The following is a 57,671-nucleotide window of genomic DNA, read 5'->3' as shown; positions in this document are numbered from 1 at the left end:
TTAGTGATTAATGGACAAGAGGACGAATTCACTAACAATAATTCTATCAACCGAAGCATAGATAATTATGAAAACTTTCGATTCACAACAGATTCAATTGTATTTACTTTACTAACAGATGATTATGCTTCTGAAACATCCTGGAGTTTGCTGGATGAGTCTGGAATTGTGATTGAAGAAAGTCAAGGTAATTTAACAAATAATACAACTTATGTTGAACAATTTGAAGTGGAGCCCGGGAAATGCTATGAATTGGTGATTTTTGACACAGAAGGAGATGGGATTTGTTGTGTATATGGTGAAGGATCTTACACTCTTCAAACCGATTCTTCCCAAGTGATTGCAGAAGGAGGTGAGTTTGGTGTGAGAGAAGTTATAAAATTCAGAATCAATGAAGTACTTTCAGCAGAAGAATTTGAGTTTTCAATTTTTCCTAATCCATCTAAATCTATTATAAGAATCGAAGGTAATCTTGAAGATGATGCAATGGTTTCAATCTTTGACTTATCGGGTAAACTTTTATACCAAAATAATACTGAAAATTTGGAAATAGATATAAATTCATTCCAAATTGGTGTTTATTTCATTCAAATCGATAATGGAAATAAGACTTTGACGAAGAAATTTATTAAAATCTAGAGTATTTGTTTCACAAAAAAGAGCTTGAATCCTGATGATTCAAGCTCTTTTAAATTGTAAACTTTATCTTTTTAGATTAAAATCTAAATTCAAAACCTCCGTATATTCCGAAAGGATGACCTGGTCTTAATCCAGCTGGAACTCTTGCTACTTCATATTCTGTATCAAGCAAATTAATGACATTTGAAGTCAAACTAAAGTTTTGAGTTAAGTGATACTTGGCCGAAATATCTACTATGAAATTACTTCCAACTTTTTCGTTTGCCGGAATACTTCCAGAACCTGCTTGAGTTCTAAATTCTCCTCTATATCTAGCATTGGCGTGAGCTTCAAATTTGTTAGCTATAAAGCTTAAACCCGCGTTGAATTGGTGTCTAGAAATGTAGGGAACTTCATCACCATCAGATACTTCTCCCCAGATACCAACATTACTGTCAAAATTATTTTGAAAAGTAGCATCCGTAAAGGTGTAAGAAAGAGTTAGTGGCAGACTAAAGTTAGAATTTCTTTTTAGAAAATCGAAAGCAGCTTGAGCTTCAATACCTTTAACATCTACTTCTCCTGCGTTAAATTGATCTAAAGTACCTACACCGCCTGTTGCTGCAAAATCACTTCCTAATAAATTACTATAATCGTTGTAAAAACCTACAACCTCACCAGAAAGTCCATTGTGATTGAAGCGTGTACCTAATTCATAATTCACACTCTGCTCAGAGCTTTCTTCAGGTCTTGTTCCACCTGGAGAAAATCCTTTGTGCACACCACCAAAAAACGAAAGTTCCTGATTCAACTTATAATTTGCACCAATTCCTGGAATGAATTCATTGATTTCATTGGATCTTGATGATAAGTTAATCCCAGTTCTATTTACGTCATTACTGCCGTAGTCATTTCGTTCTAGTTTGATGTTTTCATATCTAAATCCGGGGGTCAAAGTCAATTTACCATATTTCAATTTGTACAAAATATGTGCTGCTAGCGCTTTTGCGTCTGTCACTCTATTAGAATCTGTTCCTGGAACTCCAGCATCTATCAAATTCATATTGCCATTAATCATGTTGTAACCATCTACCCACTGGAAACGATCCTCCTCATCCTGATGATATCTTAAACCAACTTCTATGTCATGGTAGACATCGCCAGTTAAAAAGTGGTAATCTGCTTTAGTTTGGATGCCTTGAGAGTAATATTCTCTATTGTTATTTTTTAAATTCAAAGCAGAACCAGCAAAATCTTGTGACCCATCAACGATTCCAAATAATAAAGGAAAGTCTCCAGGATTGTTAAGCAAATTAGCAATGCTACTGGATTGTCCAGCCGCAGAAACATCATTCAATTTGTACCAATTTCTTTTAAAATCATTTCTGTAAGCAGTAGTGGTGATTCTGAAATAATCATTGAATTTTGCTGTGTGGGTCAACATAAATTGTGTGTGCTCCGTATCCATCAAATCCTCTTGAGAACCTGCATATCTTCTAAATGGGGTTCTGCTGAAATCCTCATCAGTAAGTCCTAAATAAGTCTCATCCGATTGTTCATCAGAAAACTGAAATTTAAAATCTAAAGACTGATAAACTTTGGCGTCTGCATTGGTGTTTATTCTAAACTTTGCAACCACGTCATTCATATCAAATCCCGTATCTCCGCCATTATCAAGATTTTTGAATCCTTCAGATTGTCTTCTGTTATACTCGACCATATAGCCAAAGTTTTCAAATGAATCCCCAACATTTGCGTAAGAATTCAGTGTATTGTAACTACCAAAACTCGATCTTAGATTGATGTTAAAGTCTTCAGGAATTTCTGTAGAGACAAAATTAATAGCACCACCTGTAGTGTTTGGTCCATATTGAATCTGGCTACTACCTTTCAGAACTTCAACTGATTGCATACGATTCACATTCGGGAAATAATAAGCTGCTGAAGCACTATAAGGAGCAGGAGCCAGTAGTATTCCGTCTTCCATAATGTTGATTTTTGAAGAACGTTCTGGAGAAGTACCTCTCAAGCTTATGTTGGGTCTTAATCCGAACCCATCTTCTTCATAAATATTTACCCCTGGAATTTGACCCAATACTCTATTGATGTCGGAGTAGTTTTGTTGCATAAGTTCTTGCTTAGATAGAAAATAAGCAGAACCTGTTCGGTTTCTGGCTTCAAATTTACTTCCCAGTAACTTATTGGCTATAATAGTGACCTCCTTTAGGTCTTGAATTGAATCTTTTTGTTCAGTTTTTTGATCTTGAGCAGATAATAGACTCACAGATAAAAACAATAAGCTTGCAGTAACGCGCTTTAAATTCATGTTTCTTTATTTAGAATAATTATGTATAAAAATTTAATTTCGCGTAAAATTAATATTCAATATTAGATACTACAAGTTTATTTAGACTTAATTTAAATTAAATTTTATACTATTTTGATTTACAGTCATATGAATTAAGAAATTTATCAATTAAAGAATATCTACATTTGTAACATCATATAATTTTGAAAATGAAAAAACTTATACTTCTTTTTAGTGCACTTGTTTTAATTTCTTGCAATTCAGTCAAGAAAACTCAGCAGGCCTTAAATTCTGGAAATTACATCGAGGCTATAAATAGGTCTGTACATAAACTTCAGGAAAACAAGTCCAATGGTAAAAGTGCCGCTTATGCATTGTTGCTTAAACAATCTTTTGAAAAGTACAGAGCGTCTGCTCTGGAACGAATTGATTTTCTTGAAAGGGAAACATTAAAAGACAATTCAAAACCGGTGTATGAAGCTTACGTAAGCCTTCAGAATATTCAGAATAAAATTAAACCTCTTTTGCCTTTAAAAAATACAAGAGATGAAAACATTGATTTTATATTCTATGATTTTACAGATAATATTCTAGTCGGTAAAGAAAATTATGTCAATTATTTATATACTAAGGCCAATGACTTGTTGAGATCTGAGGATAAAATTGATAGCCAATTAGCTTACAACAGCTTAGTTGAATTAGAAAAATTAGCTCCGACTTTCAAGAATGTATCTCAACTTAAAAGGGAAGCTTACTTGAATGGTATTGACTTTATATTAGTCTCACTTTATAATGACACTCAGCAAATTATTCCAGCTCAGGTAGAGGATAGGCTTCTTAATTTTAGCACTTTGGACCTGGATGATCTTTGGACTGAATATCACGTGAATGAAAGAGAAGATATTTCCTATGATTACTCTATTGAAATTAATTTTACCTCCATTCAATTTTCTCCTGAACGATTAATCGAAAGACAAATTCCTTTAGAACGAGAAATAGTTGATGGATGGAGATATAAAAAAGATAGAAATGGAAATTATATTGTAGACGACAGGGGTAATAAAATTAAAGAAGATGTTACAGTTGTTGCTAGCGGTACTTTATTTGAAACCCTTCAATCCAAGGAAGTTAAAGTAGTTGCCAATGTGAATTATTTTGATCTTTTACAAGATCAAAAAATTAATACATATCCCCTGGAAAGCGTTTTTGTATTTGAAAACCGATTCGCAAATTTCGATGGAGATTCCAGGATTTTAGATAAAGACGAAACCTATTTACTAAGAAGTGGTCCTGTTGAATATCCTACTAATGAACAAATGCTTACTGATGCATCTGAAGATATAAAAAGTAAACTAAAGGTGATTTTAAAGCAACAATTATCTAATTAATTGTCTATGAACTTTTTATAGTGTTCATACCTTTTGAATATTTCCTTCACGTAATTAAAAGGTTCTTCACCTCTTACGTAACCGTATTTAATGAAGTCTTTGTTGTAATGTTCTGGAAAACTTAAATCTAATAGTGCTAACTCAACATTATTGTCCCAAACTAAAGGATCCAAACCTTGTTTTTTAGCTAATTTTTGAGCGTCCTTAACGTGATATAACCCGCAGTTGTAAGAACCTAGGGCAAATTTTATACGTTGAATACTGTCGGTAACATTTTCATGACTACTGAGCATTTGATCTAGATATTTAGAACCAGCTCTGAGACTTTGTTCAGGATTATAAGGATCTGTGACACCAAGTTCTCTTGCTGTTGCTGGCATAATTTGCATTAAACCACTAGCACCAGCCCAAGAGTTCCTGTCTGGTTTAAATTGAGACTCTTGGTAAGCTACAGAAGCTAATAGTCTCCAATCCCAATTAATTAGATCTGCGTTTTCTTTTATAATGTCGTCATAGGGACTTATTTTATTCTCATTTAAACTATAAAAATTACTAACCACTCTCTTTTTATAAAGTCTCTTATTTTTAAAGTATTTATTATAGATAACATGGTAGTCGGTGGTTTTTTTGGCATTTTCCAACCATTGATTCACAGTTGAAAGTAATGTAGTATCTCTTTTCCGCACTGCCCATCCTATTCGTTGAGATAAACTAAGTGATGTACTTATATCTAAAATGGGATAATAAGAAGAATTAATAAAGGCTATATTTTCATCTGCAATAGTATATTTAATGTCGCCTTCAGCTACTTTTTTTATGATTTTATCTGTCGATAAGGTACCTCTAAGGGTATCAATAAAAATGTTTCCACCTAGCTCGTTGGATAGATTTTTAACACGTGATGCATACGATGAATTGCGTTTTACAGAAATTGTGTCCCCAATAAGTTCAACTGGGTTTGTAACTAAGTAATTTTTAATTTCATGAAGCTTCATACGTCTCCAATTTTCAGGTTTTTTTTGAACCAGTACTTGATGGGAGAGATAAAGTGGGGTAGTAAAATTTATTTGCTTTTTTCTGGACTCAGTTATGGTATAACCGTATGCTAAAAGATCACCTTCTCCTTTTTGCAATAAGTCGACGAGGTCATTTTCATCTTTGGCGACTACCATTTCTAGCTCCACATCCAAGTCCTTTGCCAACCGTTCCAAAAGTTCGTACTCAAAACCCATTGGACGGCCTTTATATAGGAAATAAGTAGTACCAGAATATATGGTAAGAGCTCTGAGAGTTCCGCTTTCTTTAATCGCTTCAAGATCTCTAGAAAATTTTTCTGCGTTTTCGTCTTCTTTAACTTTAGTTTCGGATTGACAGCTCAATAAAACAATCGATAAAAGGAGTAAAATCTTTTTCATATGCCTGTTTAAGAATCATCAATATATGAATTACTTTAAAGCAGTGAAATAATTTCTTAATGTTTTGAAAACATAAAAGCCAGATTTATCTGGCTTTTAACGTATAATATATTGATAAATAACTACTTAATCATCTTCTTCGTCATCTTCCTCTTTTTGGGGTAAATCGACATAATTCATCTCCATTTCATCTTCTTCGTAATCTTCAACATCAAACTTTGTCATCGTATCTTCAAGTCTTGTGCTAATCTTCACCAAGTAAATTGTATCATCAGTTTTTACCTCCACGGCCTCAATGGTTTCATTTTTGGAATTTTTAAAAACAACTACATCTCTATCATCGTAACCATCTGGATATTTTTGTACAAGAAGGGAGAGTATTTCGGGCGTAAGCTTTTTGTAGTCGATAATAATACGTTTCATTCTATATTGGTTTAGATACTAACAAACATAAAATAAAAGTTTGCATAAAAAAATAAAATCAATTTAAATTAAATACTCTTTTAAGTACTGCTGTAGAATCGCAATTTTCAAAAATAAATCCGAGTTCCTTACTATTTACAACACCTTCAACCTGATAAATTTTACAAGGCTTAGCTTCAATGTTACTTTTTTTGAAGTTGACATCACCGGATTTTAATACATAAGAGATAATTGCCGTATCGATTTTATTTTCTTTAAAAAACATCAAAGCATCTGTTTCAACTATTCGTTCTTTGTTTCTCATATTTTTTAAAACCCTTGCATCTAATCCCCAATCACAAGAGGTTTTCTTTCCACCTAAGAAAAACATTAGCATTATAATCCCTACAACAAATCCAGATAAGTAATATCCTAGTCTATGAATAAATTTCATGTAATTTTTTTAAAAAATAAGTAAATTTGGATCTCTGTGGTTAAGATCAAACCAGTCTGCAACAGATTTACTTGTCAAAATCCCATGATAAAAGTAGAGACCATTCCTAAGTCCTGAATCGATTCTTAAAGCTGGCTCAAGGCCCCCTTCTTCACCAATCTGAAGTAGATATGGGGTGAAAATATTACTTATAGAAAGAGATGCTGTTCTAGAATACCTTGAAGGAATATTTGGCACACAATAATGTATGACATCGTGCTTTTGAAAAGTTGGCCTATCATGTGTCGTCATTATAGAAGACTCGATGCAGCCACCCATATCGATGCTCACATCAATAATGACAGCACCTTTTTTCATTTTTTTGACCATTTCATCATTAACTATAATTGGCGCTCTATTGGCCCCTCTTACAGCACCAATAACGACATCAGCTCTTTTCAAAGCCTTCAGAAGAATTTTAGGTTGTAAAGTAGATGTGAATATAGGTCGGCCAAGATTACTCTGTAAACAACGTAATTTTGTAAGAGAGCTATCGAAAACTTTAACTCCGGCACCCAATCCTAAAGCACTTCTCGTTGCAAATTCACCAACTGTTCCAGCTCCCAAAACAACGACATCAATCGGTGGAACACCGCTTATGTTACCAAACATAAGTCCATTTCCTCCAGACATGTTTGATAAAAGCTCCGAAGCTATTAAAATTGAAGAAGTGCCAGCAATTTCACTCAGTGCTCTTACAGCAGGATATCCCCCAAACTGATCTTTAATAAATTCAAATGCCAGAGCCGTAATCCTCTTTTTGGCTAGAGTTTCAAAATATGCTTTGTTCCTTGTTTTAAGCTGAAGAGCAGAAATCAAAATAGCCTGAGGTTTGATCATCTGTAACTCTTCTTTTGAAGGTGGAGCAACCTTAAGAATAATTGGGCACGCAAAAACTTTATTAGTGTCTTTGGTTACTTCACCACCAGCTTCACTATAATCTTTATCACTAAAATTGGCTTGCAGCCCAGCCTCGCTTTCTATCAAAACTCTATGCCCATTTTGAGTTAGTGCGTTGACAGCATCTGGAGTAAGACAAACTCTTTTTTCTTGATAAGAAGTTTCCTTCGGTAAGCCAATAAACAACTCTCCTTTGGAATGTTGTATTTCAAGCATTTCCTCTTGAGGAAGTAATTCTGAAGTAGAAAAAGGTGATTTTGAAGAGTGTGGATTCATTGATATGTTTAGTTAAGCGAAAATAATTAAAATATACCGGAAACTCTTCTAAATTATTTAAAACTCATCAAGGCTCAGTGAACGGGAATTATCTTCATTCAACCCCAACTGTATGTGGGTATAATGTTCCGGCCAAAGATTTGGTATTTTTTCCGGCCACTCTATAAACACGTAATGCTGGTCATCCAGGTAGTCTTCAAATCCCATATCATAAGCTTCAGTTTCATCATCAATTCTATAGAAATCGAAATGGTAGATATCATCGTTTTCACCTTCATATTCATTGACCAGAGAAAATGTGGGGCTTGATACTTTATTTTCACTCCCAAGTAGCTTGACGAGCTCCTTAATAAGTGTTGTTTTTCCAGTGCCCATTTCACCAGAAAATAAGATGTATTTTGAATTGGCTTCCTTTAAGATTTGAGTTGCAATTCTATTAAGATCTTCGATTTTATAACTTAATTTCATGTCTTTATTTTGGCTCCATAACTACAAATGGGATTATCATCTCTTCAAGAGAAATTCCGCCGTGCTGGTATGAATTTCTATAATAATTCACGTAATAATTGTAGTTATTTGGATAGGCTAAAAAATAATTTTCTTTCGCAAAAATAAATGAACTTGACATATTGATACTTGGAAGATGTATTTTTTTGGGATCTTTTGCAACCACAACATCTTTTTCATTATAGGTAAGACTTTTACCCGTTTTGTACCTTAGATTTAAACTTGTGTTTTTATCACCTATTACTTTTGATGGGTGTTTTACATTTATAGTCCCGTGGTCTGTAGTCATTATTAATTTAAATCCTAAGTTTTGCGCCTGCTGAATAATATCAAGCAAAGGTGAATTTTTAAACCAGCTTTGAGTTAGAGATCGGTAAGATTTATCATTTGATGCGAGTTCTTTGATGACCTCCAATTCTGTTTTAGAATGAGATAACATATCGACAAAGTTGTAAACTAAAACAGTTAAATCATTGTCCTTTTGACTTCTAAAATTTTCAGCTAGCTTTTTACCTTTAGCTACATTAGTGATTTTGTGGTACTGGGTTTTATAATTCTTTCCAAGCCTATCAAGCTGAGCTTCAAGAAATTCCTTTTCAAATTGATTTTTTCCGCCTTCCTCGGTATCATTTAACCAATATTCTGGATAAATTTTTTCCATATCAGATGGGGTAAGTCCAGAAAATAATGCATTTCTAGCATATTGAGTGGCGGTTGGTAAAATACTGAAGTAAGGCTCCTCCTTACTTTTTTTGTAATGATTGGCAATTGTAGATTCAAATGACTTCCATTGATCATACCTCAGATTATCAACAACAACCAGCAATGTGGGTTGCTCTTTAGATAGTTCTGGTAGTATTTTGGATTTGAATAAAGTGTGTGATAGGGTAGGAGCTTCTGAGTTTTTCTCAAACCAAGTAGGGTAATTTTGTTCTATGAATTTACAGAATTCAATATTGGCCTCGTTTTTTTGAGATTCGAGAATTTCAAACATGCCACTATCTTCAACAGTTTCAAGTTCCAACTCCCAATAAATCAGTTTAAGATATAAATCAATCCATTCCTGGTAAGAGTTCACATTGGTCAATTCCATAGAAATCTTTCTAAATTCCTGCTGATAATTTAGAGTTGTTTTTTCTGAAATCAATCTGGAGTGATCGAGATTTTTCTTTAAGCTAAGGAGGATTTGGTTTGGGTTGACAGGTTTAATAAGGTAATCTGCTATTTTCGATCCAATAGCTTCTTCCATAATATATTCCTCTTCACTTTTGGTAATCATGATGACGGGTAAGTCACTTCTGATGCCTTTAAGTTCATTCAATGTTTCAAGCCCGGTAAGTCCTGGCATATTTTCATCAAGAAAAACAATATCAAACCTGGTTTTGGCAACTTCGTCAATTGCTTCAGAGCCGCTTTGACAAGTTGTAACCTCATAGGATTTTTTCTCCAAAAACAATATATGTGGCTTCAGTAAATCAATCTCATCATCCACCCAGAGTACTTTTATCTTTGACATATATAGCTGTATATTTGTTTTTTTAAAATATTTTTGAATTGAACCAAAGGAACAAACTTAAAATAATAAACGATCCTATTTATGGATTTATTACCATTCCGAGTGCTTTAATTTTTGATCTTATTGAACACCCATATTTTCAAAGATTAAGACGTATTACTCAAATGGGGCTTTCGCATTTAGTGTATCCTGGAGCAAATCACACCAGGTTTCATCACGCGCTTGGCTGTCTTCATCTCATGAAGAAATCAATTGATATATTAAAATCCAAAGGGGTTGATATTACTGAGGAGGAGGAAGAGTCTGTGCAAATTGCCATTTTACTTCATGATATAGGCCATGGTCCTTTTTCACATGCATTGGAGCATTCCATTGTAAGTGATATTTCACATGAATACCTTTCACTTGAGTTCATGAATAAACTTAATTCTGAATTTGATGGTCAACTTACTTTAGCAATTGATATTTTCAGAGGGAATCATCATAAAAAATTTCTTTGTCAGCTCATTTCGAGTCAGCTTGATATTGATCGTTTGGACTATTTAAAACGAGATAGTTTTTATACAGGTGTAGCAGAAGGTAATATTAATAGCGAACGACTGATCAACATGCTGAATGTAGTTGATGATGAGCTTGTCGTTGAAGAAAAGGGAATTTATTCAATTGAAAAATTTTTAGTTGCCCGTCGACTTATGTATTGGCAGGTTTACTTACATAAAACTAGTCTCTGTGCCGAGCAGATTTTAATAAGACTTTTACGCAGAGCTAAATTTGTCTTTGAAATCTCTCAGGTGAAGATTGAAAATTCAACTTTAAACTTTTTTTTAAGGAATAAAATTGATTCTGAAAATTTTGACGATTCAACTCTTGAGTTATTTTCCAAACTAGATGATTATGATATAATTTCAGCTGTTAAAGTCTGGCAATATCATGACGATTTTGTTTTGAGTAAGTTGAGTCAAATGATTTTGAATCGCGATTTACTTAAAGTTAAATTAAAAAATGAACCTGTAGATCCTAAAAAACTTGAAGAATATTTAAAAAAAGCAAGTAAACATTTTAATATTTCAGAGTCAGATGCGGAGTTTTTTGTGTTTGAAGGATCGACATCAAACCTTGCTTACCAACCTGATAAAGAACATATTAATATCTGGTATAAAAATGGCAAAATCAAAGATGTATCTTCAGCCTCAGATCAATTAAACCTGAAAGCACTATCGAAGGCTGTTGTGAAATACTACATATGTCATCCAAAATCCAATAATTAACCGTTTTTTTCTATTTTTGCCACAATGAAATTTACAGCTCAACAAATAGCAGATATATTAGACGGAACAATCGAGGGAAATCCCGATGTTGAAGTCGATAAACTTTCCAAAATAGAGGAAGGTAAAGAGGGGTCATTAACTTTTTTATCCAATCCAAAATATACGTCATACATCTACGAAACTGAAGCTAGTATTTGTATAGTCAACAAAACTTTTGAAAAAAATCAACCAATTTCAACAACACTCATAAAGGTTGAGGATTCTTACGAAGCCTTTTCAAAACTCTTAGAAGTTTATAACCAAATTAAGTTAGACAAAAAGGGAATTGAAACTCCAAGTTCTATCTCAGATTCTGCTAAGTTGGGAGAAGAGCCTTACATTGGAGCATTCACCTATATTGGAGAAAATGTTGTTATTGGTAATAAGGTAAAAATTTATCCCAACGTTTATATTGGAGATAATGTAACTATCGGAGATCATGTTACAATATTCGCAGGAAGTAAAATATATTCTGAAACACAAATTGGCAGCCATTGCACTTTTCACAGTGGTGTTATCATAGGTGCTGATGGATTTGGATTTTCGCCATCAGATAATGGAGAGTATTCAAAAATTCCACAAATTGGAAATGTAATTATTGAAGACCACGTAGACATTGGAGCAGCGACAACTATAGATAGAGCAACTTTAGGTTCAACGATTATAAGGAGGGGAGTGAAATTGGATAATCAAATCCAAATAGCACATAATGTCGAAATTGGAGAGCATACAGCAATTGCTGCACAAACGGGGATTGCTGGATCTACCAAGATTGGTAAAAATTGCCTTATTGGTGGTCAAGTTGGTGTTGCTGGACATATCAAAATAGGAGATCGCGTAAGAATTCAGGCTCAAACGGGAGTGGGAAGAAATATTAAAAATGACGAAGCTATACAAGGTTCTCCAGCTTTTGGTTATAGTGACTTTAATAAATCTTATGTTCATTTTAGAAATTTTCCAAAAATTATCAACCGCATAGACACTATTGAAAAACAACTTTCTAAGAATGAAAATCAATAATCAAACTACCATAAAAAACGAAGTTTCTCTTCACGGAGTAGGACTTCATACTGGTCAAAACGTAACACTTACTTTTAAACCAGCTCCTATCAATCATGGATTTTCTTTCAAAAGGGTTGACCTTGAGGGAGAACCCATCATCCCAGCAGACGCTGGTTTAGTTACCAATACAGATCGTGGAACAAGTCTAGAGAAGAACGGAGTAATTATTCAAACATCAGAACATGTTCTTGCGGCTTGCATTGGTTTAGGAATAGATAATGTTCTTTTAGAGCTCAATGCTTCAGAACCGCCTATAATGGACGGTTCTTCTAAGTTTTTTGTAGAGGCACTTGAAAAAGCTGGGATTGAAGAGCAAGATGCACCTAGAGATGAATTTATTGTAGAGGATGTTATTTCTTTTAAAGACGAAGAATCGGGTTCTGAAATTATTGTAATGCCTGCAAATGAATACCAGGTCACAACAATGGTTGACTTCGGAACAAAAGTTTTGGGAACACAAAATGCATATTTAAATACGATGAGCGATTTCAAAAAAGAAATCGCAGATTCAAGAACCTTTAGCTTTTTGCATGAGCTTGAAGCGATGTTAGCTAATGGCCTTATAAAAGGTGGAGATCTCAATAATGCAATTGTTTATGTAGACAAAGAACTCTCTCCAGATACAATGGTTAGACTGAAGGAAGCTTTTGGTAAAGACGAAATTTCAGTAAAACCAAACGGTATTTTAGATAATCTAACACTTCATTACCCAAATGAAGCTGCCAGACATAAGTTACTTGATGTAATTGGCGACTTAGCCTTGGTTGGAACTCACATTAGAGGTAAGGTTATTGCAAACAAGCCAGGTCATACTATAAATACACAATTCGCTAAAAAACTAGCGAAAATTATAAAAACAGAAAAAAGAAATAAGGTACCCAAGTTTGATCTTAACAAGCCTCCGCTTTATGATGTGACGGAAATCATGAAAAGGCTCCCGCACAGATCACCATTTTTACTCGTTGATAAAATATTTGAATTGACGGACAAATCTGTGATAGGGACTAAAAATGTCACTATGAATGAGCCCTTTTTTGTGGGACATTTTCCTGGAAAACCTGTTATGCCAGGAGTCCTTCAGATTGAAGCTATGGCTCAAACAGGAGGAATCTTAGCTTTAAGTAGTGTTGAAGATCCAGAAAATTATTTGACTTATTTCATTAAAATAGATAAAGTAAAATTTAAGCAGCAAGTAGTTCCCGGAGATACTCTTATTTTTAAACTAGAACTTATAACTCCCATAAGACGTGGAATTTGTCATATGCAAGGCTATGCTTATGCAAATGACAAACTAGCCTGTGAGGCTGAACTCATGGCTCAACTTGTAAAATCTAAATAACATGAATCAACCTTTAGCATACGTTCATCCTGGGGCAAAAATCGCCAAAAATGTGGTGATAGAGCCTTTTACAACCATTCATAATAATGTTGAAATTGGCGAAGGAACTTGGATTGGTTCTAATGTTACAATTATGGAAGGCGCTCGTATTGGAAAAAATGTAAGCATTTTTCCCGGAGCTGTTATTTCTGCTGTTCCACAGGATAAAAAATTTGAAGACGAAGACACGATCACTGAAATAGGCGATAACACAACTATTCGCGAATGTGTGACTATTAACCGTGGCACAAGCGATAAGATGAAAACTAAAATCGGTAAAAATTGCTGGATCATGGCCTATTGCCATATTGCTCACGATTGTATTGTTGGCAATAATTGTGTGTTTTCCAACAACAGTACCCTAGCGGGACACATTACTGTTGGAGATTATGCTGTTTTAGCAGGAATGGCTGCTGTACAACAATTTTGCAGTGTAGGAAGGCACGCTTTCATTACAGGCGGTTCCCTGGTAAGAAAGGATGTTCCTCCATTTGTGAAAGCTGGAAGAGAGCCATTATCCTATGTGGGTATCAATTCCGTTGGGCTAAGGCGTAGAGGGTTTGACACCGATAAAATAAGGGAAATTCAAAACATTTATAGAATTCTTTATCAAAAGAACTATAACAATACACAAGCAGTTTCCATCATTGAGGCTGAAATGGAAGCGACTCCAGAAAGAGATGAAATACTTCAGTTTATAAAAGATTCACAGAGAGGAATCATGAAAGGATATTTTTCAAATTAAATAATTATGGCTACAACAAGCGACATTAGAAATGGATTGTGCATACGTTACAATCATGATATATTTAAAGTAACTGAATTTCTTCACGTAAAGCCTGGTAAAGGGCCAGCTTTCGTAAGAACTAAGTTAAAAAGTGTAACCACCGGAAAAGTCATCGACAACACCTTTTCTGCTGGTCATAAAATTGAAGAAGTAAGAGTTGAAACGCATAAATACCAGTTTTTATACCAGGAAGGTGAGTTTTATCACTTTATGCACGTAGAAGACTTTACGCAAATCCGACTTTTGGAGGCTGCTTTGGATATGCCGAATTTATTGAAAGAAGGAGAAGTTGTTAGTATTCTTATCAATACTGAAGATAATATGCCTCTTTCTGTAGACATGCCACCACACGTTGTTCTTGAGGTGACTCAAACTGAACCAGGATTGAAAGGCAATACAGCAACCAACGCTACAAAGCCGGCAACATTAGAAACTGGTGCAGAAGTGAACGTTCCTTTATTTATCAATGAAGGAGACAAAGTAAAAGTTGAAACTGAAAAAGGAACTTACAAAGAAAGAATTAAAGAATAAGTTGATTAAATGAAGTTCCCTCAACCGCAAACTCTTAAACAAATATCTGATCTTATCAATGCTGAATTTGTTGGTGAACCTGATTTTAAAATTTTAGGAATCAATGAAATTCATGTAGTAGAACATGGTGATATTGTTTTCGTTGATCATCCTAAATACTATGATAAAGCTTTAGAGTCTAAAGCTAGCGTTGTTCTTATAAATAAAGAAGTGGATTGTCCTGAAGGTAAAGCTTTATTAGTTTCCGAGGATCCGTTTTCAGACTTTAATAAAATAACAGCCCATTTTTCTCCTTTTGAAACATCGCATCAATCTTTATCCAATTCAGCAGAAATTGGGGAAAACACCATTATACAACCCAATGTCTTCATTGGAAACAATGTAAAAATTGGAGACAATTGTCTTATTCACAGCAATGTTTCAATTTATGATGGGGTTGAAATTGGTAATAATGTCCAGATTCACGCTGGTACTGTTTTAGGAGCAGATGCTTTTTATTATAAAAACCGACCAACTTACCATGATAAACTCCTTTCTGGTGGAAGTATCAGAATAAGTGATAATGTAGAAATTGGTGCTTTGTGTTCTATAGATAAAGGGGTCTCTGGAATAACCAGTATTGGTGAAGGAACCAAAATTGACAATCAAGTGCAAGTAGGTCACGACACAATAATTGGAAAGAAATGTCTTATTGCTTCACAAACAGGAATTGCAGGTTGTGTCGTGATTGAAGATGAAGTCACCATCTGGGGTCAGGTTGGTATTGCCAGCGGACTCACCATAGGAAAGAGGGTTGTAATTTTAGCTCAATCTGGGATTAGCAAAGATTTAAAACCTGATACTACCTATTTTGGAACACCAGCTGATGATATTAGAAAAAAGTACAGAGAATTAGGATATATAAGCAGAATCCCGGAAATCATTCAAAAATTGAAGAATTTATGAGTTCAGACAATAAAAAATTGGTCAAAAATTTTTTCTCATCAAAATATTATAAAAATATAGCAGATTTTGAAAAATACATTCATCCGAAAATAAGAATTGATTGGAATAGTAGTAAAGGCTTTTTTCAATTTGACTACGAAAAGTTTAGATCAATGTCTACAGAAATGGGTAAATCATTTGAAACTATGTCTCCCGAGTTTTCTCACTTTATTGAGGAAAATAACAAAGTTTGCGCAAGGTTTACTTACAACGTTGAAATTATGGAATCTTCAGACCTTATTGGCCTAGCAAATTTTTTTAGCATTTGGGAGATCAAAGATGAGAAGCTCTATAGAGGTTTTATTATGTCACAGCCAAGCGAAGATGGACTTGATGGTATTTTCTCTTATATAAACGATTACAATTAAATAATAAACTTCTTAATAATTTTTAGGGCTCGTCCTAAAAAATTACTTTTGTTCAACATAAATTAAACATACTTATGAGCGTTTTAGTAAATAAAGATTCAAAAATAATTGTTCAAGGCTTTACAGGAAGTGAAGGCTCTTTTCATGCAGAACAAATGATTGACTACGGGACTAACATTGTTGGTGGTGTGACTCCTGGCAAGGGTGGAACAGAGCATTTAGGAAAACCTGTATTTAATACAGTTTCTGAAGCTGTAGAAAAAGCTGGAGCAGATACATCTATAATTTTTGTACCGCCAGCATTTGCTGCAGATGCTATCATGGAAGCTGCTGACGCTGGTATAAAAGTCATTATTGCCATTACTGAAGGCATACCTGTAAAAGATATGATCAAAGCTTCAGATTATATTAAAGGCAAAGATTGCAGATTAATTGGTCCTAACTGTCCAGGTGTAATTACTCCTGAAGAAGCTAAAGTTGGTATTATGCCAGGTTTTGTTTTCAAAAAGGGTAAAGTGGGTATCGTTTCAAAATCTGGAACACTTACTTATGAAGCTGCAGATCAAGTAGTAAAAGAAGGATATGGAATCACTACAGCAATTGGTATTGGTGGAGACCCAATCATAGGAACGACAACCAAAGATGCTGTTGAAATGCTCGTTGGCGATTCAGAAACTGAATGTGTTGTGATGATTGGTGAAATTGGTGGACAACTTGAAGCAGAAGCTGCAAAGTGGTATAAAGAAAATGGTAGTAAAAAACCTGTTATTGGTTTTATCGCTGGAGAAACTGCTCCTGCAGGTAGAACTATGGGACACGCTGGTGCTATTGTAGGTGGAAGCGAAGATACGGCTCAAGCCAAGAAAAAAATTTTAAAGGATTCTGGAATTCATGTTGTCGATTCTCCAGCAGAAATTGGTAAAAAAGTAGCAGAAGTTTTATCTAAATAATATTTTACTATAAAGCCCTTTGTTTAATTTACAAAGGGCTTTTTATATTTAAACTCTTAGCTTTATGAAATTACTTGACTCTAAAAATGTGATTATTACTGGCGGTAGCCGAGGCATTGGTAAAGGCATCGCAGAAGTTTTTGCTCAACATGGTGCAAATGTCGCTTTTACTTACAATTCTTCATCAAGCTCTGCTCAAGAGTTGGAAGAACACTTGAAAACTTTCGGCGTTAATGCAAAGGCTTACCAGTCTGATGCTTCAGACTTTGAGCAGGCTCAAAAACTTGCAGATGACGTTATTAAGGATTTTGGAAATATTGATGTATTGATCAATAATGCAGGAATCACAAAAGATAATCTTTTAATGAGAATGAGTGAGGATGATTTTGATAAAGTGATCAAAGTGAATTTGAATTCTGTTTTCAATTTGACCAAAGCAGTATTAAGACCTATGCTCAAACAAAGACACGGTAGTATTATCAATATCAGTTCTGTTGTTGGTATAAAAGGCAACGCTGGACAAGCTAATTATTCTGCTTCAAAAGCTGGAATTATTGGTTTTTCTAAATCTGTTGCTTTGGAATTAGGTTCCAGAAATATCCGTTCCAACGTTGTTGCTCCAGGTTTTATTGAAACTGAAATGACCGAAAAGTTAGATGAAAAAACAGTTGAAGGTTGGAGACAAGCTATTCCGCTAAAACGTGGCGGACAGCCAGAAGATATTGCCAATGCTTGTGTTTTCCTTGCCAGTGACATGAGTTCTTACATTACTGGTCAGACTCTAAGTGTAGACGGTGGGATGTTAACTTAAAAAATAATGATGTCAAGTCAACTTATGCTACTGCTTTTGCTGAATCTTGCATGTGCATTGGGTTTGACTTTGATATTATATCGAAATCTACTTAAAGACAAAACTCAAAGAGTCCTAGCACTTTTTAGATTTTTGTCTTTTTTTTTGCTTGGAGTGTTACTCATCAATCCAGAAATTGATGCAACCAGCTACAGTTTGGAGAAGCCAAAATTAATCTTTGCCTTCGATAATTCAGAATCGATTAAAAAACTTTCTAAGCCTAGTCAGATTAATCAATTCGTTAATGAAATTCGTAATGACGAGGAGCTGAATGATAGCTACACTATTGATCTTATAAAATTTGGCTCCAATTTGTCATCACTAGACGATTCTTTGTCTTTTTCTGAACCTAATACTGACATTTCCAGGCTAATAGAATATGTCAATAGCATTGAGAAAGATAACAATAGGCTGATCATTTCTACAGATGGAAACCAAACAATAGGAGAGGATTACAGTCTTAAATCTTTCAATAATAATATTTCTACGAATGCCTTAATCCTTGGTGATACCATTTCAGAAATAGATTCTAAAATAGATTTGGTTAATCTTAATAATTATACCTATCTGAAAAATAAATTTCCTGTAGAAGTTTTCGTCAGTCATAATAATCAAGAATCAACGACTCAAAGATTGGAAGTGGTTGAAAACGGAAAAGTTTTAGCTTCTAAAAATTTAGAAATGCTAGCGGGTAGTTCTGTTAAAACTGAATTTTTATTGCCTGCAGTATCAGTTGGTACTAAAATCTTGAAAGTTCGATTACAACCAATTTCTGGAGAAAAAAATATCAGTAATAATGAGAAAATCAGTTCTATAGATGTCATTGATTCAAGATCAAAAGTTCTTTTGATTTCAGACTTAATTCATCCAGATATTGGTTTTTTTAATAGGGTTTTAGAATCAAGTAAAGAGCTTGAATTTGATTATAAAACTATTGAAGATCCAATAAACGTGTCAGAATATGATCTTGTCATTTTTTATCAGCCTCAACTTTCATTTAGAAACGTAATAAATTCTGTAATAGAAAAGAAAATAAATTACTTCATAATTGGTGGTTCTAATACTGATTATAGATTTTTAAATAGTTTGAACCTTGGATTTCAGAAACAATTGATAGCATCTACAGAAGAATATTCTTCCGCTTTAAATTCTGATTTCACCTTATTTCTGGTTAATGAATTGAATTTAAATACTTATCCACCATTGAAGGATAAGTTTGGAGACCTTCAACTTAACAGAAATTATTCAGTTCTACTTCAGAAAGAATTGAACGGAATTGATGTTGAATCGCCGTTATGGATCTTTGGATCAGAAAATGATGTCAAACAATCAATTTTGTTTGGTGAAAATATTTGGAAGTGGAGGACAAGACATTACGTAGAAAATTCTTCCTTCACAGAATTTGACAAAACTTTTCAAAAGATTATTCAGTTTTTATCTCAATCAAAATTTCAAAATGAAGTTATAGTAGAAGTTGAACCACTCATAAATTCAGGAGATAATCAAGTTTTAAAAGTATTTTACTATAATTCCAATTTTGAAATTGATACTAGGTTTGACTTCAATATTAAGCTTGAGAATTTAAAGTCTGGTGACGTCATTAATTCTCGATTACTAAAAAGCAGTGAAGCTTATACTTTCAGTTTATCGGAACTAAAGCCGGGTAATTATTCGTACTCGATTGAAAGCCCTGAAACCGATATAAGACGAAATGGTAAGTTTGAAATTCTTGATTTTTCGGCAGAAATGCAATTTGAAAATGCAAACATTGAAGATCTCCAAAAGTTAATCGAAAAAGAGAATATTTATCTTTTTTCTGAAAAATCTAAACTTATTTCTCTACTTAAAATCAATAAGCCTAAAGCAATTCAAAAATCTATCAAAAAATCGGAGAGTTTAATTAATTTTAAATGGCTTATTCTTTTATTAGCCCTAACTTTGGGGTTAGAATGGTTTTTTAGAAAATACAAAGGCCTAATTTAAATTTAATTACATGGAAAGATTACCAAAATCAATCGTACCTATTATTATAGTTGTAGTAGTAGGAATCATCTTTATTGCCAACTCTACAGTAAACATTAATTCAGGACAAGCTGGTGTTCTCTTCGAAAGATTCGGTGGGGGTGTTGTTACTGATGAAGCTCCTCTTGAAGAAGGATTTCATATTGTAGCTCCCTGGAATTCTGTTTTTGTTTATGACGTAAGACAGCAAACTATCGATGAATCAATGAAAGTTCTTTCATCTAACGGATTGGATATTACTCTGGATGTTACCATCTGGTTTGAGCCAACTTACGATCAACTCGGTTTATTACATAAAGAAAGAGGTGAAAATTATATTCCCAAACTAATCCAACCTGCTGTAAGATCTGCTTCCAGAACTGTTGTAGGTCGTTATAAGCCTGAAGAGCTTTATGCACAGAAAAGGGAATCCATACAAAATGAAATGTATGATGAAACTCAGCAGTTATTGAAAAACCAATATGTGCAAGTTAATAGGATACTAGTTAGAGATGTATCTTTGCCAGCTACAATTAAACAAGCTATTGAGCGTAAATTGAAACAAGAGCAGGAATCTTTAGAGTATGAGTTCCGACTTGAAAAAGCGGCAAAAGAAAAACAACGTCAGGAGATCGAAGCTGAAGGTAAAGCAAGAGCAAACGAAATTTTAAGTGCTTCCTTAACAGATAAGATTCTTCAGGAAAAAGGAATTCAAGCTACTATAGAGCTTTCTAAGTCAGAAAATTCTAAAGTAATTGTCATTGGTTCTGGAAAAGACGGAATGCCTATCATATTAGGAAATAACTAATTTTCTCTTAAAAATTGAAAAGCATTTCAGTGAATCAATTATTAGTTTAATTTTGCACTATAATGAAAACACTTAATCTACATCATCATTTATCTATCTCGCTCAATGCGGTAGTAATGTAATATGTAGAGTTTGGAACATATACAAAACCCGTTTGAGCTTTGCTTCAACGGGTTTTTTAATTTTAAAATTTGAATAATAGATATGGAAAAATTGAAAATAGCTATCCAAAAATCTGGCAGATTACACGATGAATCATTAAAGATTTTAAAAGACTGTGGAATCTCGATTAATAACGGAAAAGATCAATTAAAAGTAAATGCTTCTAATTTTCCACTTGAGATATTTTACCTGAGAAATGGAGATATTCCTCAATATTTGAGAGATGGCATTGCCGATTTAGCTATCATAGGTGAAAATTTACTTCATGAAAAAGGTGAAGATCTCCTAGTCCAAAAGAGACTAGGCTTTTCAAAATGTAAAGTTTCACTTGCTGTACCAAAACAATCTAAATTTAAAAGCGTAAAAGACTTGGAAGGAAAACAGATTGCAACTTCGTATCCAAATACACTTCAAAAGTATTTAGATAAGCATAATGTAAAAGCGAATATCCATATCATTAATGGCTCAGTTGAAATAGCACCTAATATTGGTCTTGCAGACGCTATATGTGATATCGTTTCAAGTGGTAGTACACTTTTCAAAAATAATTTAATAGAATCTGATGTAATTTTGAATAGTGAAGCAGTTCTCACGAGTTCTCCTTCTTTAAATTCTGAAAAGCAAAACCTTCTTGATAAACTTTTGTTTAGGATTGACGCGGTATTAAGAGCTGAAAATACAAAGTATGTTCTTCTAAATGCACCTAACGATAGACTGGATGAAATCATTAAAATTTTGCCAGGTATGAAGAGTCCAACAGTCATGCCTTTAGCAGAAACCAACTGGAGTTCTGTTCATACAGTTATCCAACAAGAAAAATTTTGGGATATTATAGATGAGTTGAAATTAGCTGGAGCTGAAAGTATTCTCGTAAGTCCAATAGAAAAAATGATCATATAATGAAAACGATTCACAATCCGAAGAAAGAGCACTGGTCAGAATTATTAAGAAGACCCACTCGAACGTTTAAAGATATAGAAACTACTGTAGATGATATTTTTAAAAACATTCAACAGAGTGGAGATGATGCTGTGTTGAAATACACTAGCATGTTTGATGGTGTTGATTTAGAAAATATCGAAGCAAGCAAGTCTGAAATTGAAAATGCAGAAAGCCAAGTGTCTGATGAACTAAAATCAGCCATAAAACTGGCCAAGTCAAACATTCACAAGTTTCACGAAGCTCAAAAAACTGAGCCTGTAAAAGTTGAAACCCAACCAGGAGTGACCTGCTGGCAGGCTAAAAAGCCTATTCAAAAGGTAGGTTTATATATCCCTGGAGGAACTGCGCCTTTGTTTTCAACGATACTTATGCTAGCAGTTCCCGCTAAAATTGCTGGTTGCAGTGAAATCGTTTTATGTACGCCTCCTAATAAAGAAGGCAAAATAAACCCTGTGACTTTATATACTGCTCAACTTTGCGGTATTGATAAAGTGTTTAAAGTTGGAGGTATTCAAGCGATTGGGGCTATGACGTTTGGAACTGAAACCATTCCGAAGGTTTATAAAATCTTTGGACCAGGAAACCAATATGTGACCGTAGCCAAGCAGGTGGCGACTACTTTTGACGTGGCTATTGATATGCCTGCCGGACCTTCCGAACTTTTGGTAGTAGCAGACGAGACTGCAAATCCAGAATTTGTTGCTTCAGACTTGTTGAGTCAAGCTGAGCATGGAGTGGATTCTCAAGTAGTATTGGTTTCTACTGATGAACAAACCATAGTAGATGTTCAAAAAGCCATAACTAAACAAATTGAAGTCTTACCTAGAATGGAAATGGCAATTAAAGCCATAGAAAATTCAAAATTTGTTTTGATGAAAGACGATGCTTCTGCTTCGGAACTTATTGACTTTTATGGGCCAGAGCACTTTATCATCTCAACAAAAGATGATGATTTCTATGTAGAAAACATCAATAATGCAGGATCTGTGTTTATAGGAAAATACACACCAGAAAGTGCCGGAGATTATGCTTCCGGAACCAATCATACCTTACCAACCAATGGGTATGCAAAACAATATAGTGGTGTAAACCTGGATAGTTTTAACAAGGCGATTACCTACCAAAAAATTACTGAAGAAGGCATAACGCGTATTGGTGAAGCAGTAGAACTTATGGCTGAGGCGGAAGGTCTGCAAGCTCATAAGAATGCAATGACTTTGCGAATAAATGAGATTAAAAATAAATAATAGAAAAAAGATGACGTTAGATAACCTGATAAGGAAAAATGTAAAGAATATGTCAGCATATTCTTCTGCTCGGGATGAATTTAATGCTGATGAGGAAAACTTTCTTTTCTTAGATGCCAATGAAAATCCGTTTAATACGGATTATAACAGGTATCCCGATCCTTATCAACATGAATTGAAATCTGCAATCTCGGAAATAAAACAAATTCCAAAAGAGAATATTCTCCTTGGGAATGGTAGTGATGAAGTTTTAGACTTGATTTTCAGAGCCTTTTGCGAGCCAAAAGAAGATGAGATAATCACTATGCCACCTACTTACGGTATGTATGAAGTTTTGGCAAATTTGAATGATATCAAAACCATTTTAGTTCCATTAAAAAAGGGGTTTCAAATTGATGTAGATTCTGTTATTTCTTCAATAACAGAGAAGACCAAACTAATTTTCATCTGCTCGCCAAACAACCCTTCAGGAAATCTTCTTCAGATCAATGATATCAAAAATATTCTGGAAAAATCTTCCGGACTAGTCGTTATTGATGAGGCTTATATTGATTTTGCAGCCAACAGTTCCTTTATCTCAGAGTTGAATGATTATCCAAATTTGATTATTACTCAGACGTTTTCTAAAGCCCTTGCTCATGCTGGAATACGTGTGGGAATGTGTTTTGCAAGTGAAAGAATCATTTCAGTCTTAAATAAAATTAAACCTCCTTACAACATTAATCAATTAAGTCAAAAAAAGGCTTTTGAGGTCGTTAAAAACTATGAGACCTATTTATTTCAAGTAGAGATTATTAAATCTGAACGTGAAATCTTAAAAGAAGAATTCAAGAATATTTCGTGGATAGAGCATATTTATCCTTCTGAATCCAATTTTTTACTTTGTAAAGTAGATAATGCGAATTTTAGATACAACCAGCTTTTAAAGCAGAAAATAGTAGTCAGAAATAGAACAAATCAGCATCTTTGCGAAAATTGTTTGAGATTCACTATTGGAACTCCAGAGCAAAATCAAATCTTGCTTAATACCTTAAAGCAAATCAACTCATGAAAAAAGTATTGTTTATAGATAGAGATGGAACGCTGATAAAAGAACCATCTGATGAGCAAATTGATAGTTTTGAAAAATTAGAATTTTATCCTGAGGTCTTTACTTATATGAGCAAAATTGCTTCAGAATTGCACTACGAACTGGTCATGATTACCAACCAAGACGGTTTGGGAACCGAAGTATACCCGGAAGATACCTTTTGGCCTGTTCAAAACTTTGTAATTCAAGCTTTTGAAAATGAGGGTGTCAAATTTGAAGATATCTATATTGATAAAACCTTTCCAAAAGATAATGCTCCAACTCGTAAGCCTAAAACAGGATTACTAACCAAGTACTTTGAAGAAGATTATGACATGGAAAATTCGTTTGTCATCGGTGATCGATTGACAGATGTTGAACTTTCTAAAAATCTTGGAGCTAAAGGTATATTTATTGATAACAAAACGAATTTAGGCGAAGGTGAAACACAGAATTCTGATTCTGAATTGGAACCGTTTGTCGCACTGAGAACCAATTCCTGGAAAGCAATCTATAATTTTCTCAAATTAGAAAGTAGATCAGCAAGCTTAAAACGCACTACCAAAGAAACCTATATCAACGTATCTATCAATCTTGATGGAACTGGAGAAAGTGAGATTTCCACGGGCATACATTTTTTCGATCACATGTTAGATCAAATTGCCAGACACGGTCATATTGATATAAAATTAAATGCGAAAGGTGACCTCGAAGTGGATGAACATCATACCATAGAAGATGTTGCTATTGTTCTTGGAGAAGTCTTTGCTAAAGCACTGGGCAATAAATTAGGTATAGAACGCTACGGATTTTGTTTGCCGATGGACGATAGTTTAGCACAAGTTGCTATTGATTTTGGCGGAAGAAACTGGTTAGTTTGGGACACTGAATTCAAAAGGGAAAAAATTGGTGAGATGCCAACAGAAATGTTCATGCATTTCTTCAAATCCTTTACCGATGGTGCTAAATGCAACTTAAATATTAAAGCCGATGGTGATAATGAGCATCATAAAATTGAAGCGATTTTTAAAGCCTTTGCGAAATCCATGAAAATGGCTGTAAAGCGCGATGCTGAAAAAATGATATTACCAAGCACAAAAGGACAGTTATAGATGAAAATAGCGATTATAGATTACGGCGCTGGAAATGTAAAAAGTATCGAATTTGCCTTACAACGACTTGGTTTTGAATCTGAGCTCACAAGCGATTCTGAAGTCGTTAAAAATGCTGATCGGGTAATTTTTCCTGGAGTCGGAGAGGCGAGTAGTGCTATGAATATGCTCAAAAATACAGGACTAGATACATTAATTCCAACACTAAAACAGCCTGTTTTGGGAATCTGCTTAGGGATGCAATTGATGTGTGATGTCTGTGAAGAAGGAAACACTAAAGGTCTAGGAATTTTTGATGCTAAGGTGGTCAAATTTGATACTCAGTTTAAAGTACCACAGGTAGGTTGGAACACTATTTTTAATCTAAAATCAGATTTATTTAAAGGTATAGGAGAAAATTCATACATGTATTTAGTGCACAGTTATTACGTGCCTAAACATAAAAGTAGTATTGCAGCATCAGACTATGGAATAGAATACAGCGTTGCACTTCATAAAAATAACTTTTTTGGAGTCCAGTTTCACCCAGAAAAGTCAGGTAAAATTGGTGAGCTGATTTTGAAGAATTTTATAGAAACTAGCATTTAGTAACAAGTGATTAGTAACTAGTCACTACTATAAACACTAAACCAAAATTAAAAAATGAGAATTATTCCCGCCATAGACATTATAAAAGGACAATGCGTAAGACTATCCAAAGGTGATTATAATACTAAGAAGGTTTATAATGAAAATCCACTTGAAGTAGCGAAAGCTTTTGAAGATAGTGGAATCGAATATTTGCACCTGGTCGATCTTGACGGTGCAAAATCAAAGCATATTGTCAATCATAAAATTCTCGAAAGCATTGCAACACAAACGAATCTTAAAATCGATTTTGGAGGGGGATTAAAGTCAGATAAAGACTTACAGATTGCTTTTGAATGTGGAGCCCACCAAATTACAGGAGGAAGTATTGCTGTTACCAATGAAGCATTATTTTTAGACTGGGTAATGAAATTTGGTGCTGAAAAAATAATTTTGGGAGCAGATGCAAAAGATGGCAAGATAGCTACTGGAGGCTGGAAGGAATCTTCAGATTTACAAATTGAAAAGTTTATCAGAGATTTTGTCAAAAACGGTATTCAGTATGTGATTTCAACAGACATTTCTAAAGATGGCATGTTGGAAGGACCTTCCGTTGATTTGTATAAATCTATACTTGACAATAATCCTGGTTTGAAACTCATAGCTTCTGGAGGTATTTCAAACCTTCAGGATTTGGAGGATGTGTTTGAGATAGGTTGTGAAGGCGTTATCATTGGTAAAGCCATTTATGAAAACAGAATCAGTTTAAAAGAACTAGAACGTTTCGTTTTAGAACACTAAAAAATAATATTTTGCTTACAAAACGTATTATTCCTTGTTTGGACATCAAAAATGGTCGCACCGTAAAAGGCGTCAATTTTGTGGAATTGAGAGATGCTGGTGATCCTGTAGAACTGGCCAAAATCTATGCTGAAAATTACGCTGATGAATTGGTTTTTCTGGACATATCTGCTACTGAAGAACGCCGCAAAACTCTGGCTAAATTAGTTGAAGACATCGCCAAACATATTAATATTCCATTTACAGTTGGTGGTGGAATTTCTTCAGTTGATGATGTAGCCATGTTGTTGAAATCTGGTGCAGATAAAGTATCCATTAATTCTGCTGCCGTAAGGCGTCCAGAATTAATTTCAGAAGTCGCTCAGCGTTTTGGCTCACAATGTGTCGTCGTAGCGATTGATGCCAAGCAGATCGTTGGTCAATGGAAAGTACATTTGGTAGGAGGAAAGCAGCCTACTGATATTGACTTGTTTGAATGGGCTAAAAAAGTCCAGGAATTGGGAGCAGGAGAAATTTTATTTACTTCCATGGATCATGATGGTACCAAAGCTGGTTTTGCAAATGAGGCATTGGCTAAGCTTTCTGAAGAACTCCATATTCCGATCATCGCTTCTGGGGGCGCTGGAAATGTAAAGCATTTTGAAGACACCTTTAAGCTGGGTAAAGCAGACGCTGCTTTGGCAGCAAGTGTTTTTCACTTCAAAGAAATTGAAATTCCAGACTTAAAAAAAGAACTGAAAGCTAATGGGATTTCTATCAGAATATAAAATAATGAATTTCTAAAATTAGTTTAAGTTTATATTCACCTCGGTAAGTAGTGAGTATGGTTAATCTATAAAAATATACCTATGACTATCGATTTCAATAAAGATCCAAACGGCCTGGTTCCAGCTATTGTACAAGATGCAAACACCAAAACGGTGTTGATGCTTGGTTACATGAACCAAGAAGCTTATAACAAAACAGTGGATACTAAACTGGTTACTTTCTTCAGCCGAAGCAAAAATAGATTGTGGACCAAGGGTGAAGAAAGTGGAAACACCTTAGACCTAGTTGATATTAAAATAGATTGTGATAACGATACGTTACTCGTTTACGTAAACCCAAACGGACCAACCTGCCACACGGGAACTGACACCTGTTGGAAAGAAGATAACGAGCCAAATTTTGGTTTTATTTCAGAATTGGAATCCACTATTCATCAGCGTAAAACGGAAGCAAATTCAGAAAAAAGCTATGTCGCTAGTCTGTTTAAGAAAGGAATCAATACTATTGCTCAAAAAGTGGGGGAAGAAGCTGTAGAAGTCGTCATTGAAGCAAAAGATGACAATGATGAGTTGTTCCTGAATGAAAGTGCAGATTTGTTATTTCATTATTTAATTTTGCTGCAACAAAAAGGGTTTCAATTAAAAGATGTAGTAAAAGTTCTGGAAGATAGAAGTAAAAAGTAAAAGTTAAGCTTTTTTCTATGCAGTATAAGCGATTTTATTATCTCATCGAGCTTCAGTATTTAGGTTTCCGTTATCACGGCTGGCAAAAACAGCCTGATGTATTGACAGTGGAGCACATGCTCGGTAAAACTTTAAATTATGTGCTCGAAGGCCAAAGGTTCAAAGTAATTGCTGCAGGAAGAACTGATGCCATGGTTTCAGTCAACCAAACTTACGCTGAGCTTTTTGTTTACGAGGAAATGCTTGATTTAGATACATTCTTACCGCTTTTCAATAAAAACTTGCCTCAGGATATAAAGTGTCTATCCATTAAGGAAACTACGGCTGATTTTAATATCATTCAACATCCTAAATTAAAAGAATATCTCTATTTTTTCTGTGTTAAAGAAAAAATGCATCCCTTTTGTGCTCCATTAATGGTCAATCTTCAAGAAGATTTAGATATCGAATTGATGAAAGAAGGTGCTTTATTATTTGAAGGTGATCATGATTTTTATTCGTTTGCATTCCGGTCTAATCCAGAAACCAAAACTGAAGGAACCATTGATGTTTGCCAATTAAAAGAAAACGATATTTATACGGCTAATTTTTTTCCTGAAACGAGCTATGTTTTGAAGGTAGTAGGAGAAGGCTTTAAACGTCAACAAATCCGTTTGATGATGGGTGCTCTAATTGATTTAGGTAGGCATAGAATCGATCTTAGTGATTTGAAAAAAATCATTGATGGCAAAAACAAAATAAAGCTTGAACATATAGCTCAAGCTTCGGGTTTAATTTTAAATTCAGTTCAGCTCAAAAACTAAAACCATTTTTTTTGCCTGAAATAATATATTAAGGCTAATACCATAATGAGCATGATCCCAAGAACTAAAAAGTAGGCATTTTTATAACCTAGTTCTGGCATGTACTCAAAATTCATTCCGTAAACACCAGCAATAAAGGTGAGTGGTATGAAAATGGAAGACATGATGGTGAGCACTTTCATAACTTGGTTCATCTTATTACTTAAACTACTCATATACATATCCATGAGCCCCCAGACAATTTCTCTATAGATATCCACGTTTTCGGTGACTTGCAGGATATGGTCATATAAATCAGCTAGATAAGCCTTTGTGGATTGGTCGTAAAGTACATGTTTAGAAATCTGTAACTTTCTAATGAGTTCTTTAGCTGGGAATATAGCTTTACGAACACTTAAAATTTCGCGTTTTAGCAATTGAATATCTGTTGTAGATGCATTATTCGCATCCTTGAGAATTATATCTTCAAGATTCTCTGTTTTTTCTTCGATGGTTTCAGTGACATTGTAATAATTGTCCACCACTGCATCAATTAACGCGTAGAACAAATAATCTGTTCCTCTCATGCGAATTCTTCCCACCTTATTGTGTATGCGTTCTCGAATGGAGTTGAAAATATGATCTTGGGACTGTTGAAAGGAGATAATGTAAGACTGATTGAAAACCAATCCAAAGTGATTTTTAATCAATAATCCAGCCTCATTGTGAAAAATCATTTTAAGAGCAAAGAATACATAATCTTCAAATTCATCGAGTTTTGGCCTTTGTTTAGTGTTGGCAATATCCTCTAAAACAAGAGGATGTATGTGCAGTAATGAGCCAAGATCAGCTAATTTTTTAACATCATGAACCCCAATAAAATTTATCCAGTGTTTGAATTCTTTTTCGTGAGTTATTAAATCAAGTACTTTTTCTACAGAACAATTGTTGTGGTATGCTACTTTTTCCTCATTGTAACTAATGACGTTGATAACCGTTTTCTCAGATGTTTCTTCACCTACATAAGTGATTTTTCCAGGAATTTGATTCTGGATAGGTTTACGCTTTAGTTTCAAAACTTTAGGATATTGAAATTGCTTTAGGGTATTATGCACTTTGTTTTTCAAAATAGTTGAGTTGGCTTTGAAGTCGTTCTTTGGTTAAATTAATGATCCTCTTATTTATTTCTGAAGAATTTTCGTGATAAAATTTGTATTCATCAATTGTAAAATGCCCCATATAGACACCTCTCATCAAATTTTTGAACTTGGAATCCTTTTTCACGGTGTTTTCAATGTATTTCAGCTTATCTGGAACGCCCAACTTATGAAATACGTTTTTATACCTTACGATGTAATCTTCAAAAAGGGAAAGAATTAAATCATTTTGAAATTTTGAAATTGGTCTCAAAGTTGAATTTTGAAAAGATTCTAAACTTAAAGTTGTTTCAGTTACTTTAGCTCTCGGCACATCTACTCTTATCGAAAGTAGATTTTCATCTCTAGCAGTCATAATTTATCTTTTTGCCTAAAGTAAGTAATCTAAGTCAAATTATTTCAATTTTGATTTAATAAACAATTCCAGTTTAATATATATTATTTCAATAAGTTTGCATAAAAAAGCTGTCCCGTATATGTTGGAGACTATTTAAAGGACTAATACACTCGAAACTTTAAATATCAGGTCAACATTCAGGACAGCTCTTTTTTTTGACAGAGTTGGACTTACTATGCTATGTATTTTACTCTACAGTGACATTAAAAGTCACTTCAATATCGGTTTCTCCACCGACTAAATTAGGATTGTAAATACCCTCGCTAGCTCCTTCAGCAAACTTATCGCCTTCGTGGATAAGAGTTACTCTAAAGTTGCCTTGGCTTGCTTCTCCAGCGACTAAAGTAAATTCGATACCAATAGGATTTCCATTTACATCAGTGTCATCGTAGGAGGTAGTCACATTCAAAGAATTTGATGCTGTGAAGAAAACTTGATGTTCTTCACCTTCTTCTAGAACTTCTTCAGTAACATCTTCGTCTTCTCTTTCATTTAAGAATTGAGTTTCACCAACATAAGTAGTTCCTGCTTGTAAGGTTCCTCCTGTGTTTTCAGGATTGGTTCCATCAAGATCTCTAAAGGTGAAAGTGACAGTATCTCCACCACCTACAGGAGTCAAGAATACATTGAGAGTTGTAATCTCTTCTTCTTCGTTGATAACCTCTGGAGCATCATCATCGCTAGAACATGCGCTAAACAGCAAAGTTGCAATGACACTTAAGCTTAATAATTTGATTGTTTTCATAGTTTTCTTTTTAAAATAGTAATTGTTAATAATTGAATTTTAATTGTAACATAGCATTAGTGCCAACTTCGTCAGCATAATATCTTAATCTATTGAGGTAATTTCTGTAGTTAGTGTTTAGTAAGTTGTTTAATATTATGTTGAAGCTTAATCTGTTGGAGTTAATTTTAAATTCCATTCCTGTTCTAAAATTTAAAAGGTGGTAAGCTCCAGGAGGTGTACTTACATCTACCAAAACTTCTTCAAATTCACCAGTTTCAGAACTAACAATATCAGTTAAGAAGTTGTTATCTGGATATCGATTTTGCTCTGCAATAAACTCACTGTTCATTGAAACATAAAAATTATTCCACTCTTTTTTTCTGTAAGTAATTGTATTAGATATATTTAAAGGTGGCATATTGATGAGTGCCTCATCTCTTTCTAAATCATGGCCATTGACGTAAGCAAAGCTTGATGCAATATCAAAATTTTGATAGGTGTAGGAAGCATTCACATCAATACCAAAAAGTCTTGCGTTTGTTTGTCTATATTCCCAAACAGGAAATGAACCTCGAATTGTGGTTTGTTCGCCAGTAGGTTCAATGACAATAAAATTATTGATATAGCTATAATAAGGCTGAATGTTGAATTCAAAACTATCAATCTTACCTTTTAAGCCTATGCTGGTTTTAAAAGATTGTTCGGATTCGATTTGTAAATCTCCAAATTCAATGGTAGCCAAGCTATGATGCAGACCATCACTAAATAATTCTGAAGGATTTGGCGCACGACTCGCTGAACTTAAATTAGCAAGTAATTGCCAGCCATTATCAAATGTATAATTACTTCCGATTGTGCCTGAAATATTATGATAATCGAAACTTGGTTCAGTAAAAATTTGCCCTTTTTCTACTCTATAGGTTTCAAATTGAGGGAAAAGAACATCATAATTTAATTCATTCCATCTTGATTCATAATAAAACTTCTCTGCATCAATTCTGCTGAAATCATAACGTATACCTGCATCAATTTTCCAGTTTTCTCGAACAGTGTAATCCGTAGTTGCAAAAATTCCTGCAGAATACATATCATAATCTGGGATAAGTCTTCGTACTCCTGTATCCGGATTTGGTAGATTGGTCTGCGTATTTAATTCCATTCCAAAATTCGAGTCAAAATCTTCAAGAGTTGTCCATTCCAATTGAGCCAGTAAAGTATGGGTTTTAAGATTCATATCCATTGCTGGTTTATCCCTAAGTTCGCCTCTTCTCACATCAAATTCTTGCCTGTCGTTATTCTGAAATGAATATTGAAGATTGACCTCACCAATACCTTTAAGTTTTTTGAAAGTATTTAGTTTTAATATTTGATGGGTTACTTGTTGTTTTGGACTGTTTATAGAGTATGAAAAATCATCAATAAAAAAAGGCTCTTGTCTATTGATGGAATTGACAAGATCTCTGGAATTACCAATATGCGATGACCTTAATATACCTATTTCGGAATCGGTCAGTTTATAACTAAAATCAAATCCATAATCGATTTTGTTAAGTCCCATTCCTAAACTGATATTATTCTCGCGTTGTCCAGTGTTAGTAAGCTGGTAATTTGGAGATTCTAAATCCCCTAAGCGTTTTAAACTTCCTTGGATCCTGTAGTTAAACCCGTTGGAATTAGCTTTAATTAGACTGGTAGCAAAAGTTCCGCCTCTTCCATTTGTCGCTCCCGTTAAAATGGTTTTTCCCATCAATGTATCTTTTAAAGGTGCTTTTTGCGGTTCAATCACAATTGTACCTCCTACAGCGTCTCCACCGTATTTTAATGCTGATGCACCTTTAATTACGGTTACATTGGCTGCTGAATTGATATCTACATTTGGAGCATGGTCTTCTCCCCATTGTTGGTCGTGAAGTCGTACATTGTCATTGATGATCAATACTCTAGAACTATGTAAACCCTGAATAATTGGCTTCACAATAGAGCTTCCAGTGTTAAGTGAAGAAACGCCGCTTAAGGTTTTTAAAGCGTCACCTAAAGAAGCATTACTGAAATTTTCAAGCTCTTTAGTTTTTATTTGATTGGAAATAGAGGAATTAAGATTTTTATCATAAAGTTTTCCTTTAAGCAAAACTTCATTCAGTTCTTCAAGATGATGTTCCAAACGAAAATTGATTACTGAATTTTCTTTTAGGCTTACTTTCTTTGTTTGTGGTTCGCAATAAGGATGACTAACTTCTAAAGTGATTTCACCAGAGCATATATTTTCCAGTTCATAATTACCATTTTTATCACTATATGCTACTACATTACTGCCTTTGATAGCTATAATAGCTCCTTGAAGGGTAGAATTATCGTGTATATCAATAATTTGACCTGAAATCGATAAATCACAATCTTGTGCAATAGCTATAAAATGGATACTTAAGAATAAGCACAAAAGAATAAACCTTTGAAACATAAATAAAAATTAAACTAGTTAGAAATAAGAGTAAGTACTTTAAACTAGCTTAAATGGGGGAGGCTTATTGTAATACTTCCCAGTAGGATAAGTAATAACAGGGAAAACTTTTGTAACTTCAATTAAAGAGTGTATTCTGATATCGATAAACTGAGTTACAAATTCTTGAACGTTATTAATTGTAAAAGAAATGTCATCTTGACTAGATAATACATATTCATCACATACTTTACAATGTTCTATGTTTGAAACGTCGTCATCAAATAAATGGCTGAGTGCATGTGCATTAACGACAGTTGTCGTCAAAACCATAAATAACACTAAACTAAGTATTTGCTTGATTTTCAAGTCCGATTAATTTTTCGCTAATTTAATATTTTTATCTATGCTAGAAATAGTATTAACTTTTATTGAAAAAGAAAACCAAGTCCAAGTCTCGAAAGCATTTTCTTTTCAAAATTCCAAAAGAATTTATTTTGTCCAAAAAGAGTTCCAATCACAACAAGCAGAACCTGATAGATGGGGAAAATGAATAAAATCCTTATAGAATAATATAAAAACCCTCCAAAAAAATGTTCTGGAAATACTTCTCGAGATAATCCTATAAAATTTAATACTGGTTTAGCAAGATAAGCAGCTGATGAGCCTGTAATAGCAAAAACTATAAAAATTATAACCAATTGAAAGTTGGATTGTATGCCCCAGCGTTCTTTTAATTTCTTCATACTGCAAAAATACAAAAGCTTATCTCAATTTTTGGCCATATTTCTGTTGAAAATAGACGAAATAAAAATAAAGGAGGTAATTGACTTCATAGCCATAATCTACATTGTACTCATAATTGATTTGTTGTGGGTACAAATTTGGATCAAATCGAAATGGATTTAGAACTCTTTGATTATAATTTATCACAAAAGTTCTATTGCGCTGTTCCAGGTAATTTTGGTTGTAATAGCCTCTGGGTTTTTGTGTGACAAGCCATGAGTTAAATCCCGGCTCAAAGATGATAATTTCATACTCCAAACTATCATTTGCAATACGTAAGGTATCATTTTGAATTTTGTCGTCACTTACATCAGTAGAAGTTCTTTCTTTTTGAACAGAACAACTTACTGTACAGATTAAGAAAACTAAAGGCAAAAAAAACTTCATGTCTAAATTTAATCTTTTTTAGTCATATCTACTATGAATGAATCTGGATACTTATCATTTATTCGATCTCTAAAATTTTCCGCCGACCTTCTATTGTTAAACTGACCTAAGATGACAGTGTAAACCTTAGTTCCTTGAAAGGTTTTAATTTGAATTAAAACTTCACTGTTATAACTAACTTTCAATCGATTTGAAAGTCTTAATAAATTATCACTTTCCTCAAAACTTGCTATTTGCACACCATAAAAATCTGGTGAAACTTGGTTGACGTTGAGCTCATAATATTCCTTAACTTCATCTGTACTCCTTGACACAGAATTAATGTTTTCGGAGATATTTTTTTTAGTTGCAGTCGTGGTTTTAGATACCCTTTCTTCTTCTTTAGAATATAAAGGAGCATTGTATTCTGCATTTTCATTGGAAACTGTTGTATTATCGTCAAGAACTTCTATTCGAACGTCAGAGACACCATTATCTACAATATTTAAGGATTCTGCTGCAGAGCGAGACAAGTCTATAATTCTTCCTCTTATGAAAGGACCTCGATCGTTTATCTTCACAATCGCAGTTCTATTATTTTCAAGATTTGTCACTTTAACCTTTGTTCCGAAAGGCAGTTTTCTATGAGCAGCAGTTGAAAGGTTATGTTTATAAATTTCTCCACTAGCAGTGGGACGACCATCAAATTTATCTGCATAAAATGAAGCTTTCCCAGATTGTGTTTGTGAGATTCCAATTAAGCTTACTATTAAAAATAATCCTAGAAAAAATACCTTCATAATATTTAATTCAAAAATGAAATGATTTGATCGCTAAGTTCTTTATCAATTCGGGATTGAGTTTCCTGAGTAGCTCCACCAATATGTGGACTCAAAGATAATTTTGGATTCATAAGAAGTTGAATAGGCGGCTGAGGCTCATCTTCAAATACATCGAATGCTCCAAACATTAATTCGTTGTTATCAAGAGCTTTAACCAAAGCTACTTCATCAACACATTTACCATGAGAAGTATTAATTATGCCAGCTGTAGACTTCATTTTCTTAAGTTCTTTTGCACCTATGATGTAGCCATCAGTTTCTGAAATATGAAAACTAATTACATCCGAAGTGGATAAAACTTCATCTAAGGGAGATGATGATAAATTGAATTTTAAGTATTGATTATCAAAAAAGCTCAATTCAAGTTCAGCGGCTTTGGTAGTTTTATCGTAAAACTTCACTTGCATGCCTAAAGCAATAGCCTTTTTAGCGACTTCTTGTCCAACTTTTCCAAAACCAATAAGGCCAAGAATTTTATCTTTTACCTCAACTCCGCCTGAAAATGAACGCTTGAGAGAATTGAAATTTTGATCTCCTTCAAGAGGCATTTCTCGATTGGAGTCTTTTAAATGCCTCATGCAACTCAAAAGATGTGCTATGGTAAGCTCAGCAACACTGTTGGACCAGGCATCTTCAGCCGAAAATACTTGGATATCATTTTCTTCAGCTGCATCTACATTAATATGTCGTAAATTCCTTTCGCAATTTCCAATAAACTGTAAAGTCTCAAATTCGGATATATCTGCTTCTGATAGGGGAGTTGTGCTCTTAACCAGAATTCCTTCTATGTTGTTTGAATTTATAAAGTTGACTAATTGATTTGAAGCTACATTTTTGATAATGACTTCGTGACCAACATTTTCCAATAAATTAATACCGATTTCAGAAAAGCCATCTGTTGCTAATATTTTCATTTAAAAGTAATTATATAGTTTTTTCAAAATGTTTCATCGCGTCCACTAGAACTTGAACGCTTTCTAAGGACAAAGCATTGTACATAGAAGCTCTGTAACCACCTACGCTTCTGTGTCCATTCAATCCATTGATATTTGCAGACTTCCAAAGTTTATCAAACCTTGGAGCTAAGCTACCGTCTTTCAAAGTGAATGTGGCATTCATCATAGATCGGTCTTCTTTCGCTGTAAATCCTTCAAACAATGAGTTTCTATCGATTTCAGAATAAATTAAATCAGCTTTAGCTTGATTCTTTTTCTCTATTACTGAAACACCGCCCTTTCTGGCCAGCCATTCTAGTGTAAGCATAGACACGTAAACTGAAAATACAGGTGGCGTATTGAACATGCTTTCTTTCTTAATGAATAATTCATAATTCATCATGGAAGGAATATTCCTACTTACTTTTCCTAAAATATCCTCTTTTACAACGATTAACGTTGCTCCTGCTGGCCCCATATTTTTCTGAGCACCAGCATAGATAAGGTCAAATTGTGAGTAATCGATGTTTTTAGAGAAAATATCGCTGCTCATATCACAAACCAGAGGTGTTTCTCCAAGCTCAGGGAAAGATTTCATCTGGGTGCCGAAAATCGTATTGTTACTGGTACAATGCAAATAATCGAGTCCTTCCGGAATGGCATAATTCTTTGGAATATAATTGTAATTGCTGTCTTTGGAACTTGCAATCACCTCAATTTCACCAAAATTACTAGCTTCTTTTATAGCATTTGCAGACCATGTTCCAGTATCGAGGTAACCCGCTTTTCTCTCAAGGAGATTATAGGCTGTCATTAAGAACTGCATGCTAGCTCCACCTTGCATAAATAAGGCTTTGTAGCCCTTATTATTCAAATTAAGTTGTTCCAGGGCAAGCGCTCTAGCTTTTTCTATAACTTCTACAAAAGCTGGACTTCTGTGAGAAATTTCCAAAATAGATAGTCCTGAACCATCGAAATCTATAACAGATTGCGATGCTTTCTCAAAAACCTCTAAAGGAAGAATACAGGGTCCGGCACTAAAATTATGAGGTCTATCCATATTTATATGTCTTTTTGTGTCAAAAATTCAATGGTATCTACACCGTCAGCATAATCAGATAACTTCGGATGTTGTGTTTGTCCGTAATTCAAATCTGCAAGTTCACTCTTTCCAACAATACATTGAATATTTTCTTTTTCATTCTTCAATCTTTGCTTTAATAGAGCTTTATCAGAATAAGTCTCATAGAACAGAACACCAATAGGTGAAGAAAATTGCTCATCTTCTTTCAAAATCAAAAATCCATTATCCAGTAGTTTTACTGAACTCATGAGGTAAACCGCCTTGTTGTAATCGTAATTATTGGCGTACTTATGGTGATTTATGACCTCTTTATAGTTATACATTGCTTTAAAAAAGCTGTCGAAATCGTAGCCTTCTGGAACAAATAATTTGGAAACGTTTCTGCAACCCAATCCAAAATATTTAAAGATATCGTCGCCTAATTTTTCTAATTCTTCTTTGGATTCAGTTCCATCGATCACCACTGTTGAATTTCTATTTTTTCTGATGATGTGGGGCTTATTTTTAAAATAATATTCAAAATATCTAGCGGTATTGTTACTTCCAGTAGCGATAACAGCATCAAAATTAGGTAGTCTGTCTTTTGTAAATTCGATTTTGGATTTGAACTCAGGTTGTATAGCAATAAGTTCTTCAGCAAGAAAAGGAATCAATAAACTATCGTTTGAAGATAATTTACCAACAAAATCATGACCAGTGATCAGGACGCTTAAAAAGTCGTGAAATCCTACCAGAGGAATATTTCCAGCCATAACAACAGCAACTCTTTTTTCTATGAATTGATCAAAAGAATAGAGTTGTAACCAGTTGGATAAATTTTCTTTGGTCAGAGCTTTTGACCATTCTGCAATCGCATTATGAATTTGAGAGTGAGTAAACCAGGCATTTTGTATTTCAGCATTTCTAATGACATTAGTCAATTTTTGTGAAAAATTAGAGCTTGAGTTTTTAGATTCTACGTAATTTTGTAATGATAATCCAAGTTTTGAAAAGGCATCTATTCTGGCATTTAAAGTCATATGTTTGGCTAACCTTTGGAATGTTGCTAATTTTGAACAAATTTACATAAATATTACTCAAATGGCTATTAAAATAACAGACGAATGTATCAATTGTGGAGCCTGTGAGCCCGAATGTCCTAACACTGCAATCTATGAAGGAGCAGACGATTGGAGGTATGCTGATGGTACAGATTTAGAAGGTGATATTGTCCTTCCAAACGGTAAAGAAGTGAATTCTGAAGAAGCTCAGGAACCTATAAGTGATGAATTATATTATATCGTTGCAGATAAATGTACAGAATGTTTAGGTTTTCACGAAGAACCTCAATGCGCAGCAGTATGCCCTGTAGATTGTTGTGTTCCTGATGAAGAGCATGAAGAAACTGAAGAAGAATTGTTAGGTAAACAATCCTTTATGCATAAAGATTAACGAAAAAATCAATATAATTTTATAAACCTCTATACTTCAGGCTATAGGGGTTTTTTGTTTGTAGTAAATTAGTTATTAAGAAAACAGATTCAAATATCTATTGAATTATAAATTTGTCTAAGATTTTTATTTTAAAGAAATCGTAGTATATTTCGGTGTTCAGAAAAATTATGGCAGAAGAAACAAAGTACACAGAAGACAATATTAAATCTCTCGACTGGAAGCAACATATACGTATGCGACCAGGAATGTATATAGGCAAACTTGGAGACGGTTCGGGAGCTGATGATGGAGTTTACATTTTACTTAAAGAAGTACTAGACAACTCCGTTGATGAATATGTGATGGGGTCTGGTAAAACGATTGAAGTCTCAATCCAGGGTTCAAAAGTAATTGTAAGAGATTATGGGCGTGGAATTCCTCTTGGAAAAGTTGTAGATGTAGTATCTAAAATGAACACCGGAGGTAAGTATGATACTAACGCCTTTAAGAAATCTGTAGGACTAAACGGTGTAGGTACTAAGGCTGTTAATGCCTTATCAAGTTACTTCAGAGTTGAATCTACAAGAGATAATAAATCTGTTTCTGCTGAATTTGAACAAGGAAACTTGGTCAATAAAGAAAATCTTGATGAAACGTCAAGACGAAGAGGAACCAAGGTTACTTTTATTCCTGATGAAGTCATTTTCAAAAAATATAATTTTAGAAATGAATATATTGAGAAAATGCTCAAAAATTATGTTTATCTCAATCCAGGGTTAACTATAATTTTTAATGGAGAGAAGTACTATTCAGAAGATGGATTAAAGGATTTATTGAGTGATAGAATAAGAGAGGAAGATCGATTGTTTCCTATTATTCATCTAAAAGGAAACGACATAGAAGTAGCGATCACTTTCAGTAAAGCTCAATATTCTGAAGAATTTCATTCGTTTGTCAACGGTCAACATACAACACAAGGTGGAACACATCAAACTGCCTTCAGAGAGGCGATTGTAAAAACCATCAGAGATTTTTATAAAAAGAATTTTGAACCGAGTGATATTAGAAAATCCATAGTTTCTGCCATCAGTATTAAGGTTATGGAGCCGGTTTTTGAAAGCCAAACCAAAACAAAATTAGGATCGACAGATATGGGAGGAGATCTTCCCACTGTAAGAACTTATGTTTTGGACTTCATGAAGAAAAAACTGGACAATTATCTTCACAAAAACAGTGAAACCGCAGAACTTTTGCACAAAAAGATTCTTCGTGCGGAAAAAGAGCGTAAAGATCTGTCAGGAATCCGAAAATTAGCAAAAGACAGAGCTAAAAAAGCTAGTGTTCACAATAAAAAGCTTAGAGATTGCAGAATACATTTGGAAGACACTAAGAAGGAAGGTTACTTAGAAACTACACTATTCATAACCGAGGGAGATTCTGCTAGTGGAAGTATTACAAAATCCAGGGATGTAAATACGCAAGCTGTGTTTAGTCTAAAGGGTAAACCGCTTAATTCCTATGGACTTAGCAAAAAAATAGTCTATGAAAATGAAGAATTCAACCTGCTCCAAGCTGCATTAAATATTGAAGATTCGCTCGAGGATTTAAGATATAATAACATCGTTATCGCTACCGATGCGGATGTCGATGGAATGCACATTAGACTATTGATTATCACCTTTTTTCTTCAATTTTTTCCTGAGTTGATAAAAGAAGGACATTTATATATTTTACAAACTCCGCTTTTTAGAGTTAGGGATAAGAAACAAACTTTTTATTGCTATTCAGAAACAGAAAGGCGAGAAGCCATAAAAAGCCTTAGAGGAAAACCTGAAATAACTCGATTTAAAGGATTGGGTGAAATATCACCAGATGAGTTTAAAAATTTTATTGGTGATGACATTCGTTTAGATCCAGTTATGCTGGATAAATATAAAAGCATTCCAGAGATTTTAGAGTTTTACATGGGTAAGAATACTCCAGACCGACAAAACTTTATTATTGATAATCTGAAAGTAGAAATTGACCTTGTTGAAGAGGTTGAAGAAGAAATACATGAGGCTAAGTAACCATAGAGTTGTTAAAATCATCCCTGGTGTTTATTACTTTTCAGTAATACTTTTTTTCCTTGTTATATTTTTAAATCAGCAACTAGGCAAACAACTTTTCCCTTCAGACAAATATTATTTCGTAGCTCTCATTTTAATAAGCCTTTGGTTAATTTACATTTACTTCGCCGGAAAATATTTTGAATATGATAGTGAAGGAACGCTTGTCTCATTTATGAACAGGGGTGCAATATTATCTGAATTTATCAATTATAGAACAAAAATACATGAAATAAAGAAAGAAAAAATTCACAACTACAAAATAATCAACTTATTGTTTTACAGACGGTTGGTTATTCAATGCTCAACAAGAAATTCAAATAAAAATATCAACATAAACATTAGTATGTTGAGCCTGAAAAAAACAAAATATTTAAAATTATCTCTGGATAAAATTATAGCAAAAAACCAAATCAACCTATGAGTGAAGATTTAGATTTAACTCCTGATTCTCAAGATAATTTCGACCCTACAGCTAAAGATGAATCTATAAAGGTTACTGGCATGTTTCAAGAATGGTTCTTGGATTATGCTTCTTATGTAATTTTAGAAAGAGCAGTTCCTGCCATTGAGGATGGCTTTAAGCCTGTACACCGTAGGATTTTGCACTCGATGAAAGATTTGGATGACGGCCGTTACACTAAAGTTGCAAATATTGTAGGGCACACCATGCAATATCACCCTCACGGAGATGCGAGTATTGGAGATGCAATTGTTCAGATAGGTCAAAAAGATATTCTTATTGATACCCAGGGAAACTGGGGTAATATTCTTACAGGTGATAGCGCAGCAGCTTCTAGATACATTGAAGCTCGGTTATCAAAATTTGCTTTGGATGTTGTCTTTAACCCTAAAACCACAGAGTGGCAAATATCGTATGATGGCAGAAAACAAGAACCTGTAAATCTTCCTGTAAAATTTCCAATGGTGCTTGCACAAGGAGCTGAAGGAATTGCGGTAGGTTTGAGCACAAAAATTCTGCCTCACAACTTTATTGAGCTTATCGATGCTTCAATCAAACATCTGGAAGGTAAGCGTTTCACCATTTTTCCTGATTTTGCGACTGGAGGAGTCTTAGACGTCTCCAATTACAATGATGGCCTGAGAGGAGGAAAACTTAGAGTGAGAGCAAATATTGAGATAAGAGACAAAAATTTACTTATCATCAATGAAATACCATACTCTACAAATACGTCAACGCTTATAGATTCCATCTTAAAAGCAAATGACAAGGGAAAAATTAAGATTAAAAAAATTGAAGATAATACCTCTTCTGAGGTTGAAATTTTAATTCATTTACCCAATAATATTTCGCCAGACAAAACCATTGATGCTCTGTATGCCTTCACCAATTGCGAAGTATCTATTTCTCCTTTAAGTTGTGTCATTATAGATAACAAACCACACTTTTTAGGCGTATCTGAACTTTTAAGAAGAAGTACAGATAATACTGTTCGGTTATTAAAAACTGAACTGGAGATCAAGCTTGGAGAGCTTGAAGAACAATGGCATTTTGCTTCCCTTGAAAAGATTTTTATCGAAAAACGAATTTACCGGGATATTGAAGAAGAAGAAACCTGGGAAGGCGTTCTTGATGCTATTGATAAAGGGCTTCAACCCCACATTAAACACTTAAAAAGAGCAATTACAAGGGAAGACATTACTAGATTAACTGAAATAAAAATAAAAAGGATCTCAAAATTCGATCTTGATAAAGCTGAACAGAAGATTGAGGCTCTGGAAGGTGAAATTGAGAACGTTAAGCATGATCTTGATCACTTGATCGAATATTCTATCAATTATTTTAAAACTCTTAAAGAGAAATACAGTGCTGGAAAAGAACGTAAGACGAAAATTCAGCTCTTTGAAGATATCGAAGCAACCAAAGTAGTGATTAGAAACACAAAGCTATATGTTAATAGAAGTGAGGGTTTCATAGGTACTTCTATGAAAAAAGAGGAATATGTAACCGATTGTAGTGATATTGACGATATTATTTGTTTCACAGAAGATGGAAATATGATGGTTACTAAAGTAGAAGGCAAAACCTTTATAGGTAAGAATATCATTTATGTTGGAATCTTTAAGAAAAAAGATAAGCGCACTATATATAACTTGATATATCGCGACGGTAAAGCTGGATATAATTACATGAAACGCTTTGCAGTCACTTCAATCACAAGAGACAGAGCTTACAGCATTGGTAAAGATAAGCCAGGTACTAAAGTCTTATACTTTTCAGCAAATCCAAATGGTGAAGCAGAGCTGGTAACCGTTTTCTTGAGACAGAAAAAAGGACTCAAACGATTGAAATTCGATATTGATTTTTCAGACTTAGCCATAAAGGGAAGAAATGTAAAAGGCAATTTGGTTTCTAAAATGCCAATCAAGAACGTCGAAATGAAAGAGGAAGGTGTTTCTACGCTCAAGCCTCGCAAAATTTGGTTTGATGACACAGTAAGACGTCTTAATGTGGATGAACGTGGCGAGCTCCTGGGTGCCTTCAAAGGAGAAGATCGCCTTCTTATTGTAAGACAAAACGGAATCGTAAAGACCATTATACCAGAACTTACAACTCATTTTGAAAATGATGTGATCATCATGGAAAAATGGAATCCAAAGAAACCAATATCTGCAGTTTACTGGGAAGGAGAAAAGGAAAGATATTATGTCAAACGGTTCTTAATAGAACAACCCGAAAAGGAGGAACTGATTATCACGGATCATTCAAACTCTCAATTAGAAATTATCTCGACAGATTATATTCCGAGAGTTGAAATAGAATATAAAAAGGCTAGAGGCAAAGACAGAAAAGAAAATGAAACAGTAAACATTGAAGAGTTTATATCTGTAAAAGGCATAAAAGCCCAAGGGAACCAATTGACTTCAGAAAATGTCAAGCAAATTGATTTGAAAGACCCATTGCCTTTTAAAGAAGAACAATCGGAAACAGAAATAGACGAAATTGAAAATGAAAAGCCAAATAACCAACAATCATCTCTATTTGATTAATTTATTTTTGTGACGCGTCCTTTTTGTTTTTCATTTTTACCTACAATGCTGTATTCAAAAGTGTAAGAATTTTTTGAAGTAGATATAATTTTCATATGAATAGGCTGCTGTTCAGCTCTATTTTTTGGGTTTATAGATTTCAGGACATATTCACAATCGTTGATCCAACGTATTGAGGCTGTGTCTTTTTTGTTTTTATAAATTTCTACTTCGATTGAATCATTCCTTATAAAAGTAGTTTTTGCTAAATCTCCATCCAGATAAGTTTCAAATTCAAAAGTGCCTGTTTTGAAATCTTTGCACTCGCGCTGTGGATTATAACAGGACACTAAACTTAAAATTAAGAGTATTAGTAAATAACGCATTTTAGTTTTTTCGCAAAATTAATCCAATTCTGCAAATTGCTTTAGCTTTTAGGATAATTTTCGTAGGATTCAAAGCTACCGTCAGTGTAGAATATGATCACTTTAGCTATAGATTTTTTAGTGTAAGATGATTTTTTTATTTCTGGATCAACTTCTGCTTCTTTAGTTTCAAATTCTACTTTGCTTTCAATATCATTTTCTTTCTTATTCTTAGTTGTTTCTGGTTTTATATTAGTTGTAGGAGGAAAGCTTCCCTTACCATTCAATAACCAATACAATTCAACTTCTTCAAAAGTCGAAACTACTTTCATGACGAAATCTAAACTTGGTTTATTTCTTCCGGATAGAATATGAGAGATTGAGGCTCTTCCGACATTGATTTTATCTGCAAACGAAGAAGCAGACAACTCGTAAAATTCAAAGATCTCTTTCAAACGATTTGAAAACTCCTCACTGTTTACCATTGTAAAACTATGTTTTATACAGTTAATTAAATTGACACAAATGTAAACAAAAAAACTCTAAGTGCTTTGAATCAATGAATAAAAAGGTCAATTAATATAAAGTAATAGTTTAATTAATTTAATCCAAGATACTGTATTTGTGTATTTTAATACTTAAATTAGCGTTCATAGGAAAAATTCCACTCAAGATCAATCAATCCTAATAAAAACCAAATTCAGATGTATACGTGTGTAAACAAATTAGTAGCTTCTTTTGTTTACAGTTGTATATTATGATTTTAATACATTTGTAAACATGAAATTACGTCAACCGGATTATTTAAATCTTCTTACCGAATACTCAAAGTTTAAGTGTTTGCAACTCGTTGGTAGATATTTAAAAGAAGAGGTTCTTTTGGAACAATTAAAATTTCTAGCTCATAAATTCAAGATTAAAAATGAGGGCCATTCCGAAGAAGGTAGAATTATATCTTCTTTTCATTTAGGAAAAGGACAAACTAAGATTTTAATATGGTCTCAAATGCACGGTAATGAAACGACCACTACAAAATCTGTTTTTGATTTGCTTAATTATTTAAGCTTGAATGATAAGTTTTCAAAAGTGTTGTTTGAAAAATGTAGTCTAATTATTATTCCGGTGTTAAACCCTGATGGAGCAGTAAATTACACAAGAGTGAATGCTAATGGGGTTGATTTGAACCGGGATGCTTTTCAACAAACACAAACTGAAAGTAAGGCCTTACAGAGCGTATATTCAAAATTTAAACCAGATGTTTGCTTTAATATGCATGACCAGAGAACGATTTTCAGCGCTGGAAATACAAACAAACCTGCGACAATATCTTTTCTTTCTCCATCCTACAACGAAGAGCGAGATATAAATGACACAAGAAAGAAGTCAATGAGCTTGATTTCATCTGCAAATCATTTACTTCTAAAACATATACCAGGTCAAGTAGGACGTTATGATGACGGTTTTAATATAAATTGTATTGGAGATTTTTTTCAAAAAAATGGAACTCCTACGGTACTTTTTGAAGCAGGACATTTTGATAACGATTACGAACGGGAAGAAACTAGAAAGTATATTTTTATTTCCTTATTGAATATGATTATTGATGTAGTGAACGATGAGCAGATCAATTCAACAGATGACTATTTTGAAATCCCAGAAAATGAGAAGTTATATTATGATGTAATCATAAGAAATGTACTTATAGACAATAAAACTAAAGATATAGCAGTTCAGTATCAGGAGACTTTAATTGACGAAAAAATTGAATTCATTCCTTTTATAGAAAGAATAGATAATCTTCAATTGTTTTACGGACATCGTGAGATTGATGCTGAAAAGCAAGCTTTAGAACTTGAAATACCTAATTCTTTAAGAGAAGGCGAAATATTACCGCTGTTTAAACTCAACAATAACGTTTTCGTTATATAATTAATAAAGATTTTGACGAATCATTCTTTTTTAATCATAATTATTAAGTAATTTTGCGTTTTATTTTAAATAATAAGATTCAACATATGAAAGGAAAACTTAAACTCGACGAGACAGATCACCAAATTCTAAATATGCTCATCGATAATACGAGAACTCCATTTACCGATATAGCAAAAAAACTTGATATTTCAGCAGGTACCGTTCACGTCCGTGTAAAGAAAATGGAAGAAAGTGGAATTATTGTAGGTTCATCTTTAACCTTGAACTACAAAAAACTTGGCTACACATTTATAGCTTATGTGGGCATATTCTTGGAAAAAACTTCTCAAACACAATTTGTACTTAATAGAATTGAAGAAATACCAAATATTACTGTTGCTCACGTTACTACTGGGAAATTCAATTTATTTTGTAAAATAAGAGCAAAAAATACAGAACATGCCAAAAATATCATTTTTCTTATTGACGATATAGAGGGTGTAAGTCGAACGGAAACTATGATTTCTATGGAAGAAAGTCTTAATGACAAAACCAGATTGATGAAATCAATCTTTGAAAACATGTAGAAAGAATTTCTACTACTTATCAAAAAAGGCTAGAATTTAAATTCTAGCCTTTTTTGATTATTCATTCATCGTGTGATACACATTTTGTACATCATCGTCTTCTTCAATTTTTTCTAATAGTTTTTCAACATCTTCTTTCTGTTCATCCGAAAGTGTTTTGGTAACCTGTGGAATTCTATCAAATCCAGAAGAAGCGATTTCAATTTCCCTTTCTTCTAAAAATTTCTGGATATTTCCAAAATTTTGAAAAGGAGCGTAAATCATAATTCCATCTTCATCTTCAAACACTTCTTCTGCACCAAAATCTATCATCTCAAGTTCTAGTTCTTCCACGTCAATTCCTTCAGAAGCAATTCTGAAATTACAAGTATGGTCAAACATAAATTCAACTGAACCAGATGTCCCGAGATTGCCATCGCATTTATTAAAATAGGACCTGATATTCGCTACTGTTCGATTTGTATTATCAGTTGCCGTTTCCACCAAAATCGCAATGCCGTGGGGGGCATACCCTTCATATAAAACAGTTTTATAATCACCCAAACTCTTATCCGAAGCCCTTTTGATTGCCCTCTCAACATTATCCTTAGGCATGTTGGCACTCTTAGCGTTTTGAATAACCGCTCTTAGCTTTGCATTGGTTTCTGGATCTGGACCTCCCTCTTTTACTGCCATTACAATATCCTTACCCAATCTGGTAAAGGTTTTGGCCATGGCAGACCAACGTTTCATTTTTCTAGCCTTTCTGAATTCAAATGCTCTTCCCATACTCAGTTTTATTCTGCAAATGCTTCCATTTTGCGATTATACTCTCTTATTTCAGTCTTATTCACTGGATTTTCAGACTTTTTTATCAAATTCACAAGATATAAGAGGCTTTCAGATCCTGTTATGATTTCAGGGTTTTCAGGCTCTATTTCCTCACCTGTTTCTTCATCAATAAGGGGTTCATCCTGAGGAATAGGTATTGCAAAAACTTCATTTTCTTCTATATGCTCAGACACCAATCTAAGTGTTTTGGCTACAACCGGTAAGCTTTCTTCTACGGCATATGGTCTCAATTCTTTAACCATTTCAACCACTTCGTCAGTTACAATTTGGTTGGATTCAAGAGTATTGACTATAGAATCTATAAGTTTAAGTGCTTTTTTATTTTCCAAGGGTTTAGTTTTTTTAGATGTTATGCAAAAATAATTTTTAGTTTATATATAAAGGTAGTTGTTTCTACTATTTTCAAAAATAAACATTAATTCTTACGCATTAAGCTTTCAACGATGCTTAGATTTTGACTTATAAATTGCTAAATAATTTCAATAAACCCTTTAATCTGCGTATTTTTGCAAATCTTAAATTAATAAATCACATTTCAACTTAAGGAAGTTTATGTCTGAAAATACTGCAGAAAAGAGCCTCTATGATTATCAAGAAAAGGACCTCATAAAGATTTTTGATAAGATTGAGAATTCTCCAGATAACTTTAATTTGTTATATCAACTTCCTACTGGAGGTGGTAAAACAGTTGTTTTTTCTGAAATTGTAAGAAGGTATATTGAAAAGACAGGTAAAAAGGTAATCGTACTTACACATAGAATAGAGCTTTGTAAGCAAACTTCAGATATGCTTGAAGGTTTTGGTGTTCGCAATAAAATTATCAATTCGAAAGTTAAGGAACTACCAGACGATAATGAATACATGTGTTTCGTTGCCATGGTTGAAACCTTGAACAATAGACTAAATGAGGAAAAACTGAATATGAAAAATATCGGTTTAGCAATCATCGATGAAGCTCATTACAACTCTTTTACTAAACTTTTTGGATATCTTGATAAAGCCTTTATACTTGGGGTAACTGCAACTCCTCTCAGTTCTAACATTAAACTTCCCATGCATAGAAACTATGAGGAACTTATTGTTGGAAACTCCATTTCGTCACTCATAGAAAAAGGTTTTTTAGCAGAAGCGCAGATGTTTAGTTACGATGTAGGACTTGGAACGTTACAGGTTGGTATAACAGGAGATTATACCGTAAAATCTTCAGAAGATTTGTACACCAATTTGGATATGCAGGAAAAATTAATCCAAGCGTATGAAGAAAAATGTAAAGGTGAAAAAACACTGATCTTTAACAATGGTATCAATACCTCTTGGTATGTCTATCAAACGTTTAAAGATGCAGGTTATGATATAAAACACCTTGATAATACTCACAATAAGAAAGAAAGAAAAGCTATTCTAAAGTGGTTCAGAGAAAAACCAGATGCTATATTGACTTCTGTGAGTATTCTTACCACAGGTTTTGATGAACCAACTGTAAAAAATATAATCCTTAACAGAGCCACAAAGTCGCTAACGCTTTATTTCCAAATGATTGGACGAGGGTCTAGAAAATTACCAAACAAAGATACTTTCAACGTTATAGATCTGGGAAATAATATCGCTCGATTTGGTCCCTGGAATGCTTCTGTAGACTGGCAACTCATCTTTGAAAATCCAGATTACTTCCTGGATAACATGGTTTCTGATGAAGAAATCGAACTTAACTTCAAGTATGAAATGCCTGAAGAAGTAAGAGAAATGTTTAAAAATTCTGAAAATATTGAATTTGACATCAGAAGACGATATAATGAAACTGTCAACAATGGCGATAAATCAAAATTGGTATTAGAAGAGTCAATCGCTCAGCATGCAAAAATGTGTGCAGAAAATTCTGAAGATGTTTTTGATGCCAGGATTCTTGCAAGGGAATTGAAAGATGATATAAAAGACAGAATCAAACGGTATTCTAACTGTATAATCAACAACACCAAAAATTATAGAGATTGGCTCTATGAAGATTACGTTAGAAAACTAAGAGTCAAGATTAATGAACACTTTATGGATTAATCCATTTAAAAACAAAAGGCTATTTCTAAGAGAATAGCCTTTTGTTTTTGCAACTATACAGGATGTTAGAGTGTCAGAATAAACTATATTTTCTTGAAAAATTATAATAATTGAGTAAAACCTGGAGTAATTATTATAGAGCACCAAATATGAGCGCTCCATATATCGCAAAACGCAGGAGTCTTAGTAAGCCATATAGCAAGTAACTGCCGAAAGGGAACTTGATGATTCCTGCAGACATACTAGCAATAGCAAAGGGAAGTGGAAGTAAAGCTCCGGCAATAATCAAGATTCCTCCCCATTTTCTCATATTTTTGATGTGCTTGGCCATCTTTACTTCCAAGTATACAAAAACAGAAGGGATACTCGCTATTCCTCTACCTACAAAGTAAGAAATAACACCTCCCAAATAAGACAACATAGCCAAAATAGATAAGAATCCCCATGGAGAAACTGATTTACCACACCATGCTATAAAAATTTCCGGAGGAATAAGTCCCAAAATAGATTCTGAAGCAAAGAAAATCGCAAAAACAGCTACTGGAGGGAAGTTTTCGGTCACGTAAATTAGCATTGTATTGACGTCAATCACGAAAAAATGAATGCCTAGTAAGACAGCAATAAAAATTAGGATGGGTGGCGCTGCCTTAATTAAACTTCTACCTAAAAAACTGTAAAAACCAGTATAAGTATAATACTGGTGAAGTAATCTCAAATGAGATTTACGATTAGGATTTTTCTTTTTTTGACTCATAATGGGTGACAAAAATAAGGGGAAAGCTCCATTGTACCACGATTTTAACCAAACAAATCAATTAAGTATTTGTTAAATTATTCACTTCAGAAATGGTTTGAATCCCTTTTATACGTTGAGCGTTTAATGTACAGAAGACCAAAAAGACAAATAAACTTAACATAATAGTCTCAATACTTAAGCCTCCATCAATCATCCAGCCGACAATTAAGGGACCAAGAGCTGTACTGACAACCATAAACATTGTAAATAAACTTCGTATGGCGCCTAATTTTTCAATGCCATAGACTTCTGCTAATATGGAAGATTTTATAGTTCCAGACATACCAACAGTTATACCCATCATCAAAAGAAAAGTGAGTGCCCCAAAAATACTCTCGACTAGGGCAAAAGCTAAAAGTCCTATACTGATAGGAATAAGGTAAAATCTAAACATCTTTTTGGCTGTAAACTTGTCCACCCAAAGTCCTCCAGCAAGTGAAAAAATCAAGCGTGTAATTGCATAACCTGTAAAAAATGCAGCATAAAGTTGTGGAGACCAGCCTTTTTGTGCAACGAATACATACTGATAAAAAATGACAGCGGTTGCTGTAAAACTAATCGCGAAACTAGTTGGCATCAAAATTAAAAACCTCTTGTCTTTTATTATACTACCAAAATCCTTGACTAAGCTAGAAGATGACGGCCTTCCTACGCTAAGCTGCTTATTGAAATGATTTAAGTCTGTAAAATAAAGTCTTATCAGATAAAGTAATAATAAGATACCAGAACCTATCAAACTCCATCTCCAATCGAACCAAGCTATAAAAAAGGCAAGGAGAAGAGGTAAGACAATTTCTCCGGAAGAGAAACCCAGAGTAGAAAAACTTAAAGCCTTTCCTCGGTTCTTATCATAGAACTTTGAAAGAATGGTCATACTTATATGACTCAACATACCCTGCCCAGCGAGGCGTAACCCCACGAGACTGATGAATACTAAAGCAAGATGGTAAGAAATCCCCATTAATATGGAAGAAAAGGCCAAACAAATAATGGTAAATGCTGTTACTTTTTTAACAGAAATATGATCTACTGTGTGACCAACCGTAAGCATAATGAACGATGCCAACACAGTACAAATTGCATAAATAGCCCCAAAAGTTCCTTCGGTTATCGCAAACTCAGAAGAAATCTCTGTCACGTACAGTGAAATCAAATACGTTTGACCAAAACTAGATAAAAAAGTAAGTGTCCAGCCAAAACTTAATTTTCTAAAATTCTCTTTTATAAAAACGATAAAATCTTTCATGTATTCTTTGAAGACTCAAAAGTAGAAGAAAGCGATTTAAGGTCTTTACCAGAAGGATATTCAAAGCATTCAAGTTCAAAGTAAGGAATAGCTGCTAGTAAATGGTCAAATATCCCTGCCATAACCCTTTCGTAATTTGCCCAAACCTTATCTTTAGAAAAGGCATAAAGTTCTAGGGGAATTCCTTCAGCAGTAAGTGCAAGTTGTCGTGTCATCATCATCATATCTTTATTGATATCCGGATGTTGCTCAAGATAGTGATCGATATAAATTCTAAAAGCTCCAAAGTTGGTTTGATTTCTACCGTTAATTTGAACTGATTTATCAACTTCATGCTTTAAGTTATACGCATTAACTTCTTGTTGTTTATTACTTATATAGTTTGAAATCAATTCGATTTTTTTCAATTCTTCTATATCACTTTCAGAAAGAAATTTTATACTGTTAGCTTTTATCAATATGGAACGTTTTATTCGTCTGCCGCCAGAAATACTCATGCCACGCCAGTTTTTGAAGGAATCGGAAATCAAATAATACGTTGGAATAGTGGTGATGGTATTATCGAAGTTTCTGACTTTAACTGAAGCTAGATTGATTTCATAAACATCGCCATCTGCTCCATATTTTTCCATTGTTATCCAATCCCCGAGACGTACTGTATCATTCACAGTGACCTGAATACTCGCGACAAAACCTAAGATTGTATCTTTAAAAATCAAAAGCAAAACAGCAGAAAAGGCACCTAGAGCAGTAAGGAATTTAATTAGTGGTTTTCCAGTTAATATTGAAAACACTATAATGATTCCTACTATCCATACAACGATCATGAATACTTGTATGTAACTTTCCAGAGGCTTATCCTTGAAAGATTCGAAGGTTCTGAGATAATCTCTGAATGTCATTAATATGGATTTGAGAATCCAAATGACCACAAAAATAATGATGACTTCAAAGAATTTTTCAAAGTAAATTTCAGAGCTTGGGAAATCAATCAAAACAATAGGAATAAATTCGTATAGAACGAATAATACTGCAAGGTTGGACAAGTAAACAAAGACTTTATTTTCTACCAAATAATCATCAAAACTTGTTTTTGTTTTAGAGGCTAAGCCATGAATTATACTTTCAGCTATGTATCTCATTATTTTGAAAGCCAAAAATCCCAAAATCAAAAGAATGACCGTATTTATAAATGCATTGATATAAATAGCTGCAGTTTCTCCAACAGTGTCATTTGATCTCAGTATTCTATAAAAGTATCTGGCTAGCGAAGTTTCTTCCATGGAGAATTTTTTGCAAATTTACACATATTCAAGCATCTTTTAAGCTTCAAGTTTATTCTATTGACAAGCATGAAACAAAATTTAATAGTATTATCAATTATCACAGGAATTCTTCTTTTTGTAGGATTAGTTTATTTTTTCTTAAAACCAGATAACACTTATACTGATCGATTGAAAGTTAAAAACACTTGGGACCTTCCTTTCGTATTAAGAGAAATTTCAGGTATAAGTCATATAGATGATTTAAGAATGGCCTGCATCCAAGATGAGGAAGGGATTATTTTTATATATGATTTGGAAAAGCAAGAAATTACAGATGAAATTCAATTTGGTCCCAGAGGCGACTATGAATCTGTTAGAATTATTGATTCCGTTGCCTATATAATGGAAAGCAGCGGAAAACTATTCAAAATAAATAATTTTGAATCCAATCATTCAGAAATTGAAATTTACCAGACAGGTTTCAGTCGCAAGAACGATATTGAAAGCTTTGATTATCATGATCATTCAAATACGTTCCTGACAATTCCCAAGAACAAAAATCTATCGAATTTCAGCGATGATTTTATAATTTACAAAATAAATTCATCGACATACAAAATTGAAGAACAGCCCTATTCTAGTCTAAAAACTGAGGACTCTATCTTTCAGGTCAATAAATTTTTCTTTGCAGAAAAAAACATTTATCCGTCAGAGCTAGCCATACATCCTGAAACCGGTGAGATTTATATATTAGACTCGAAGATTCCTAGACTCCTGATCTTAAACTCTAATGGTTCCTTTAAAAAAATTTACAAACTGAATCCAAAAGATTTTCAGCAACCAGAAGGAATATCATTTGATTCTCAAGGAAGGATGTACATTTCAAATGAAGAAAGTGGTTTTCTTAAACAGAATATTCAATTAGTAGAGTGGGAGTAACTTTAATTTTCTTTTTTTCCAAATAGGCGGTTCAAAAATCCTTTCTTTTTCTTCTCTTTTTCATCTTTCTTTTCAAATTGCTTTTCAATTTCATCTTTGGAGAATAAGCGTTTAAAAAAACCATCACGTTTTTGATCTTCACAATCTAAAGCTTCTTGTTGGCTTGTTGTAAGCCTTGTAAATTTAGCTCTAGTGATGGTATTAAAGCTAGGATCATAAGTCATGTGCTTGAATAACTGCCCAAAAATTGGCAATGCCGTATTGGCACCTTGACCAAGTCGTGTTGACTTAAAACTGACGCTTTGGTTATTAAAGCCTACCCAGGATATATTAACCAATTTGGGAGTTACTGCTGCAAACCAACCATCTCTATTGCTTTGTGTTGTTCCTGTTTTACCAGCGATATCTTGATTTAACCCATAAGTTGATCTTAAGCGTTTTGCGGTTCCTTCATTGACTACATTCTCTAGCATTGCCAACAAAATTCTATTTTGTTCTAAACTTAAATCTGACTGCTGTGAAGATTTTATTTCGATTTCAGCAAGAACTTTTCCGTTTTTGGAAGTTATTTTAGTAAGAAAATTGAGTTCAGGGACTTTTCCCTGGTTGGCAAAGCTTGAATAAACTCTAGCAAGTTCTTTCATATTCAATTCTGCGACACCAAGTGCGAGAGATGGTTCATCTACAAGGTCTGAGGTTATTCCCATACTTTTACCCAGGCTTTTAGTATTTGAAATTCCTGCTTCTTCCAAAATCTTTACAGTTAATGTATTGATGGAGTTTGTAAGTGCATATTTCAATGAATAATTCAGGTAAGGATCATTATCACTAGTTGAATTCTTTGGATTCCAGTTTTCTGCATTAGTATATGTGATTTCTTTTGCAGAAATATAATCGCAAGGTTTTAAACCACTTTTAAGCCCAGCAGCATATACGATAGGCTTGAATGTTGATCCAACTTGTCGCTTTGCATTTTTTATAATATCATATTTTGATTGACGGTAATCCACACCACCAACATAAGCCAAAACATTCCCTGTATTTGGATCAACGCTCAGGCTAGCAGCATTTATTTGTTTCAAGCTATGGCTTAAGCTATCTAGCATAGACATCTGTGAAACAGTATTTTTTCCATCAACAATAACTTCAGTAGGCCTTATTTTCATTAAGCTGTCTTGAATTTGGTTTGAGGATAAATTTTGTGTGCTCCACTTCTTATACCGACCTGTTTTTTCGGCAAGATTTTGTAGTAAATCTAAATTTGTCCAGGGAGAATCGCCAATGTATTCTGCTTCAAATAGTGGTTGCAGATAGTTCACCTGTTCCCTAACTGATTTCTCTAATAATACCTGTTGTTTGAGGTCAATAGTGGTGTGGATTTGCAATCCATCCTCATCGAGATCATAAAAAGTGCCGTCTGGTTTTTTAATGGTTTCCAATATATTTTCCACTTGTGACCTAATTAGATCAATAAAATATTGTCTTTGAAATGTATTCTTGTCTGATATGTTTAGTTTTATTGGTACTGCCATTGCTTTATTAGCCTCTGCAGAACTTATATAATCATACTTTAGCATCTGAGAAATAACGACATCTCTTCTTAATTGACTTCTCTCTGGAAATAACCTAGGATTGTAGGAATGGTTTGCTTTAAGCGTTCCTATTAAGGTAGCAGATTCCTGAAGATTCAATTGAGAGGTATTTTTTCCGAAAAACAATTGGGCTGAACTTTCAATTCCGTAAGTATTGCCACTAAAGGGTACCGTGTTCAGGTATAATTCTAGAATTTCTTCTTTAGAATAGATTTCTTCTATACGCTTTGCAATGATACTTTCCTTAAGCTTATTAACCGGCATACTAAAAATACCATAGGAATTTCTACCAAAGATGTTTTTTGCTAATTGTTGTGTAATCGTACTTCCTCCGCCAGATGATCTATCCCCAGATAAGATGGTTTTAAAAAATACTCGGAGTAAACTGTAATTGTCAACACCATCATGCTCATAAAATCTTGCATCTTCGGTAGCTACAAGCGCCTGTAGTAGGTGTTTTGGGATTTCAGAATAAGTGATGGATTGGCGATTGTATTTGTATAACTTATCAATTATTTCACCATTGGTATCTAAAATTTCAGAAGCCTCAGATTGTTGAATATTGGAAAGATCTTGTTTACTCTGAACTTTTCCCCAAAGACCTATATAAATACTTCCAAAAAATAAAATGAAAATAAATAGGATAGAGGATACACCAATGATGAATGCCCTGATAAATTTATTTCTGAATTTATTTTTGCGTTTTGATTTGGCCATGAATTCAAATTTGATTTAAAAGTAATTTTAAAAGTAGTATTGCCAGCGTTAAATCTATTTAAAATAAAGATTGACTTGATGTATAGACTGTAACTTTAAATTAAAAATAAAAATTATACACAAAATGAAAAATAAAGTAGCATATATTACAGGAGGAAGCAAAGGAATTGGGTTTGGAATAGCTGATGCCTTGATGAAGCAGGGTGTTAATGTAGCTATTACAAGCCGATCTCAATCTTCTGCAGACGAAGCTGTTAAGTCGTTAAAAAGTTCGAATCCGGGAATAAAAGCATTAGGAATTGAAGCCGATGTAAGGGAAATGTCATCTCAACAAAAAGCCGTTGATAAAGTTCTTAAGGAGTTTGGACAGTTAGATTATGTAATTGCCAATGCTGGACTTGGCCATTATCACAGTATTGAAGATTTAACGGAAGAACAGTGGAAAGAAACTATAGATACAAACCTGACTGGAGTATTTTTTACGATTAAATCAACGGTTGATGCACTTAAGAAAAGTAAAGGATATTTTATTACCATTTCAAGTTTAGCTGGAACCAACTTCTTTGCTAAAGGTTCAGCTTACAATGCAAGTAAATTTGGACTAACTGGCTTTACACAAGCGGTGATGCTCGACTTGAGAGATTATGGTGTGAATGTTTCTACTATTATGCCAGGTTCTGTGGCAACTCACTTCAATGGAAATGTACCAGACGAAAGTGATGCATGGAAAATTCAACCTGAAGATTTAGGTGAACTAGTGGTAGATTTATTTAAGATGAATCCAAGAACTTTACCAAGTAAAGTAGAAGTGAGACCATCTCAGCCTTCAAAAAAATAATTTGATAATCATAGATATTAAAAAAGCCATCAGTTTTGAAACAGATGGCTTTTTTGATTTGTATGTCCCGTCCTAATATAGCGATACACTAAAACCAAGTGTATATGGAATCACCAACAAATAAAGGGTATGTAAAGCGAACCCAAAAAGATTATTCGCTTTCTTTTAAGCTTCAGGTAATCGAAGAAATTGAATCAGGTCGGCTTGAAAGATTAGAGGCTAGTCATAAATATGGCATACAAGCAAGATCAACTATCACACAATGGCTCAGAAAATATGGTAACTTTGATTGGGAGAACTTATCCAA

The 57,671-nt window shown here is 33.9% G+C and carries 56 protein-coding genes (1 of these 56 running past the window's edge); 31 read left to right on the top strand and 25 right to left on the bottom strand.

The features are described 5' to 3' along the window. Positions 1 to 639 carry the end of a T9SS type A sorting domain-containing protein gene (locus tag LB452_RS07155; RefSeq protein ID WP_224461051.1) on the top strand. It extends 1,620 nt beyond the left edge of the window, so the window shows 639 of its 2,259 coding nt (coding positions 1,621-2,259); the start codon falls outside the window, past its left edge; the stop codon is at positions 637 to 639. Positions 640 to 715: 76 nt separating this feature from the next. Here the strand turns inward: LB452_RS07155 and LB452_RS07150 are convergent, their stop codons facing one another. Continuing rightward, positions 716 to 2,944: a TonB-dependent receptor family protein gene (locus tag LB452_RS07150; protein ID WP_224461050.1), complete on the bottom strand. Its 2,229-nt coding sequence runs from the start codon at positions 2,942 to 2,944 to the stop codon at positions 716 to 718. A 191-nt stretch (positions 2,945 to 3,135) separates the two neighbouring features. On the opposite strand from LB452_RS07150, the gene LB452_RS07145 reads away from it, so the two are divergent. Then, positions 3,136 to 4,314 (top strand): hypothetical protein, encoded by a 1,179-nt coding sequence (locus tag LB452_RS07145; RefSeq protein ID WP_224461049.1) that lies wholly within the window; start codon positions 3,136 to 3,138, stop codon positions 4,312 to 4,314. Here LB452_RS07145 and LB452_RS07140 read toward each other — a convergent pair. The 6 genes from LB452_RS07140 to porX form a co-directional block, all read right to left on the bottom strand. Continuing rightward, complete coding sequence (locus tag LB452_RS07140; RefSeq protein WP_224461048.1) at positions 4,311 to 5,729, bottom strand: MltF family protein; 1,419 nt, start codon at positions 5,727 to 5,729, stop codon at positions 4,311 to 4,313. The two genes, LB452_RS07145 and LB452_RS07140, sit on opposite strands and share 4 nt — an antisense overlap. 126 nt (positions 5,730 to 5,855) lie before the next feature. Next, positions 5,856 to 6,152, bottom strand: coding sequence for a hypothetical protein (locus LB452_RS07135; protein ID WP_224461047.1), 297 nt, complete (start codon positions 6,150 to 6,152; stop codon positions 5,856 to 5,858). Between the two features lie 58 nt (positions 6,153 to 6,210). Further along, a complete protein-coding gene (locus tag LB452_RS07130) occupies positions 6,211 to 6,585 on the bottom strand; it encodes a DUF4258 domain-containing protein (protein ID WP_224461046.1) in 375 nt (124 codons plus the stop codon). Between the two features lie 9 nt (positions 6,586 to 6,594). Then, positions 6,595 to 7,800, bottom strand: a complete 1,206-nt coding sequence (locus tag LB452_RS07125; RefSeq protein WP_224461045.1) for an alanine dehydrogenase — start codon at positions 7,798 to 7,800, stop codon at positions 6,595 to 6,597. 57 nt (positions 7,801 to 7,857) lie between these two features. Beyond that, on the bottom strand, positions 7,858 to 8,268 hold the full coding sequence (tsaE, locus tag LB452_RS07120; RefSeq protein WP_224461044.1) for a tRNA (adenosine(37)-N6)-threonylcarbamoyltransferase complex ATPase subunit type 1 TsaE: 411 nt from the start codon (positions 8,266 to 8,268) through the stop codon (positions 7,858 to 7,860). Between the two features lie 4 nt (positions 8,269 to 8,272). Further along, the gene (gene porX, locus LB452_RS07115) at positions 8,273 to 9,823 is read right to left on the bottom strand and encodes a T9SS response regulator signal transducer PorX (RefSeq protein ID WP_224461043.1); all 1,551 of its coding nucleotides are present in this window, start codon (positions 9,821 to 9,823) and stop codon (positions 8,273 to 8,275) included. 38 nt (positions 9,824 to 9,861) lie between these two features. Between porX and LB452_RS07110 the strand changes: the two genes are divergently transcribed. The 20 genes from LB452_RS07110 to LB452_RS07015 all read left to right on the top strand — a co-directional run bounded on the left by LB452_RS07110 (position 9,862) and on the right by LB452_RS07015 (position 29,003). Continuing rightward, on the top strand, positions 9,862 to 11,091 hold the full coding sequence (locus tag LB452_RS07110) for an HD domain-containing protein (RefSeq protein ID WP_224461042.1): 1,230 nt from the start codon (positions 9,862 to 9,864) through the stop codon (positions 11,089 to 11,091). A 24-nt stretch (positions 11,092 to 11,115) separates the two neighbouring features. Then, a complete protein-coding gene (lpxD, locus tag LB452_RS07105; protein ID WP_224461041.1) occupies positions 11,116 to 12,150 on the top strand; it encodes a UDP-3-O-(3-hydroxymyristoyl)glucosamine N-acyltransferase in 1,035 nt (344 codons plus the stop codon). Beyond that, positions 12,137 to 13,531: a bifunctional UDP-3-O-[3-hydroxymyristoyl] N-acetylglucosamine deacetylase/3-hydroxyacyl-ACP dehydratase gene (locus LB452_RS07100; protein ID WP_224461040.1), complete on the top strand. Its 1,395-nt coding sequence runs from the start codon at positions 12,137 to 12,139 to the stop codon at positions 13,529 to 13,531. The genes lpxD and LB452_RS07100 overlap by 14 nt, the downstream gene beginning before the upstream one ends. A 1-nt stretch (position 13,532) precedes the next feature. Beyond that, positions 13,533 to 14,315 carry an acyl-ACP--UDP-N-acetylglucosamine O-acyltransferase gene (gene lpxA / locus LB452_RS07095; protein ID WP_224461039.1) on the top strand — a complete coding sequence of 261 codons (783 nt, stop codon included), beginning with the start codon at positions 13,533 to 13,535 and terminating at the stop codon, positions 14,313 to 14,315. A 6-nt stretch (positions 14,316 to 14,321) separates the two neighbouring features. Then, positions 14,322 to 14,888, top strand: a complete 567-nt coding sequence (gene efp / locus LB452_RS07090; RefSeq protein WP_224461038.1) for an elongation factor P — start codon at positions 14,322 to 14,324, stop codon at positions 14,886 to 14,888. A 9-nt stretch (positions 14,889 to 14,897) separates the two neighbouring features. Continuing rightward, complete coding sequence (locus LB452_RS07085) at positions 14,898 to 15,833, top strand: UDP-3-O-(3-hydroxymyristoyl)glucosamine N-acyltransferase (protein WP_224461037.1); 936 nt, start codon at positions 14,898 to 14,900, stop codon at positions 15,831 to 15,833. Next, positions 15,830 to 16,240 carry a hypothetical protein gene (locus LB452_RS07080; protein WP_224461036.1) on the top strand — a complete coding sequence of 137 codons (411 nt, stop codon included), beginning with the start codon at positions 15,830 to 15,832 and terminating at the stop codon, positions 16,238 to 16,240. The genes LB452_RS07085 and LB452_RS07080 overlap by 4 nt, the downstream gene beginning before the upstream one ends. Before the next feature lie 74 nt (positions 16,241 to 16,314). After that, positions 16,315 to 17,190 carry a succinate--CoA ligase subunit alpha gene (gene sucD / locus LB452_RS07075; RefSeq protein ID WP_224461035.1) on the top strand — a complete coding sequence of 292 codons (876 nt, stop codon included), beginning with the start codon at positions 16,315 to 16,317 and terminating at the stop codon, positions 17,188 to 17,190. A 64-nt stretch (positions 17,191 to 17,254) separates the two neighbouring features. Next, complete coding sequence (gene fabG, locus LB452_RS07070; RefSeq protein WP_224461034.1) at positions 17,255 to 18,001, top strand: 3-oxoacyl-[acyl-carrier-protein] reductase; 747 nt, start codon at positions 17,255 to 17,257, stop codon at positions 17,999 to 18,001. A 9-nt stretch (positions 18,002 to 18,010) separates the two neighbouring features. Further along, the gene (locus tag LB452_RS07065) at positions 18,011 to 20,023 is read left to right on the top strand and encodes a hypothetical protein (RefSeq protein WP_224461033.1); all 2,013 of its coding nucleotides are present in this window, start codon (positions 18,011 to 18,013) and stop codon (positions 20,021 to 20,023) included. 10 nt (positions 20,024 to 20,033) lie between these two features. Then, positions 20,034 to 20,849: a prohibitin family protein gene (locus tag LB452_RS07060; RefSeq protein ID WP_224461032.1), complete on the top strand. Its 816-nt coding sequence runs from the start codon at positions 20,034 to 20,036 to the stop codon at positions 20,847 to 20,849. A gap of 204 nt (positions 20,850 to 21,053) precedes the next feature. Beyond that, positions 21,054 to 21,911 carry an ATP phosphoribosyltransferase gene (gene hisG, locus LB452_RS07055; protein WP_224461031.1) on the top strand — a complete coding sequence of 286 codons (858 nt, stop codon included), beginning with the start codon at positions 21,054 to 21,056 and terminating at the stop codon, positions 21,909 to 21,911. Beyond that, positions 21,911 to 23,200, top strand: a complete 1,290-nt coding sequence (hisD, locus tag LB452_RS07050) for a histidinol dehydrogenase (RefSeq protein WP_224461030.1) — start codon at positions 21,911 to 21,913, stop codon at positions 23,198 to 23,200. Before hisG ends, hisD begins: the two co-directional genes overlap by 1 nt. Positions 23,201 to 23,210: 10 nt before the next feature. Beyond that, the gene (gene hisC, locus LB452_RS07045) at positions 23,211 to 24,251 is read left to right on the top strand and encodes a histidinol-phosphate transaminase (protein ID WP_224461029.1); all 1,041 of its coding nucleotides are present in this window, start codon (positions 23,211 to 23,213) and stop codon (positions 24,249 to 24,251) included. Then, a complete protein-coding gene (gene hisB, locus LB452_RS07040) occupies positions 24,248 to 25,381 on the top strand; it encodes a bifunctional histidinol-phosphatase/imidazoleglycerol-phosphate dehydratase HisB (RefSeq protein ID WP_224461028.1) in 1,134 nt (377 codons plus the stop codon). The genes hisC and hisB overlap by 4 nt, the downstream gene beginning before the upstream one ends. Further along, on the top strand, positions 25,382 to 25,969 hold the full coding sequence (hisH, locus tag LB452_RS07035; RefSeq protein WP_224461027.1) for an imidazole glycerol phosphate synthase subunit HisH: 588 nt from the start codon (positions 25,382 to 25,384) through the stop codon (positions 25,967 to 25,969). Positions 25,970 to 26,023: 54 nt separating this feature from the next. After that, positions 26,024 to 26,749, top strand: a complete 726-nt coding sequence (gene hisA / locus LB452_RS07030; RefSeq protein ID WP_224461026.1) for a 1-(5-phosphoribosyl)-5-[(5-phosphoribosylamino)methylideneamino]imidazole-4-carboxamide isomerase — start codon at positions 26,024 to 26,026, stop codon at positions 26,747 to 26,749. A gap of 11 nt (positions 26,750 to 26,760) precedes the next feature. Further along, on the top strand, positions 26,761 to 27,516 hold the full coding sequence (hisF, locus tag LB452_RS07025; protein ID WP_224461025.1) for an imidazole glycerol phosphate synthase subunit HisF: 756 nt from the start codon (positions 26,761 to 26,763) through the stop codon (positions 27,514 to 27,516). An 81-nt stretch (positions 27,517 to 27,597) separates the two neighbouring features. Beyond that, positions 27,598 to 28,200 carry a bifunctional phosphoribosyl-AMP cyclohydrolase/phosphoribosyl-ATP diphosphatase HisIE gene (gene hisIE, locus LB452_RS07020; RefSeq protein WP_224461024.1) on the top strand — a complete coding sequence of 201 codons (603 nt, stop codon included), beginning with the start codon at positions 27,598 to 27,600 and terminating at the stop codon, positions 28,198 to 28,200. A gap of 17 nt (positions 28,201 to 28,217) precedes the next feature. Then, positions 28,218 to 29,003, top strand: coding sequence for a tRNA pseudouridine synthase A (locus LB452_RS07015; RefSeq protein ID WP_224461023.1), 786 nt, complete (start codon positions 28,218 to 28,220; stop codon positions 29,001 to 29,003). Here LB452_RS07015 and corA read toward each other — a convergent pair. The 10 genes from corA to LB452_RS06965 form a co-directional block, all read right to left on the bottom strand. Next, on the bottom strand, positions 29,000 to 30,109 hold the full coding sequence (gene corA / locus LB452_RS07010; RefSeq protein WP_224461022.1) for a magnesium/cobalt transporter CorA: 1,110 nt from the start codon (positions 30,107 to 30,109) through the stop codon (positions 29,000 to 29,002). The two genes, LB452_RS07015 and corA, sit on opposite strands and share 4 nt — an antisense overlap. Next, positions 30,090 to 30,494 carry a glyoxalase gene (locus LB452_RS07005; protein ID WP_224461021.1) on the bottom strand — a complete coding sequence of 135 codons (405 nt, stop codon included), beginning with the start codon at positions 30,492 to 30,494 and terminating at the stop codon, positions 30,090 to 30,092. The genes corA and LB452_RS07005 overlap by 20 nt, the downstream gene beginning before the upstream one ends. Positions 30,495 to 30,723: 229 nt before the next feature. Continuing rightward, positions 30,724 to 31,281: a type 1 periplasmic binding fold superfamily protein gene (locus tag LB452_RS07000; protein ID WP_224461020.1), complete on the bottom strand. Its 558-nt coding sequence runs from the start codon at positions 31,279 to 31,281 to the stop codon at positions 30,724 to 30,726. Positions 31,282 to 31,306: 25 nt separating this feature from the next. Further along, complete coding sequence (locus LB452_RS06995) at positions 31,307 to 33,721, bottom strand: TonB-dependent receptor (RefSeq protein ID WP_224461019.1); 2,415 nt, start codon at positions 33,719 to 33,721, stop codon at positions 31,307 to 31,309. Between the two features lie 407 nt (positions 33,722 to 34,128). Beyond that, positions 34,129 to 34,446 carry a DUF6787 family protein gene (locus LB452_RS06990; RefSeq protein WP_224461018.1) on the bottom strand — a complete coding sequence of 106 codons (318 nt, stop codon included), beginning with the start codon at positions 34,444 to 34,446 and terminating at the stop codon, positions 34,129 to 34,131. Between the two features lie 19 nt (positions 34,447 to 34,465). After that, positions 34,466 to 34,873: a DUF6146 family protein gene (locus LB452_RS06985; RefSeq protein ID WP_224461017.1), complete on the bottom strand. Its 408-nt coding sequence runs from the start codon at positions 34,871 to 34,873 to the stop codon at positions 34,466 to 34,468. Between the two features lie 8 nt (positions 34,874 to 34,881). Further along, on the bottom strand, positions 34,882 to 35,652 hold the full coding sequence (locus LB452_RS06980; protein ID WP_224461016.1) for a septal ring lytic transglycosylase RlpA family protein: 771 nt from the start codon (positions 35,650 to 35,652) through the stop codon (positions 34,882 to 34,884). Positions 35,653 to 35,657: 5 nt separating this feature from the next. Continuing rightward, positions 35,658 to 36,608: an NAD(P)-dependent oxidoreductase gene (locus LB452_RS06975; protein WP_224461015.1), complete on the bottom strand. Its 951-nt coding sequence runs from the start codon at positions 36,606 to 36,608 to the stop codon at positions 35,658 to 35,660. 10 nt (positions 36,609 to 36,618) lie between these two features. Then, positions 36,619 to 37,689, bottom strand: coding sequence for a 3-phosphoserine/phosphohydroxythreonine transaminase (serC, locus tag LB452_RS06970; protein ID WP_224461014.1), 1,071 nt, complete (start codon positions 37,687 to 37,689; stop codon positions 36,619 to 36,621). 2 nt (positions 37,690 to 37,691) lie between these two features. Further along, a complete protein-coding gene (locus LB452_RS06965; RefSeq protein ID WP_224461013.1) occupies positions 37,692 to 38,732 on the bottom strand; it encodes an acyl-CoA reductase in 1,041 nt (346 codons plus the stop codon). A 61-nt stretch (positions 38,733 to 38,793) separates the two neighbouring features. On the opposite strand from LB452_RS06965, the gene LB452_RS06960 reads away from it, so the two are divergent. The 3 genes from LB452_RS06960 (at position 38,794) to LB452_RS06950 (ending at position 44,246) form a co-directional block, all read left to right on the top strand. Continuing rightward, complete coding sequence (locus LB452_RS06960) at positions 38,794 to 39,144, top strand: 4Fe-4S dicluster domain-containing protein (protein WP_224454273.1); 351 nt, start codon at positions 38,794 to 38,796, stop codon at positions 39,142 to 39,144. A 170-nt stretch (positions 39,145 to 39,314) separates the two neighbouring features. Continuing rightward, on the top strand, positions 39,315 to 41,195 hold the full coding sequence (locus LB452_RS06955) for a DNA topoisomerase IV subunit B (protein WP_224461012.1): 1,881 nt from the start codon (positions 39,315 to 39,317) through the stop codon (positions 41,193 to 41,195). 459 nt (positions 41,196 to 41,654) lie between these two features. Further along, positions 41,655 to 44,246 carry a DNA gyrase/topoisomerase IV subunit A gene (locus tag LB452_RS06950; RefSeq protein WP_224461011.1) on the top strand — a complete coding sequence of 864 codons (2,592 nt, stop codon included), beginning with the start codon at positions 41,655 to 41,657 and terminating at the stop codon, positions 44,244 to 44,246. Here LB452_RS06950 and LB452_RS06945 read toward each other — a convergent pair. Both LB452_RS06945 and LB452_RS06940 read right to left on the bottom strand, forming a co-directional pair. Continuing rightward, on the bottom strand, positions 44,243 to 44,611 hold the full coding sequence (locus tag LB452_RS06945; RefSeq protein ID WP_224461010.1) for a DNA topoisomerase IV: 369 nt from the start codon (positions 44,609 to 44,611) through the stop codon (positions 44,243 to 44,245). The two genes, LB452_RS06950 and LB452_RS06945, sit on opposite strands and share 4 nt — an antisense overlap. Before the next feature lie 41 nt (positions 44,612 to 44,652). Beyond that, positions 44,653 to 45,075, bottom strand: coding sequence for a helix-turn-helix transcriptional regulator (locus LB452_RS06940; protein ID WP_224461009.1), 423 nt, complete (start codon positions 45,073 to 45,075; stop codon positions 44,653 to 44,655). A gap of 295 nt (positions 45,076 to 45,370) precedes the next feature. Between LB452_RS06940 and LB452_RS06935 the strand changes: the two genes are divergently transcribed. Together LB452_RS06935 and LB452_RS06930 are read left to right on the top strand one after the other, a co-directional pair. Next, entirely contained in the window at positions 45,371 to 46,519 is a 1,149-nt protein-coding gene (locus LB452_RS06935) for a M14 family zinc carboxypeptidase (RefSeq protein WP_224461008.1), read from the top strand. A gap of 86 nt (positions 46,520 to 46,605) precedes the next feature. Further along, positions 46,606 to 47,088: an Lrp/AsnC family transcriptional regulator gene (locus LB452_RS06930; protein ID WP_224461007.1), complete on the top strand. Its 483-nt coding sequence runs from the start codon at positions 46,606 to 46,608 to the stop codon at positions 47,086 to 47,088. A 57-nt stretch (positions 47,089 to 47,145) separates the two neighbouring features. Here LB452_RS06930 and LB452_RS06925 read toward each other — a convergent pair whose 3' ends face one another. Next, positions 47,146 to 47,856: a YebC/PmpR family DNA-binding transcriptional regulator gene (locus LB452_RS06925; protein WP_224461006.1), complete on the bottom strand. Its 711-nt coding sequence runs from the start codon at positions 47,854 to 47,856 to the stop codon at positions 47,146 to 47,148. A gap of 8 nt (positions 47,857 to 47,864) precedes the next feature. Beyond that, positions 47,865 to 48,248 (bottom strand): hypothetical protein, encoded by a 384-nt coding sequence (locus LB452_RS06920; RefSeq protein WP_224461005.1) that lies wholly within the window; start codon positions 48,246 to 48,248, stop codon positions 47,865 to 47,867. Between the two features lie 223 nt (positions 48,249 to 48,471). Here LB452_RS06920 and LB452_RS06915 point away from each other — a divergent pair, with 223 nt between their 5' ends. Then, positions 48,472 to 49,971, top strand: a complete 1,500-nt coding sequence (locus LB452_RS06915) for a DEAD/DEAH box helicase (RefSeq protein ID WP_224461004.1) — start codon at positions 48,472 to 48,474, stop codon at positions 49,969 to 49,971. Positions 49,972 to 50,104: 133 nt separating this feature from the next. On the opposite strand, the gene LB452_RS06910 is transcribed toward LB452_RS06915, so the two are convergent. The 3 genes from LB452_RS06910 to LB452_RS06900 all read right to left on the bottom strand — a co-directional run bounded on the left by LB452_RS06910 (position 50,105) and on the right by LB452_RS06900 (position 53,296). Next, the gene (locus tag LB452_RS06910; protein ID WP_224461003.1) at positions 50,105 to 50,725 is read right to left on the bottom strand and encodes a YqaA family protein; all 621 of its coding nucleotides are present in this window, start codon (positions 50,723 to 50,725) and stop codon (positions 50,105 to 50,107) included. Between the two features lie 61 nt (positions 50,726 to 50,786). Continuing rightward, positions 50,787 to 52,013 carry an MFS transporter gene (locus tag LB452_RS06905; protein WP_224461002.1) on the bottom strand — a complete coding sequence of 409 codons (1,227 nt, stop codon included), beginning with the start codon at positions 52,011 to 52,013 and terminating at the stop codon, positions 50,787 to 50,789. Then, positions 52,010 to 53,296 carry a mechanosensitive ion channel family protein gene (locus LB452_RS06900; RefSeq protein WP_224461001.1) on the bottom strand — a complete coding sequence of 429 codons (1,287 nt, stop codon included), beginning with the start codon at positions 53,294 to 53,296 and terminating at the stop codon, positions 52,010 to 52,012. Before LB452_RS06900 ends, LB452_RS06905 begins: the two co-directional genes overlap by 4 nt. A 69-nt stretch (positions 53,297 to 53,365) precedes the next feature. Here LB452_RS06900 and LB452_RS06895 point away from each other — a divergent pair, with 69 nt between their 5' ends. Further along, complete coding sequence (locus LB452_RS06895) at positions 53,366 to 54,217, top strand: SdiA-regulated domain-containing protein (protein WP_224461000.1); 852 nt, start codon at positions 53,366 to 53,368, stop codon at positions 54,215 to 54,217. A 2-nt stretch (positions 54,218 to 54,219) separates the two neighbouring features. Here the strand turns inward: LB452_RS06895 and LB452_RS06890 are convergent, their stop codons facing one another. Continuing rightward, positions 54,220 to 56,526: a transglycosylase domain-containing protein gene (locus tag LB452_RS06890; protein ID WP_224460999.1), complete on the bottom strand. Its 2,307-nt coding sequence runs from the start codon at positions 56,524 to 56,526 to the stop codon at positions 54,220 to 54,222. 124 nt (positions 56,527 to 56,650) lie between these two features. Here LB452_RS06890 and LB452_RS06885 point away from each other — a divergent pair, with 124 nt between their 5' ends. Together LB452_RS06885 and LB452_RS06880 are read left to right on the top strand one after the other, a co-directional pair. Then, positions 56,651 to 57,364: an SDR family oxidoreductase gene (locus tag LB452_RS06885; RefSeq protein WP_224460998.1), complete on the top strand. Its 714-nt coding sequence runs from the start codon at positions 56,651 to 56,653 to the stop codon at positions 57,362 to 57,364. Positions 57,365 to 57,468: 104 nt separating this feature from the next. Then, positions 57,469 to 57,671, top strand: a 203-nt coding sequence (locus LB452_RS06880; protein ID WP_224460997.1) for a helix-turn-helix domain-containing protein, incomplete at its 3' end; no start/stop codon positions are given.

The organism is Psychroflexus longus, assembly GCF_020164595.1.
Classification (GTDB): domain Bacteria; phylum Bacteroidota; class Bacteroidia; order Flavobacteriales; family Flavobacteriaceae; genus Psychroflexus; species Psychroflexus longus.
The sequence above is the reverse complement of the archived record's forward strand: the minus strand, read 5'-3'. Positions and strand labels throughout refer to the sequence as shown.

Coding starts and splice junctions, on each gene's coding strand:
- LB452_RS07000 (WP_224461020.1), bottom strand. CDS start 31,281: ATGAAAACAATCAAATTATTAAGCTTAAGTGTCATTGCAACTTTGCTG.
- LB452_RS06900 (WP_224461001.1), bottom strand. CDS start 53,296: ATGGAAGAAACTTCGCTAGCCAGATACTTTTATAGAATACTGAGATCA.
- LB452_RS06995 (WP_224461019.1), bottom strand. CDS start 33,721: ATGTTTCAAAGGTTTATTCTTTTGTGCTTATTCTTAAGTATCCATTTT.
- LB452_RS06965 (WP_224461013.1), bottom strand. CDS start 38,732: ATGACTTTAAATGCCAGAATAGATGCCTTTTCAAAACTTGGATTATCA.
- LB452_RS06980 (WP_224461016.1), bottom strand. CDS start 35,652: ATGAAGGTATTTTTTCTAGGATTATTTTTAATAGTAAGCTTAATTGGA.
- LB452_RS06960 (WP_224454273.1), top strand. CDS start 38,794: ATGGCTATTAAAATAACAGACGAATGTATCAATTGTGGAGCCTGTGAG.
- LB452_RS07080 (WP_224461036.1), top strand. CDS start 15,830: ATGAGTTCAGACAATAAAAAATTGGTCAAAAATTTTTTCTCATCAAAA.
- lpxA (WP_224461039.1), top strand. CDS start 13,533: ATGAATCAACCTTTAGCATACGTTCATCCTGGGGCAAAAATCGCCAAA.
- LB452_RS06890 (WP_224460999.1), bottom strand. CDS start 56,526: ATGGCCAAATCAAAACGCAAAAATAAATTCAGAAATAAATTTATCAGG.
- LB452_RS06950 (WP_224461011.1), top strand. CDS start 41,655: ATGAGTGAAGATTTAGATTTAACTCCTGATTCTCAAGATAATTTCGAC.
- hisA (WP_224461026.1), top strand. CDS start 26,024: ATGAGAATTATTCCCGCCATAGACATTATAAAAGGACAATGCGTAAGA.
- fabG (WP_224461034.1), top strand. CDS start 17,255: ATGAAATTACTTGACTCTAAAAATGTGATTATTACTGGCGGTAGCCGA.
- LB452_RS07140 (WP_224461048.1), bottom strand. CDS start 5,729: ATGAAAAAGATTTTACTCCTTTTATCGATTGTTTTATTGAGCTGTCAA.
- LB452_RS06905 (WP_224461002.1), bottom strand. CDS start 52,013: ATGAAAGATTTTATCGTTTTTATAAAAGAGAATTTTAGAAAATTAAGT.
- LB452_RS07135 (WP_224461047.1), bottom strand. CDS start 6,152: ATGAAACGTATTATTATCGACTACAAAAAGCTTACGCCCGAAATACTC.
- LB452_RS06930 (WP_224461007.1), top strand. CDS start 46,606: ATGAAAGGAAAACTTAAACTCGACGAGACAGATCACCAAATTCTAAAT.
- porX (WP_224461043.1), bottom strand. CDS start 9,823: ATGTCAAAGATAAAAGTACTCTGGGTGGATGATGAGATTGATTTACTG.
- LB452_RS06985 (WP_224461017.1), bottom strand. CDS start 34,873: ATGAAGTTTTTTTTGCCTTTAGTTTTCTTAATCTGTACAGTAAGTTGT.
- LB452_RS06940 (WP_224461009.1), bottom strand. CDS start 45,075: ATGGTAAACAGTGAGGAGTTTTCAAATCGTTTGAAAGAGATCTTTGAA.
- hisD (WP_224461030.1), top strand. CDS start 21,911: ATGAAAACGATTCACAATCCGAAGAAAGAGCACTGGTCAGAATTATTA.
- hisG (WP_224461031.1), top strand. CDS start 21,054: ATGGAAAAATTGAAAATAGCTATCCAAAAATCTGGCAGATTACACGAT.
- LB452_RS07125 (WP_224461045.1), bottom strand. CDS start 7,800: ATGAATCCACACTCTTCAAAATCACCTTTTTCTACTTCAGAATTACTT.
- LB452_RS07145 (WP_224461049.1), top strand. CDS start 3,136: ATGAAAAAACTTATACTTCTTTTTAGTGCACTTGTTTTAATTTCTTGC.
- LB452_RS07130 (WP_224461046.1), bottom strand. CDS start 6,585: ATGAAATTTATTCATAGACTAGGATATTACTTATCTGGATTTGTTGTA.
- hisB (WP_224461028.1), top strand. CDS start 24,248: ATGAAAAAAGTATTGTTTATAGATAGAGATGGAACGCTGATAAAAGAA.
- LB452_RS07060 (WP_224461032.1), top strand. CDS start 20,034: ATGGAAAGATTACCAAAATCAATCGTACCTATTATTATAGTTGTAGTA.
- tsaE (WP_224461044.1), bottom strand. CDS start 8,268: ATGAAATTAAGTTATAAAATCGAAGATCTTAATAGAATTGCAACTCAA.
- LB452_RS07015 (WP_224461023.1), top strand. CDS start 28,218: ATGCAGTATAAGCGATTTTATTATCTCATCGAGCTTCAGTATTTAGGT.
- LB452_RS07100 (WP_224461040.1), top strand. CDS start 12,137: ATGAAAATCAATAATCAAACTACCATAAAAAACGAAGTTTCTCTTCAC.
- hisC (WP_224461029.1), top strand. CDS start 23,211: ATGACGTTAGATAACCTGATAAGGAAAAATGTAAAGAATATGTCAGCA.
- LB452_RS06945 (WP_224461010.1), bottom strand. CDS start 44,611: ATGCGTTATTTACTAATACTCTTAATTTTAAGTTTAGTGTCCTGTTAT.
- LB452_RS07150 (WP_224461050.1), bottom strand. CDS start 2,944: ATGAATTTAAAGCGCGTTACTGCAAGCTTATTGTTTTTATCTGTGAGT.
- LB452_RS06935 (WP_224461008.1), top strand. CDS start 45,371: ATGAAATTACGTCAACCGGATTATTTAAATCTTCTTACCGAATACTCA.
- efp (WP_224461038.1), top strand. CDS start 14,322: ATGGCTACAACAAGCGACATTAGAAATGGATTGTGCATACGTTACAAT.
- LB452_RS06910 (WP_224461003.1), bottom strand. CDS start 50,725: ATGAGTCAAAAAAAGAAAAATCCTAATCGTAAATCTCATTTGAGATTA.
- lpxD (WP_224461041.1), top strand. CDS start 11,116: ATGAAATTTACAGCTCAACAAATAGCAGATATATTAGACGGAACAATC.
- LB452_RS06885 (WP_224460998.1), top strand. CDS start 56,651: ATGAAAAATAAAGTAGCATATATTACAGGAGGAAGCAAAGGAATTGGG.
- sucD (WP_224461035.1), top strand. CDS start 16,315: ATGAGCGTTTTAGTAAATAAAGATTCAAAAATAATTGTTCAAGGCTTT.
- LB452_RS07085 (WP_224461037.1), top strand. CDS start 14,898: ATGAAGTTCCCTCAACCGCAAACTCTTAAACAAATATCTGATCTTATC.
- LB452_RS06975 (WP_224461015.1), bottom strand. CDS start 36,608: ATGAAAATATTAGCAACAGATGGCTTTTCTGAAATCGGTATTAATTTA.
- LB452_RS07065 (WP_224461033.1), top strand. CDS start 18,011: ATGTCAAGTCAACTTATGCTACTGCTTTTGCTGAATCTTGCATGTGCA.
- hisIE (WP_224461024.1), top strand. CDS start 27,598: ATGACTATCGATTTCAATAAAGATCCAAACGGCCTGGTTCCAGCTATT.
- LB452_RS06955 (WP_224461012.1), top strand. CDS start 39,315: ATGGCAGAAGAAACAAAGTACACAGAAGACAATATTAAATCTCTCGAC.
- LB452_RS06895 (WP_224461000.1), top strand. CDS start 53,366: ATGAAACAAAATTTAATAGTATTATCAATTATCACAGGAATTCTTCTT.
- hisH (WP_224461027.1), top strand. CDS start 25,382: ATGAAAATAGCGATTATAGATTACGGCGCTGGAAATGTAAAAAGTATC.
- serC (WP_224461014.1), bottom strand. CDS start 37,689: ATGGATAGACCTCATAATTTTAGTGCCGGACCCTGTATTCTTCCTTTA.
- LB452_RS06915 (WP_224461004.1), top strand. CDS start 48,472: ATGTCTGAAAATACTGCAGAAAAGAGCCTCTATGATTATCAAGAAAAG.
- LB452_RS07005 (WP_224461021.1), bottom strand. CDS start 30,494: ATGACTGCTAGAGATGAAAATCTACTTTCGATAAGAGTAGATGTGCCG.
- LB452_RS06925 (WP_224461006.1), bottom strand. CDS start 47,856: ATGGGAAGAGCATTTGAATTCAGAAAGGCTAGAAAAATGAAACGTTGG.
- LB452_RS06990 (WP_224461018.1), bottom strand. CDS start 34,446: ATGAAGAAATTAAAAGAACGCTGGGGCATACAATCCAACTTTCAATTG.